This window comes from Blattabacterium cuenoti (assembly GCF_014252375.1).
GTDB classification, from domain to species: Bacteria; Bacteroidota; Bacteroidia; order Flavobacteriales; family Blattabacteriaceae; genus Blattabacterium; species Blattabacterium cuenoti_AH.
Map to the genome: position 1 here is coordinate 230,686 of NZ_CP059221.1, position 57,671 is coordinate 288,356.

Here is a 57,671-nt window from a genome sequence, read left to right on the forward strand (position 1 = left end):
TAGAAGCTATTTCTTTACCTATATTTTCATTATTTAAAAATAAATGTCTTAAATAAGATTTACTATAAAATTTATCTACATAATGATTTCCAAATTTATCTATACAAGAATAATCATATTTCCATTTTTTATTTTTAATATTAATAATTCCATTCCAAGTAAATAACATACCATGACGAGCATTTCTTGTAGGTATAACACAGTCGAACATATCTATTCCAAGAGAAATATATTCTAATATATCTGATGGATTACCAACTCCCATTAAATATCTAGGTTTTTTATATGGTAATTTATCAGTTAATAAATTTATTATATTATATGTTTCTTCTTTTTTTTCTCCTAAACTTAAACCACCTATAGCAAAACCTTCTGGTTCTATTTCAGAATTATATATTTCATCAACAAAATTTTCTCTTAATTTTGGATATATACTACCTTGTATTACAGGAAAAAATGTTTGTTTATTATTATATAATTCTGGATTTTTTTTTAAAAAAAAAAACATTTATTCATCCATAACAATGTTCTTTTCATAGAAATTTTAGCAGTATTAAAATCACATGGAAAATCTGGACAATCATCAAATGACATTATAATATCTCCACCTATAAAACGTTGAATTTTCATAGATTTTTCTGGAGAAAAAAAATGTATTGATCCATCTATAATAGATTTAAATATTACTCCTTCATCAGTTATTTTATTAAATTTTTTCATAGAAAAAATTTGATAACCACCACTGTCTGTTAGTATAGATTTTTTCCAATTCATAAAAGAATGTATTCCTCCAGATTTATATAAAATTTTTAATCCTGGATTAAAATATAAATGAAATGCATTTCCTAGAATAATATCAGACATATTATATAATTCTTTAACATTAACTGATTTAACATATCCTTTTGTAGCTACAGGCATAAAAAATGGTGTATTAATTTCTCCATGATCTGTTTGTAATAAACCTACCCTTGCTTTAGATAATTTATTTTTTTTTACTAAAAAAAATTTCATAACATATTATATTTGTTTAATTATAATAAAAATAATTTATGAAAAATTAAAATAATTATGATTAGTAAAAAACAATACCATATACCAGTTTTATTAGAAGAAAGTATAAATAATCTTATTACAGATAAAAATGGAATTTATGTAGACGCTACTTATGGATTAGGAGGACATTCGTATTCAATTTTAAAAAAATTAGAAAAAAAATCTATATTAATAGCAATTGATCAAGATAAAGATTCTATAAAAAAAAATTTTATTATAGATAAACGTTTTTATCTATTTCACAATAATTTTATTAATATAAAAGATATTTTAAATTTATTTTCTTTGAAAAAAATATCTGGGATGATAGTTGATCTTGGACTGTCTTCTTTTCAAATAGAAAATTTATCAAAAGGTTTTTCTATTAAAGAAAACTGTATATTAGATATGAGAATGAATCAAGAATCCAATAGTTTTAATGCAAAAAATGTTATTAATGAATATTCAGAGGAAAAATTATGTTCTATTTTAAAAGAATATGGAGATTTTAAAAACGCGAAAAAAATTGTAAAAAAAATATTGGATAAACGTATAACTAAAGAAATTAACACCAGTTATGATTTAAAAAATATTTTTCTAATAAAAGGATCTTTTAAAAAAAGAAAAAGATTTTTTTCAAGATTGTTTCAATCCATACGAATAGAGGTTAATAATGAAATTTCTATGTTAAAAAAATTATTATATATTTCACATGAATTAATTTTATCAGGAGGTAGATTAGTTATAATTTCATATCATTCTATTGAAGATAGAATAGTAAAAAATTTTTTAAAAAAAGGTATTTTTTTAAGAAAAAAAATTAACTATAAACCATTTAAAATAATAAATAAAAAAGTAATAAAACCTACAGTTAATGAATTAAAAAGTAATTCTAGATCTAGAAGTGCAAAATTAAGAGTTGCAGAAAGATTATGATTTTTTTTATAAAAAAAACTGTAAAAAAATATATTTTATATATTTTAAAAGGTACATTCTTGGTTGAAAAAGATTCGTATCATATTTGGAATTTAATAATATTTTTTGTTATTATATCTTTAATTATTATTACTAGTTCACATATAATGGATCATAATATAAAAATAATTTCAAAATTATATAAAGAAATTAAAAAATTAGAATTTTATGAAAAAAATAATTTATTAATTTGTTTCATATGAAAGAAAGATATTTATTATTATATAAATCTTACTTAATTAGTTTATTATTTGTATTTATTTATATATTAATTATTTATAATATAATTAATATTCAAAATAATTCAGAAAAATATAAAAAACATGTTATAAAAAGAATAAATGATTTTAAATCATTTCGTTCTTCCTTAAAATAATTATAATATGAAAAAAATATTAAAATCTGTTTTAAAAGGGGTAAATATATTAAAAATAATAGGTGATACTGAATATAGTTATGGTAAATTAATAAATGGAATATATATAAATTCTAAAAACGTAAAATATAATACCATATTTGTTGCAAATAAAGGAATCAATACAAATGGTAACTTTTTCATAGAAGAAGCTATTTGTAATGGTGCTAATGTTATTATTTGTGAAAAACCACCAGTTTTTATACATAAAAACATAACGTATATAATTGTTAATGATTCTACAGAAGCTTTAGGAATTATATCGTCTAATTACTATAATAATCCAACAAATAAAATAAATTTAATAGGTATTACTGGAACAAATGGAAAAACTACTGTGGCAGTTATATTACATAAATTATTTTCTTTTTTAGGAGAAAAAAATGTACTTATATCTACTATAGGTATTAGAATATTGTCTAATGAATATTCTACTGAATATACAACTCCTAATATTATTGATATTAATAAATATTTATATTTATCAATTAAAAAAGGATGTAAATACGCATTTATGGAAGTAAGTTCACATGGAATTCATCAAAAAAGAATTTTTGGATTATTTTTTAAAGGTGCAGTTTTTACAAATATAACTCATGATCATTTAGATTATCATAAATCATTTAATAATTATTTGTCAATAAAAAAAAATTTTTTTAATAAATTATCAAAAAAATCTTTTTCAATAATTAATATTGATGATAAAAACTATTCAAAAATAATAAAAGACAGTATTAATAAAATTTATTTTTATGGAATTAAAAATAAAAATTCAGATTTTAAACTAAAAATATTAAATAAATCTTTTGATGGAACTAAGATTATTATTGATAATAATAAAATAAATATTAATTTGATTGGTACATTCAATGCGTATAATATTTTAGCAAGTTATGCAACTTCAGTTTTATTAGGAATAGATAAAAAAATTATTTTAAAAAACTTAAGTTTATTAAATCCTATAGTTGGAAGATTTGATCAGTATATATCTAAATGTGGAAAACGTATAATAATTGATTATGCACATAATCCAAATGGATTGAAAAATATCATAGATTCTGTAAGAGAAATAATAAAAAATATTAATACTAATTTAATATGCGTAATAGGATGTGGAGGTAATAGAGATGTTACAAAACGATCTAAAATGGGGAAAATTATATATGAAAAATGTGATATATCTATTTTTACATCAGATAATCCAAGAATAGAAAATCCATCAAATATAATAATGGATATGAAAAAACTTATTTCTAATAAACATAAAAAATCTTCTATTATTACTATTATTAATAGAAAAAAAGCAATTAATAACGCAATTAAATTATCAAATAAAGGAGATATTATTTTAATAATGGGAAAAGGACATGAGAATTATCAAGAAATAAAAGGAATACGTTATCCATTTAATGATATGGATATTGTAAAAAATTTTTTTAGAAAGAAAAATGATTATTAATAATATTTTTTTTAGATCTTTGATATCTGTTATTACATCTTTTTTTTTATCATATTATTTATATAAACGTATTATAATTTGGAATAAAAAAAATAATTATATAACAGAGAGTATACGAAATTTAGGTATTAAGGGAGAAAAAAAAAAGGTAGGAATACCTACAATGGGTGGATTAGTTTTAATATTTTCTACACTAATTTCTACATTGTTATATTCTTCTATTAATAATATTTATGTTATAATATTAATTATAACAACAATATTAATGGGAATTCTTGGATTTATAGATGATTTTATTAAAATAAGGTATAATAAAAGTGGACTTAGTATTTTAAAAAAAATATTGGGACAAATAGTTATTAGTACTTTTATTGGATTAATTATATGTTTTAATAATTTTGATTCTTCATACAAAAAACATAATAAATATGAATTTAATACTACAATACCAAAATTTTTAGAATTTTTTTTAAAAAAAGAAAATAAAAATGAATTCAGTTATTCAGAATTTATTAGTAAAAAATTTTATAAATATACATGGATAATTTTTTTATTAATTGCTGTATTAATAATAATTTTTATATCTAATGGATCTAATATAACAGATGGAATAGATGGATTAACTGCTGGAACTTCATTAATAATATTTTTTACATTAATTTTGTTTTCTATTATATCAAGTAATAAAAATTACTCTTATAATTTAAATTGTATGTATATTCCACATATAGAAGAAACAATTATATTTTCTATTTCTATGATTGGATCTTTAATAGGATTTTTATGGTATAATTCTTATCCAGCACAAATTTTTATGGGAGATACTGGAAGTCTTACTATAGGTGCTAATATTTCGGTTCTATTAATTATCAATAAAATTGAATTTATATTCCCAATTATATGTGGTATTTTTTTTATTGAAAATATGTCTGTAATAATACAAATTTTATATTTTAAATATACTAAAATAAGATATAATGTTAAAAAAAAAATATTTTTAATATCTCCAATACATCATCATTTTCAAAAATTAGGTTGTCATGAAAATAAAATATGTATACGTTTTATTATTGTACAGATAATTTTATCTATTATATCATTTATTTTAATTTTAAAATGAAAAAATATACAATAATATTAGGTGGTGGAGAAAGTGGAGTAGGAGCGGCTTTATTAGCTAAAAAAAATAATTTAAAAATATTTGTATCAGATTATGGAACCATAAATAATAAATATAGGAAGATATTAATAGATAATGATATTCCATTTGAAGAAAATGGACATTCAGAAAATTTTATTTTAAATAAATCTATTCAAATTATTAAAAGTCCTGGTATTTATAGAAATAATGATTTTATTAAAAAAATTTATTCAATGAATATACCAATATTGTCTGAATTAGATTTTGGTATGAAATATATAAAAAATTATAATTACTTAATAAGTATTACTGGAAGTAATGGTAAAACTACAACTAGTTATACTATATATAATATTCTTAATAAGAATAAATTTAACGTAGGATTAGCTGGAAATATAGGATTTAGTTTTTCTAGAAGAATTATAGAGAAAAAAGATATTTACGTATTGGAAATTAGTAGCTTTCAATTAGATGATTCTTATAACTTCCATACAAATATAGCGGTATTATTAAATATCACAAATGATCATTTAGACAGATATGAAAATAATATAGAAAGATATATTTCATCTAAATTTAGATTAATTAACAATCAAACAATAAGAGATATTTTTATTTATAATTATGATGATCCTATGATTAGAATAGGATTAGATAAATTTAAAATACAATCTAATTGTATTCCTTTTTCTGCAAAAAAAAAATTAAAATTTGGATTTTACTTAGAAAATAATATTCTATTTTATAGAAAAAAGAATAAAATTAATAAGATATTTGATATTAATTTTATACATGGATTATATAATATATATAATATTATTTCTATAGTAATTATAGCAAAATTATTAAATATTAATAATAATATATTAAATTTAGTGTTGAAAAACGTTCCAACTTTAAAACATAGATTGGAAAAAATTAATTATATAATAAATGGAGTAAATTTTATTAACGATTCAAAAGCAACAAATGTTGATTCTGCACTTTTTGCATTAAAAAAAATAAAAAGTCCTATTATTTGGATAGTAGGAGGTAAAGATAAGGGTAATAATTATGAAAAATTAATACCTATAGTTAAAAAAAAGGTAAAAGCTATAATATGTTTAGGTTTAGATAATATTAAAATTATAAATGTATTTAAAAATTTTGTTAATATTATATTAGATACAAAAAGCATGAAAAAAGCTGTATATATGTCTTATTATATATCTAAACCTGGGGACAATATATTATTATCTCCTTCTTGTTCTAGTTTTGATCTTTTTGATAATTATATAAAAAGAGGAAACGAATTTAAAAAAGAAGTTAAAAATCTTTTTTACAATAAAAAAAATGAAAGTAATAAATATTTTTATTAGTAATTATTTAAAAGGAGACAAATATTTGTGGGCTTTCATCTCTTTATTAACTATATTTTCTTTTTTACCAGTTTATTCTGCAAGTAGTGGTTGGGCTATAAGGCATTATAATGGAGCTTTTACAATATTTTATTGTCTATTAAAACATATACTATTCCTATTAGTAGGATATTGTATTATTTTTTTTACACAATTTATTAGTTATAAATACTTTTATAAAATATCTATATTATTAATTTTTATATCATTTATTTTACTAGTTATAACAGTTCTTCAGGATAATAAATTAAATGGTGTTAATGCATCTAGATGGTTACATATACCAATTATTAGTATATCATTTCAAACTTCTAGTATAGGAAGTTTATCAGTATTTATTTATACTGCTAGATATTTGTCTAAATATAAAAAAATAAAATTTAATTTTATAAATTTTTTTATAAAATTTTTATTTCCAGTATTTATAATAACTGGATTAATATTTCCTTCTAATGGATCTACTGCAGTTATTATTTTTATTTCTATTTTAATTATAATTTTTATAAGTGGCCCTCCAATTTTAAATTTTATTACATTTTTTTTATTAGGAATATTTTTATCTACTACGTATATTTTTTTTGTTACAAAATATTTTAATAAAAACTCTGAAAATAGAGTACTTACTTGGAAAAATAGAATAGAAAAATTTTTAAAAAATGAAGATAGTTATCAAATGATACAATCTAAAACTGCAATTATTATTGGAAATAAATTTGGCCTAGGACCTGGAAAAAGTATAGTTAAAAATTTTCTTCCACTTTCTTATTCAGATTTTATATATGCTATAATTATAGAAGAATATGGATTATTTGGTGGAATAATTCTATTATTTATATACTTACTTATATTATTTAGAATTATTGTAATAGCAACTAAAGTACAAAATTATTTTTGTACACTATTAGTATTTTCTATTGGATTTCCTATTATTATACAATCACTTATTAACATGGGAATTACAGTAGGAATTTTTCCTATAACTGGACAAACGTTGCCGTTAATTAGTGCAGGAGGTTCTTCTATATGGATTACATTTTTTAGTTTTGGTATTATATTAAGCGTTAGTAAAACTATATATGAAAAATCTTAATAAAATAAATCCAAAAATTATTATTGGATGTGGAGGCACTGGTGGACATATTTATACAGGATTAGCTATTGCAAATGGGATAAAAAGTAAAATTCCAAAATCTAATATATTATTTATAGGATCTGAAAATAATATGGAAATGAAAGAAATTCCTAAATATGGATTTAAAATTAAAGGAATTAGTTTATCTGGCGGTAGGAATAAACTTGTTTCTATATATTCAGGATTTATTCTATTATACCAATTAATACATAGTTTTATTTCAATAAAAAAAGTTATTAAAGAATTTTCTCCAAATATAGTAATTGGAACAGGTGGTTACGTAAGTTTTCCTACTTTATGTGTAGCAAAAAATAATAACATTCCTATTCTTATTCAAGAACAAAATTCTATTCCAGGAATTACTAATAGAATATTTTCTCGTTATGCAAAAAAAATATGTATTGCTTATGATAAATCAAAAAAATTTTTTCCTAAAAGAAAAACTATAGTAACAGGAAATCCAATTAGATCAGGTATTTTTAATTTACCTAGTAAAAAAATAGCATGTAAAAGATTAGGATTAAAAAAAGATAAACCAATTATTCTTTCTTTGGGAGGTAGCCATGGATCTAGCAATATAAATAATGTTTGGATAAATGGAGGATTAACTAAATTAATTCATTTGGATATTCAATTAATTTGGCAAATTGGTAATTATAATATTAATATAGAAAAAAATGGAATATTAAATCATCCTAACTTTATTATAAAAAAATTTATTGAAAATATATCTTATTGTTATTCTGCAGCAGATATTATTGTTTCTAGAGCTGGTGCATTAACAATATCAGAAATATGTGTAATAGGAAAACCTTATATACTTATTCCTCTTTCTAATTCTACAGACAACCATCAAAATGAGAATGCTAAAATATTAGAAAAAAAACAAGCTGCATTAATTGTTAATGATTCAGAAATAGAGTCTAAATTAATAGATTCAATTATTAAGCTTATGAATAATATTAATATGAAAAAAAAATTAATAAAAAATATGTTATCATTAAGTAAACCTTTCGCAACTAATGATATTATTAAAGAAATTTTACAAATTATATTATGTTAAACAATATAAATTTTTTTTATTTTTTAGGAATAGGGGGAATAGGTATGAGTTCTTTGGCTAGATATTTTCATTATATGGGAAAAACTGTTCATGGTCATGATAAAAATTATACTCCTTTAACAAAGAATTTAGAAAATGAAGGAATAACTATTAATTACAGTGAGAACGTTAAACTAATTCCATCTTGGATATATTCTAAACAGTGTTTAATAATTTATACTCCTGCTATACCAGATAATAATAAACAATGGATTTTTTTAAAAAAAAATGTTAAAAATATAAAAAAAAGATCTCAAGTATTATCTTTAATTACAAAAAATAAGTTTTGTATAGCTATAGGTGGAACACATGGTAAAACTACTACATGTAGTTTATTATCACATATTTTATATAGTGATGGAATAAAAATTACTTCTTTTTTAGGAGGAATATCTAAAAATTATAAGTCTAATTTTATTTCAAATGGAAAAGAACTATTCTTAGTAGAAGCCGATGAATTTGATCGTTCTTTTTTATATTTATCTCCTAATATAGCTTGTATTACATCATTAGATCAAGATCATGTAGATATATATCCTAAAAAAGATATTTTAATAAATGCTTATGTAAATTTTTCTAAAAAAGTAAAAAAACCATATAAAAAAATCTTTTTGTGTAAAGAAGATTCTTTTTTATATAAAAAATTTTTTTTAGAAAAAAATATTATTTATTATTCAACAATTTACAAAGAAGATTATTATTCTGATAATATAGTTATAAAAAATAATGTATGGTATTTTGATTTTCATACTCCTAAAGGAATTTGGAAATCTATAAAATCACCTATACCAGGAATTCATAATTTAAAAAACATAACTGCAGCTTTATCTATCGCTGATTATTTAAATATTAATCAATATAAAATAAGAAAATATTTATATTTATTTAAAGGAATTGAAAGAAGATATTCCATTCATTATAACAAAAATGATAAGATATACATAGATGATTATGCTCATCATCCAACAGAAATTAATGTTTTAATCAAAACTGTTAAACAATGTTTTCCTAAAAAAAAAATATTAGGTATTTTTCAGCCACATTTATTTAGTAGAACTAAATTTTTTGAAAATTCTTTTGCAAAAAGTTTAGAAAAATTAGATTTTCTAATATTATTAGATATTTATCCTGCTAGAGAATGTTATAAATTAGAATATAATATAAATTCTAATATTTTATTACAAAAAGTAAATATTGAAAATAAATTAGTTTCTAATTTAGAAAATGTTATGTTTATAATAAAAGAAAAAAAATTTGATTTTGACATTATAATTACAATAGGAGCAGGAAACATAGAAAATTTAGTTAATCCAATAAAAAAATGGTTGAAAAAAGAATATGGAGATAAAAATTATTAATTATTTGTATTTATTATTAATTATTTGATATAAATATATTTTTCATATAATGTATAAATGATTTAATAAAATTATTTAATTTTATTTAAAATTTTTTAATGTTAGTAAAAAAATAATATAATTTTATGGAATATCAAGATATAGCTATAGGTCTGGATGTAGGTACTACAAAGATTGTAGCTATGGTCGGAAGAAGAAATGAGTATAATAAAATTGAAATTTTAGGTATAGGAAGATCTAAAAGTATTGGAGTACATAGAGGTGTTGTAAATAATATAACTCAAACTATTGACGCTATTAGAGAAGCTGTTTCTGAAGCAGAACATAGTTCTGGATTGAAAATAAAAGAAGTTATTGTAGGTATAGCTGGACAGCATATTAGAAGTTTACAACACAATGATTATATTACAAGATTAGATTTTGAAAATGTTATTAATCAAGAAGATATACAACAATTGATAGATCAAGTTCATAAATTAGTAATGTTACCAGGAGAAGAAATTATTCATGTTCTTCCACAAGAATATAAAGTAGATAGTCAATCAGAAATAGGAGAACCTATTGGAATGTATGGAAGTCGTTTAGAAGCAAATTTTCATGTAGTTGTTGGACAAATATCTTCAATTAGAAATATTGGAAGATGTGTTAAAGCTGCTGGATTAAATTTATCTGGAATGACTTTAGAACCTATAGCTTCTGCAGAAGCAGTTTTAAGCAAAGAAGAAAGAGAAGCTGGAGTAGCTTTAGTTGATATAGGAGGTGGAACTACAGACATAGCTATATTTAAAGATAATATTATTCGACATACAGCTGTTATTCCTTTCGGAGGAAACGTAATTACTGAAAATATAAAAACAGATTGTTTAATTATTGAAAGACAAGCAGAATTATTAAAAATAAAATTTGGTTCAGCTTGGCCAGGTGAAAATAAAGAAACTGAAATTGTTTGTATACCAGGATTAAGAGGTAGAGATCCAAAAGAAATTTCTTTAAAACATCTTTCTAAAATTATTCATACAAGAGTTTGTGAAATTTTGGAACATGTTAATATAGAAATTAATAATTATGGTAATGAAGAACAAAAAAAGAGATTAATTGCCGGATTAGTAATGACAGGTGGAGGATCTCAATTAAAACATATAAGACCTTTAACTGAGTATATTACTGGAATGGATGTTCGTGTTGGATATTCTAATGAACATATAGCAGGAGGAGATAATGGATTTATAAGTAATCCTGAATATGCAACATCAATAGGATTAGTTGTTAAAGGTTTGGATGATAAGAAAAAATATTTATGTACATCAGATATATTATATAATCTAGATTATAAAAAAAATTCAGAATTATTTTCTACAAAATTTTATAATAAAAAGAAATCACATGGATATAAAGAAAAATTTAATAGTTCTATAAAAAAAAATAAAAAATCCAAATCTTTTTTAGAAATTTGGGCAGATAAATTCCGTCAAATATTGAATGACACAGAATAAAAAATAATGAAAAAAGAAGATTTAAAAATACAAAAAAAAGAAAAAATTAAATTATCAAATAATCGTACTGCATCAATTAAGGTAATAGGAGTAGGAGGTGGAGGAAGTAATGCATTGAGTTATATGTTTGAACAAGGAATTAATGGTGTAGATTTTATTGCATGTAATACAGATGCTCAAGCTTTAAACAATAATCCAGTTCCTACTAAAATACAACTAGGTGCATCTATAACTGAAGGTCTTGGTGCAGGAGCAGATCCAGAAGTAGGAGAAAAAGCAGCATTAGAAAGCTTAGAAGAAATAAAAAGTGTATTGGATTCAAATACAAAAATGACATTTATTACTGCAGGAATGGGGGGTGGAACAGGAACTGGTGCTGCACCTGTAATTGCAGGTATTTCTAAAGAAAAAGGAATCCTTACTGTAGGAATAGTTACTATACCATTTCATTTTGAAGGAAAAATGAGATTAAAACAAGCTCAAAAAGGAATAGAGTCTCTAAGAAAAAATGTAGATTCATTAATTGTTATTAATAACGATAAACTAAGAGAATTATATGGTAATTTAGGATTTAAGGCAGGCTTTGCAAAAGCAGATGAAGTTTTAACTACTGCAGCTAAAGGTATTGCAGAAGTTATTACTCATCATTATAAACAAAATATAGATTTGAGAGATACTAGAACAGTATTAAAAGAAAGCGGAACTGCTGTTATGGGGTCTTCTGTTTCTGTAGGAGAAAATAGAGCTAAAGAAGCAGTTATTCAAGCATTAGATTCTCCATTATTGAATGATAATAAAATAACTGGAGCTAAAAATGTTCTTCTATTAATTGTCTCTGGTAGGATTGAAATTACTATAGATGAGATTGGAATTATTAGCGATTATATCCAGTCAGAAGCAGGAAATAATGCAAATATTATAATGGGAATAGGTGAAGATGATAAATTAGAAGAAAGTATTTCTGTAACAATAGTAGCAACTGGCTTTCCAACAGAAATACAACGTGCTATTAATCATGAAGAAAAAAAAATATTTCATAGATTAGAAGAACCATATGATAAAAAATTACCTAATAAAGATGAAATACATTTATTGCAAAAAAATCCTTTTTTTTCAATAAAAAAAAAATTTTCAAAAAACTTAGATAATTTAAATGAATTAAATAATGATAAAAATAAAATTTCATTAAATAAAAATATTTTTGATGAATCAATAAATTTAAAATCTAATTCTTTTAATATAAGTAGTAAAAATAAAAAACAAAATTTTCATTATTTAGAAGATAATTTTGATTATCCTATATCTTCATATGAAGAAGAAAAAAAAAATAGAATTTTAAATGTAAATATTATAAAAAAAGAAGAAAATAAAAATGATTAATTTTTATTATATATGATGAAATATTTTATACCTAAAGGCACTAGAGATTTTTCTCCAATTGAAACTTATAATCGTAATTTTTTAATTAAAACAATTAAAAAATGTTTTAAAATTTTTGGTTTTTATCCATTAGAAACTACATCTATTGAAAATATATCTACTCTTAATAAAAAATATGGAGAAGAAATTGAATATTTAATATTTAGAATACTTAATTCTGGAAATTCTTTAAATAAAGAAATATTAAATTTTTTAAAAGAAATAAATAAAAGTAAAAATATAATAGATAATAATATAATATATAACTTTTTATCTAAAAAAGCTCTTAGATATGATTTAACTGTTCCTTTTATACGATATATAATAATGAATAAGGATAAAATTTTTTTTCCATTTAAAAGATATCAAATACAACCTGTATGGAGATCTGAAAATCCACAAAAAGGTAGATTTAGGGAATTCTATCAATCTGATGCAGATATTGTATCAACATCTTATTCTTTATGGGATGAAATAGAATTAATTAAATTATGTGATTTTATTTTTACTGAACTTAATTTATCTATAACTATTTTTATAAACCATATATATATATTAAAAGGATTAGTAGAAATAGTTGGTATAAAAAATAATTTATGGAAAAATTTTATTACAATTTTGGATAAATGGAAAAAAATAGGTGAAGATGAGGTAAAAAAAGAAATGTTAAATAAGGGAATTACACTAAAATCATTTAACAGTATAAGATCTTTATTTAGTATAGAAGGAGATTTTAAAAATAAAAAAAAATTTTTTGAAAAAAAATTTAAATTTTCTGATAAAGGAAAAATTGGACTTAATGAAATAAATTTTATATATAAATCTATAAAAAATATTTCATTATATAAAACTAAATTAAAATGGGATATTTCTTTAGCTAGAGGAATAAATTATTATACAGGAATAATATGGGAAATTATTCCAAAAAAATGTGATGATTATAATTCTATTGGTGGAGGAGGAAGGTACGATAAATTAATGGGTTTATTTGGTATGAAAAATATTTATGGTACAGGAATTTCATTTGGTTTAGATAGAATTTATTTAGCTATGGAAAAAGAAAAATTATTTAAAATTAATAAACATAATTTTTCTCCATCAAAAATTATATTTATTAATTTTGGATATAAAGAAGTTTTATATTCATATAAGTTATTAGATACTTTAAGAAAAAAAGGAATATCTGCTCAACTATATCCTAGTTATTCAGATATTAATAAGCAATTTAAATATGCTTATGACAATAATATTCCATTTGTTATAATAATAGGAGAAAAAGAAATTAAAAGTAATAAAATAAAGGTAAAAGATATTAAAAATAAAATAGAAAGAGAATATAATAATGTCAATGATTTAATAAATTATATAAAATGATTTATTTTTTTGATTTAATGGCTTCTTTTTTCCAAAAAAAAAATCCTTCTATAGATAAAAAAATTATAATTATTGAATAAAATGATGATAAAAAAATAGGAATATATAAAATATTTAAAATATTACTAATTATATAAATTATCCAATTTTCTACTTTTTTTATAGCCATTTGATACATACTAGAAAAATATAATCCATTCATTATTATATTAACAATAAAATGAAAGTTATCATCATTTTCATTTTTTATATTCAAAAACTCAACAACTATATTAAGTATACAAGTTATTAAAAATAATATAAATGTTTGTATATAATCTTTTTTTTTACAAAAAGTTATATTTATTTTTTTATTAGTCCATAAAAACCATCCATATAAACCAATCATTATATGATAAATCTTCATTATGAAACTTCCATACAAATAATTTTTATATGTTAAATAACTATTTATAAAATAACTTATTATAAAAACTGGATATGTCCAAATATTATACTTTTTAGAAAGAAAGATACTAAAAATAGTAAAAAAAATAGATATCAGATCTAATACTAAATAAAACCAATATTTATAATCGTTATTATATAAAAAAAACATAATATAAAAAATGTTTATATGTCTATGCTGTAAACTAAATAATAATTTTCTAATTTTTTGTAAAATGCTGTAAATTTTTTACTATAATATTTTTTTATAATCCAACATGGGATAGAATAATCTTTTTTTATGCAAAATGAGGATACTTTATAATGATTTATAAAATTATAAAAAATGCCTCCATTTAATTTATATAAACTTTCCTTTATTCCCCATATGATATGTAAATAATCTTTTTCAAATTTTTTTTCAAAAAAAATATTTTCATCTTTTCTAATAAATTTTTTTTTTATTTTTGTTATTTTTTCTCTGTATTTTTCTATATCTACTCCAACATGATAATAGCTTATAGCTATGGCTATTCTTTCATGAGAATGGCTTAAAGAAAAATATATTTTTTTCCCTTTATATATAAAAAAATTATTTTTATATAAAAAATTTATTTTTATTCTCATATATTTTAAAATAAAACGAATTCCTATAAATTCTATTTTCCTTTTTTCTGATAAAGAAAAAAAAAATTTTTTTTCTTTATCATTAATTAATAATTCTTTAAAATATTTAATGTTTAAATATTTATACCATTTTATAACTATAATTTTCGTATGTATTTTATTAAAATTAATATTTTTCATAATTTAACATTTTAATTGTTATGAAAAAGAAAATTGAAAAAGTATTAAAAAATGTTTTTTTTAATAAAAAAAATATAATTGAGTCAAATTTTTTAAAAAAAATAGATATTATAAATAATAAAATTATTATTTATTTGGATTTACCAAATCCTACTATGCATTTAAAATATAAAATAGAAAAAGAAATTATGTTTCTATTGAAAAATGTAACACAAAAAAAAATATGCATAAAAATTAATGTAAAATTACATTATGAAAAAAAAAATTATACAAAAGTAAAAAATATAATTGCTATAGCTTCTGGAAAAGGTGGAGTAGGTAAATCTACAATATCAGCTCTAATAGCCGTTTATTTAGTAAAAATGGGATTTAATGTAGGATTATTAGATTCTGATATTTATGGACCTTCAATTCCATTAATATTTGATATTAATGTAAGTGATAAATCTATATTGTATAAAAATATGTTACTAAATCCAATAATTATTGAAGGATTAAAAATTTTATCTATAGGATTTTTTTTAAAATATGGACAAGCAATTGTATGGAGAGGCCCTATGATTACAAAAGTTTTAATGCAATTTATTTATCAAACTAATTGGGGGAAACTTGATTTTTTAATTATAGATCTTCCACCAGGAACTGGGGATATACATTTATCTATTTCGCAACAACACTCATTTTTAAAAGGAGTAGTAATAATAAGTACACCTCATAAATTATCTTTTTCAGATGTATCTAGAACTATAGAAATGTATAGAATAAAATCTATAAGTATTCCAATACTAGGAATTATAGAAAATATGTCATTTTTTTTAGAAAAAAAAAATAAATATTATTTATATGGAAAAAATAATGTAAAAGAATTTTCAAAAAAAATGAATTTATTATTTTTAGGAGAAATTCCTTTTTTACAAGAAATACAAAACATTATTGATATAGGTATATTTAAAATGATAAATAATAATATTATAGATAATATTTTCAAAAATATTATAAAATCTATTATAAAGAAGTTGTAAAATTATTTAATCTATAATTATATCTACTTCTCTTGATAAAAAAACCCCTAATTTTTTTTTTACATCTTGAATGATTTGTTCTGAAATAGAATATATTTCCATACCACTTGCATTTCCATGATTTAATAATATTATAGGATATTTTTCATATACTTCTACATCACCTATTTTTCTTCCTTTCCATCCTACATATTCAATTAAACAATTTGTAGATATTTTAATTTTATTATTATTGATAGGATGTCCAACAATATTAGGATAATTTAATTTCAATTTTCTAAAAAAATTTTTTTCTACTATAGGATTAGTAAAAAAACTACCTGCATTACCGATCTTTTTTGGATCTGGAATTTTTTTTTTTCTAATAGACTCAATAATTTTTATTAAATCATTTATAGTAGGATATTTTAAATTTAAAAAATTTATTTTTTTTTTTATATCAATATAATTTATATTTAATTTTCTATAATTTTTTTTTAAAATAAAAAAAACTGATATAATTAAATATTTATTTAAATTTTTTTTAAAAATAGAATTACGATATGAAAATTTACATTCTTTTTGCGTAAGTTCTAATATTTTTTTTTTAATTATGTCATATACTTGAACTTTTAAAATGAAATCTTTTATTTCTGTTCCATATGAACCAATATTTTGTATTGGTGAAACACCTACTGTTCCAGGTATAAAAGATAAATTTTCCAATCCATAAAATCCATTATTTATAGTCCATTTTACAAATTTACTCCAATTTTCTCCTGAAAAAACTTTTAAAATAACTTTATTTTTTGTTTCATGAATTATTTCTATTCCCTCTATTTCTATTTTAATAATTAATCCTGGATAATAATTTTTTAAAAATAATATGTTACTTCCATTTCCTAATATTAGTTTAGGAATATTTATATATTTATTGAATATTTCTATCAGATTATGAATCTGTTTTATTATTACAAAATAACGTGCATATACATTGATTCCAAATGTATTAAATTTTTTTAATGAAAAATTTTTTTTAATTAACATTTAAAAGATTTATATAAGTAAATTTTTATAAATAATTATTAAATTTATTAAATATAAAATTTTTTTTATGAAAAAAGTAGGAAATTTTTTTATTGGAATGATTATTGGTACAATAACTGGATTAGCAATGGGAATTATGTTTTATCCAACAAAAAAAGAAAGCAAAGTTAAAAATATTATAAATAAAAAAACTGAAAATTTAAAAGAAAATTTACAAAAAATGAAAAAAAAAATTGGAAAAAAAATAAATGAAATAAAATCAGATTTTGAAATAAAATGGAAAAAAGACAAAAATAATAAAATAGATAAAATAGAGAATGAATTAGGAACTTGATACAATGTTATATATTATAAAAAGATTTTTTTGTGAAAAACTTAATATTCTAAAAAATAAATTTTTTAAAATATTTGTTTTTATAGCAACTGAAATATTAATAAATATTTATATGATGATATTTTGCAGCATAATTATATTTCTTAGTATAATATCCTTATGTTTTTTTTTATCTATTTATGTTGGAAATTATTTTATTGGATTTAGTATAGTAACAATATTATTTTTATTTATTTTAATTTTAATTTTCTTATTGTTTAGGAATAGTATACGAATTTTTATAAAAAATTTTATAAAAAAATCTATAAAAAAAAATATAAAACAATTATGAAAAATATTATTTATGGAATACATTCCTTGATAGGTGCAATTGAATGTGGAAAAAAATTAAAAAAAATATTTATTGTTAAAGAAATTAAACAATTGTCTTCTTCATATATAAAATTAATTAATCTTTCTAAAAAAAAAAATATACCAAATATAATTGTAAAAATTACAGATTTTCCTTTTTTAAAAAATAAAAATCATCAAGGTGTTTTTGCTTATATTTCTCATATAAAAGTATTTAAAATAAAAAACTTATTACCTTTTTTAAAAAAAAAAAAAAAAGATCCAATTTTAGTTATTTTAGATAGAGTTACAGATGTAAGAAATTTTGGTTCTATTATAAGAACATCTGTATGTGCAGGTGCTGATGCTATTATTATTCCTAATAAAAATACTGCTGAAATAGGATCTGATTCAATAAAAACTTCTTCAGGAAGTTTATTTGAAATACCAATATGTAAAGAAAATAATTTAGATAATACTATAAAATTTTTAATTGATAATGGATTTAAAATAATTTCTTCAACAGAAAAATCTAATTTAGATTGGTGTAATATTAGTTTATTGGGTCCTATTGCGTTAATTTTAGGAAATGAAAAAAATGGAATATCTAATAAATATTTAATTTCTTCTCATAAAAGAATAAGAATTCCATCTATGAAAAAAAACATTATAACATTAAATGTATCTGTAGCTTGTGGTATTATTTTATATGAAATTTTTAGACAAAGACACTTTTGTAAAAAAAATTAAAATACACTTGTAAATTGATTTAAAAAACAAATATCATTATTAAAAAAAATTCTAATGTCTTTAATTTTATAAATTATCATAGCTAAACGTTCTATTCCTAGTCCTAATGCAAAACCAGTATACATATCATAATCTATATTTACATTTTTTAATACTTTTGGATCTATAATTCCACATCCCATTATTTCTAACCATTTATTATCATAAAGTATATCTACTTCTGCACTAGGTTCAGTAAATGGAAAATAAGAAAGTCTAAATCTTACTTTTATTTTACCAAATAATAAATTTATTATATATTCAATAGTTTTTTTCAAATTATAAAAAGAAACGTTTTTATTTACATAAAATGCTTCAACCTGATGAAACATATAATTTGAATTAGATGAAACTGTTTCATTTCTATATACTTTTCCTATGGAAAAAATTTTAAAAGGGGGATTATTTTTCTTCATATATCTTATTTGTACAGATGATGTATGTGTACGCAATAATAAATCTGGATCTTTACATATAAAAAATGTATCTTGCATATCTCTAGATGGATGTAGTACAGGAATATTTAAAGCAGTAAAATTATGCCAATCATCTTCTATTTCATTTCCATCTACATAACAAAATCCAATAGAATAAAGTATCTTTATTATTTTATTTTTTATAATAGATATTGGATGTATGGATCCAATTTCTATAGATTTTCCAGGAATTGTTGTATCAAATTTATTTATATTTAAATCCTGTATTTTAATATAACTTTTTCTAATTTTTTCTTTAACTTCATTTTTTAATTTATTTAAAATCATTCCTATATCTTTTCTTTCATAAATAGGAATATATTTTAATTTATTTATTAAAGATGTTATAATTCCTTGTTTTTTTCCTAAAAATTTAATTTTAAATTTTTTTATATCATCTATTTTTTTTGGATTAAAATATTTTATATCATTTATTATTTTTTTAATAGTTTTAATATTATTCATTATTATGAATTTTTTAATTACTTTTTATTTTTTTAAAAAAGATATATTTATCTAATTATTTATTGCATTTATGTTATGATTATTATTTTTATAATTTATAAATCAAAAATACTATTAATATGACTTCATTAGATATTATTATATTAATATTAACTATATGTGGAGGATTATATGGATATAAAAATGGATTAATATCACAATTTTTTTTTCCTACTACATTTATTATATTAATATATAAAGGCTATAATATTTTTATTATATACAGAAATATATTATATAATTATATAAATGATAAAATATATTTATTAACATTATCTTCAATAACAATTTCAATAATTTCTACAATTTTTTTTGTTTATATATTAAATAAATTAATAAAACATATTATTACAATTACATGTATTAAACCAATTGATAAATTGGGGGGTATGATGTTAGGTATAATTAAATATTTTTTATATATATCTATATTTTTATTTTTCATAAAAAGAATTAATCAAGTAATAAAGTTTACTAATGATGAATTTTTTCAAAGTTATCTAGAAAAAAAATTAGAAATATTTTTATACAAAAAAGAATTACAATTTAAATTTTTATTTGATCAAATAAATCAAATATTAAAATTTTACTTTAAATAATTATTATGTTTTTAAAAAAAAAAATATTTTCTATACAATCCAAAAAAGATTTTGAAAAAATAGCATTTGAAATGTTTTATTTTCATATGAAAAATAATAAAGTATATAATAATTATATAAAATTATTAAAAATAAATATTAGAAAAATTGAAAAAATTGATGATATACCTTTTTTACCAATATCTTTATTTAAAACAAATTTAATATATATAAAAAATAAAAATAAAAATAAACCTGATATAAAATTCATTAGCAGTGGAACTACAGGTAAAAGAAGTAAACATTATATAAATGATATAAATATTTATATTAATAGCATAAAAAATGGATTCGAATTATTTTATGGACCAATAAAAAATTTTTTATTTTTAGGAATTTTTCCTTTTTATAAAAAAGATTCATCATTAATTTATATGATTAATTATTTTATAAATAAAACCTACAAAAATGGAAGTCAATTTATTTTATATCCGTATAATAAATTTAATAATGAGATAATTGAAAATAACTATTATAAGAATATTTTAATTTTTGGATTAAGTTATTCTTTATTAGATTTTATAGAAAAATTTAAATATAACATTTTTTATAAAAAAAAAAATATAATTGTTATGGAAACTGGAGGTATGAAAGGTAAAAGAGAAGAAATAATAAGAGAAGAGTTACATTATATTTTAAAAAATTTTTTTTCAGTAAAAAATATTCATTCTGAGTATGGAATGACTGAAATTCTTTCTCAGGCATATTCAAAAAAAATGGGGGTTTTTAGATGTCCTCCGTGGATGAATATATATATAAGAGATATAGAAGATCCTTTTTTTAATATAAAAAAAAATAAAGTAATAGGTGGTATAAATATTATTGATTTATCTAATTATCTTTCATGTCCTTTTATATCTACTGAAGATATAGGTTTAAAAATAAATAAATATGAATTTAAAGTATTAGGTCGAATAGATTATTCAGATTTAAGAGGATGTAATACTATGATTTTTTAAAAAATTTTTTTATCATACTTATTTAAGTTAGATCTCATATCATAATACAATATTATAATATTATTCATACGTTCTGATATTTTTCTTGATTCAGAAAGTATACATAACATTAAAAACGTATTTTTTTTTCCATAATTATATTTAATAATTCCTATTAACTGTTGATCAATTTGATCTTTTATATTTTTAATTATTTCTATATGTATTTTTTTTGATAAAAAAATTATATTTTCATAATTATTATCATTAATTATTTTTTTTATTATACAAAAATAACTGTTTATTTGGCATTTAAGTTTTAAAATATTTTTTTTTTGTTTATTTTTTAATGGTTTATGACTGTTAATAAAATGAAGAAATGTACTGTTATTAATAATATCTATATTATCTATAATTTCTTTAATTGTATTGTACATATTAAAATAGAAAATTCCAATAATTGGATTAATTTTATTTGTTTTTTCTAATACTTTAATTAATGAATTATCTATTTCTATAAAATTTTTTTTTAATTTTAAAAAATTATTTCTATTATTTTTTATTATTTTTATATCCCACTGGCAAATTCCATATATAAAATTTACATAAATATCTCTTATAGAAGATATTTTAGGTTCTAGTAAAATATTGATTTTTTTTAAAAAATTATCAATATTTATTTTAGATATTTCTACTAAAAATCTATCTTTTTCAAGATTTTTAATTTGTATTTCAGAAAAATTTTTATAATTTTTATATATTATTATTCCTATAATAAAAAATAGGAATAAAAGAAACCAAATCTTAAAAAAATATAAAAATAATGAAATTATACCTGACATAGTAAAAGCAAAAAATCCTGTTAATAACCATCCTCTTATAACATTTAAAACCCCAGATACTCTATAAACAGCACTTTCTCTGTCCCAAGCTCTATCAGCTAAAGAAGTTCCCATAGACACCATAAATGTTACAAAAGTTGTGGAAAGAGGCAATTTTTGAATAGTTGCTATAGATATTAATATACTAGATATAGTTAAATTTGAAGAAGCTCTAACTAAATCAAAAGCTACATTATTTTCTGTTTCTATATTATTTTTTTTAAAATTTTTTTCCGTTATTAGTAATATTCTTTTTGGAAAAATTTTTTTTATTTTTTCACTAAAAAATAAAAAAAATCTAACAATAAATCTTGATAATGAATTTGATAAAAATTTTTCGGGGCCATTATTTTGCCTACTTAAATTAATTTCAGTATTTGTAATATTTCTAGTTTTTTTTGAAAACCAAAGTGTTAATATCATTATTAAAGCAGAAATTATTAAAATTAAAGATGGGACTTTTACATTATTACTAGATAAGTCTTTCATTTCAAATATTTCTGCTGATGGACATCCTTTTCTTTCCCATATATTATATGATTGTACACCAGCTATTGAAATTCCTATAAAATTTACTAAATCATTCCCAGAGAATGCCATTGCTAATGCAAATGTTCCATATAATACTACAAATCTTAGAATATTATAACCTATAGAAATATATATTTTTACTATAATAGTCCATATAAGTATTAGATACATTATAAATGTTAAAAAATTATCATTAATCCAATTAATTAAATTTTTAATATAAAAATAAAATCCATTAATTATATTTGTGTCTACACCTAGAGTATAACTATATAATCCTTTAACAATTAAAAAGTATGTCATACTGCTTAACGATATTGCTGACCATATAACTCCTACACTTTTTAATTTATTTTTATAATTGAAACTAAATAAAAGACGAACGAAATAATGAATAAATGTACCTGAAAAAAAAGATATTATAATAGATAAAAAAATTCCTAAACTAATTTCTAATGCTTTTTCTGTTTTAATATATTTAGAAATAAAATAAAAAGATTCGTTTTTTAATAAAATTTTTATAATTGCAATACTAAAAGATCCACCTAATAGACAAAAAACCATGGATACAGTAGTAGAAGTAGGTAATCCTAAAGTATTAAATATATCTAATATAATAATATCAGATATCATTACTGACAAAAAAATAAGTATAACATCTGAAAAATAAAAATAAGATGGATCAAAAACACCTTTTCTTGCTACTTCCATCATTCCACTAGATAAAAATGCTCCAGAAATAATTCCTAAACTAGCAAATATCATGATTGTATTTCGAGTAGCGACTTTAGATCCAATAGAAGAATTTAAAAAATTTACTGCATCATTAATCAATCCTATAATTAAATCGAATATAGATAAAATAAATAAAATAATTATAACTAATGGATAAAAAAATTCCATATATTTTTAATAATTTTTTTATAAATTCAAGTATTTTTATTCATAATTTTGATAAATTCTTTTACCAAACTTTCTACTGAAAAATTTGGATTTTTGTTTAAAATATTATTTAATATTATATTATTATTTTTATCATTAAAACCCAATGTACTTAAAACTTTTAAAGTTTCTTTTTTTAAAGAAAAATTTAAATTTTCTTCATTAAAATTTAAATTTTTTCCTTTATTATATTTTTTACATATTTTATCTTTTAACTCAATAATAATTTTATGAGCTATTTTTTTCCCAATTCCTTTAATTTCATTAAAAACGTTTATGTTTTCTCTATATATTGATTCTATTATTTTATATGGATTAAGAGAAGATAATAATATTATAGCTAAATTAGGTCCTATTCCATTTACAGATATTAAATCTATAAAAATTTTTCTTTCTATTTTATCAAAAAATCCGTATAAAATATGTTCATTTTCTTTTATCAATAAATAAGTATAAATACATATATTTTCTCCTTTTTTATTTGATAACAATGAATTAGTATATAAAGATATATTTAAATAATATCCTATACCAGAACAATCTATTATTAGATAACGATTATTTTTTTCTATTAATTTCCCCCTTAAATGAGTTATCACAACAAAATTATATAATTTATTTTTTTCTAAAAAATATTTGTATTGGAACTCCCTTAAAATTGAAATAATGACGAATTTTATTTTCTATAAATTTTCTATAAAATTCTTTAATCTTTTTAGGAAAATTGGAAAAAAATATAAATTTTGGTGGAGATAAAGGTAATTGAATGCAATATTTAATAGTTATAAATCTAATCTTATTATTAATTTTTACAGATGGATGTGGATTTTTTTTTATAATTGGTAACATAATTTTATTTAAAATATTAGTTTTTAATTTTTTTTTGATATATGTTATAACTTTAAAAGTTACAGGAATAATATTTTGTATATTATATTTTTTTTTAGCTGATATAAATAAAATAGGGACATCAAATGGATAAATTTTATTTTTAATAAATTTTTCCTTATTTATTTTAAATAAATCACATTTATTTACAAGTATAATAATCCCCTTTTTGTATATTTCTATAATCTTAAAAAGATTAATATCTTGTTTTTTCCATCCTAAAGATGCGTCTATCATTAATAAACAAATATCTGATTCTTTTATAGTTTTTATTGTTCTTGTTGTTGAATAAAATTCAATATCATTATTTATCTTTGATTTTTTTCTTATTCCAGGTGTATCTATTAAAATACATTTATATCCAAATTTTTCATAAAAAATGTCTAAACTATCTCTTGTAGTACCGGGTGTATCTGTTACAATATGATGATTTTTATTTAAAAATGAATTTATTAAAGTAGATTTTCCTACATTAGGACGTCCAATTATTGATATTTTTGATATAGATTCATATTTTATTAATTTATTATCAATTTTATTTTTAATTAATATTTTTATTATTTCGTCTAATAAATCTCCAGTACCCCTTCCGTTTATAGCAGATATATAATAATAATGATTAAATCCTAATTTGAAAAAATCTGAACCATAATTTAATAATCCACAATCAACTTTATTAATTACAAGAAAAACTTTTCTTTCATATTTTCTAATAATATTAGATAATTCTATATCCGTATTTAACAATCCTTTTGTTATATCAACTAAAAACAATAATATACTGGATTCTTTAATTGATTGAAATATTTTATTATTTACTTTTTTTTTTAAATTATCATTAGAGGATAAAGTAAATCCTCCAGTATCTATTACAGAAAAATATATACCATTCCATTCTGAATATCCATAAATTCTATCTCTAGTTATTCCACTATTTTTATGAACAACAGACTTTTTTTTACCTATAAATCTGTTAAATAAAGTGGATTTTCCTACATTTGGACTCCCTATAATAGATACAGTAAAGTTCATATCATACTGAAAAATTATTTACAAATTTATATTTTTTTTATTAGTTTCATTATATTAAATATAAAATTATGATATGATAAGAATAGATATTGTTAGTATATTCCCTGATATATTTTATAGTCCATTTTCTAATTCAATTATTAAAAAAGCTATTAATCACAAATTAATAAATATAAATATTCATAATTTAAGAGATTATGGATTAGGAAAAAGAAAAAAAATAGATGATTATCCATATGGAGGTGGAAATGGAATGGTAATTAGAATTGAACCTGTATATAAATGTTTTTCAATGCTAATGTCTAATCGTAATTATGATGAAATTATATTTATGACTCCTGATGGAGATTTACATTCACAAAAATATGCAAACTATTTATCTTCAAAAAAAAATATTATTATTCTTTGTGGACGTTATAAAGGAATCGATCAAAGAATTAGAGATAATTTAATTTCTAAAGAATTATCTATTGGTAAATATATATTATCTGGAGGAGAATTAGCTGCAGCTGTTGTTATAGAATCTATGGTTAGGTTAATACCTGGAATAATTAATAAAAAATCCATATTAACAGATTCTTTTCAAGAAAAATCTTATTTTATATCTCCACCTGTTTATACTAGACCATGTAAATATAAAAAATGGAAAGTGCCAAGTGTATTATTGTCTGGACATCATAAAAAAATAAATGATTGGTTTTTAAAAAAATCTTCAAAATCTATAAATAGAAAATTAGATATTTAGAAACAATATAATTTTTTCTTTTTTTTCATACAAAATATAAATTTTATTACATAATACATTATAATTTAAGTTATTTTAAATAAACTTATTTACATGTACATGTATATAAATAATACCAATACATTATATAAAAAAAATATTAATATTAACAAATGATAAATTATATGTTATATAAAGTAAAATTTTAAACTTTTATATTTAAATATTTAATAAAAAGTATAAATCAAATAAAATTTTTTTTTATGAAAAAAAAAGATAATCTTAAATTTAGGTCAATAAATTATACTGCAGATAGCATACAATCATTAGAAGGTATAGAACATGTAAGAATGAGACCATCTATGTATATAGGTGATCTAGGTACTAGAGGCCTTCATCATCTAGTATATGAAGTAATAGATAACTCTGTAGATGAATCATTAGCAGGATTTTGCGATAAAATATGGGTAACTATACATAAAAATGGATTTATAACTGTATCTGATAATGGACGTGGAATTCCAGTAGAAATACATAAAAAAGAAAAAATATCAGCACTTGAAGTTGTTATGACTAAAATTGGTGCAGGTGGTAAATTTGATAAAAATTCATATAAAGTTTCTGGAGGTTTACATGGTGTTGGGCTATCTTGTGTTAATGCTTTATCAAATATTTTAATAGTAACTGTATATCGTAATGGAAAAATTTATCAGCAAGAATATTCTAAAGGTAAACCAATATATCCTATAAAATGTCTTGGAGATACTAATATGAAAGGAACTAAAATTAATTATTTAGCTGATAGTTCTATTTTTAAATCTATAACATATGATCATAAAATATTAGTTAATCGTTTAAATGAATTATCTTACCTTAATAAAGAGTTACATTTATTTTTAAAAAATGAAAATAATAATGTTAAAAAATATTTTTTTTCAAAAAATGGAATTTTAGATTATATTAAAATTTTAAACAAAAATCATATTCTATTAATTGAAAATTATTTATTTATTAATGTAGAAAAAAAAGATATTTCAATAGAAGCAGTTATTTCATTTAATAATTCCTTTAAAGAAAGGATTTATTCCTATGTAAATAATATAAATACTCATGAAGGTGGAACTCATGTATCAGGTTTCAGAAGAGCTGTTACTAGAGCCTTTAAAAAATATATAGATGAAGATAAATTTTTAAATTATAAAGATAAATTAGAATTTATAGGAGATGATTTTAGAGAAGGTATTATTGCAATTATATCTGTTAAAATCATGAATCCACAATTTGAAGGTCAGACAAAAACAAAATTAAGTAATCATGAAGTAGGAGGTATAGTAGATAAAATAATTGGAGAAAAATTTAGTAATTATTTGGAAGAAAATCCCAATGATAGAAAAAAAATCATAGAAAAAATAATTTTATCAGCTAAATCTCGCCAAGCAGCAAAAAAAGCTCGTGAATTAATACAGAAACAAAATCCAATAATAAATATTGGAGTATTACCTGGAAAATTGGCTGATTGTTCTTTAAATGATCCAAAACATTGTGAACTTTATTTAGTAGAAGGAGATTCTGCAGGTGGTACTGCTAAACAAGGTAGGGATAGAAAATTTCAAGCTATATTACCATTACGTGGAAAAATATTAAATGTAGAAAAATCTATACCATATAAAATATTCGAAAATGAAGAAATAAAAAATATATTTACTTCTTTAGGAATTACTATAAATATGAATGATAAATCAATTAATATAGAAAAATTAAGATATAATAAAATAATTATAATGACTGATGCAGATGTAGATGGTAGTCATATATCTACATTAATATTAACGTTATTTTTTCGATATATGAAACCATTAATAGAACATGGATATGTTTATGTAGCGAATCCACCACTTTACTTAATACGAAAAAAGTATTATTATAGATATGCATGGAATGATGAAGAAAGAGAATCTATTATTAATAAATTGGGAGGTAAAAAATATGTAATAATACAACGTTATAAAGGTTTAGGAGAGATGAATGCAGAACAATTATGGGAAACTACAATGAATCCAAAAAATAGGACTCTTCGTAAAATAAATATTGAAAATCATTCAAATGCAGATAATATATTTTCTATTCTTATGGGAGATGATGTCCCTCCACGTAGAATTTTTATAGAACAAAATTCTATATTTGCAAAAATAGATGTATAATCTTTATATTAAATGAATTATGTACAATCTGTAGTTTTAGGTATTATTGAAGGTATTACGGAGTTTTTTCCAATATCTTCTACTGGGCATATGATACTTATTGCTTATATAATGAAAATATTAAATAATGATATTATTAATTTATATATTGTTTCAGTACAACTTGGATCTATTTTATCAATAATATTTTTATATAGAAAAAAAATTTTTTTTCAAAAGTTTAGCTTTTATATTAAAATAATAATTGCAAATTTTCCAGTAGGAATTTTTGGATTAATCTTATATAAAAAAATATATTTTTTATTAAAAAATCCTTTTTTAGTATCTTTATCTATGTTTTTAGGAGGATTAATCATCCTAAAATCAGAAAATTTTTATAAAAAAAATATATATAAAAAAAGGAATCATATTACGTATTATAGAGCATTTATAATTGGACTATGTCAATGTATATCTTTAATACCAGGAATATCCAGAAGTGGAACTACTATTGTTTCAGGATTATTACAAAATATAGATAGAAAAGAATCTATTGAATTTTCATTTTTTTTATCTATTCCCATTATTATTATTGCTTTTTTTAAAAAAAATTTTGATTTTTATATGGAATCAAATTTATTTATTAATAATAATATAATATCAATTTTAATAGGAAATATTTCTGCATTTATAACATCTATGATATCAATTAAATATTTTATGAAATATTTAAAAAATAATGATTTCAAATTATTTGGTTATTATAGAATTATCATTGGATCTTTATTTATTTTTATATATTATATACAATGATTAATTTTAATTTATTAAACGGAAAAATATTAATAGTAGATAAGCCATGGGGATGGAGTTCTTTTAAAGTAGTAAAAACAATAAAAAATTTTATAATAAAAAAAATTAAAAAAAATATAAAAATAGGACATTCTGGTACTTTAGATCCATTAGCAACAGGTTTATTAATTATTATGATTGGTGATGCAACTAAAAAGACAAATATTTTTCATAATTATAAAAAATCATATACTGGAATAATAAAATTAGGATGTGAAACAATTTCTTTAGATTCAGAAACTGAAGAAATAAATTTTTCTTCTATTTCTCATATTACTACAAAATTAGTTTATAATACATCAAAAAAATTAGTAGGAAATATAAATCAAGTTCCTCCTTATTTTTCTGCATTAAAAAAAAATGGAAAAAGATTTTACAAATATGCTAGAAATAAAGAAAAGATAGAATTATTACCTAGAAAAATAACAATTTATAAGTTTGATATATTAAATATATGGATGCCATATTTGAAATTTTTTATAGAATGTGGTAAAGGTACTTATATAAGATCAGTAGCTAAAGATTTAGGATTTTTACTAAAAAGTAAAGCATATTTATTATCTTTAAGAAGAGAAAGTATAGGTAACTTTTATATAAATTTTAGATCAAATAAAATTAATGAATTATCCAATAAGTTTTCATGTTATATTCCCTAGAAACTAAGAATAATTATTTTTTTTGTACCATTTATTAAATTTTTCATTAGATTCTTCTTTAGTCAAAATTCCTTTTTTTATTCCATTTATCAAATACTTTTTATATATAACTCCACTTTTATATAAAAGTGATTTTACAGTTTTTGTAGGTTGTGCACCTTTATTTATCCATGAAATTGATTTTTCAATTTTTATAAAAATAATTGGAGGATTTGTATTAGGATTATAAATTCCTAATTTTTCAATAAATTTCCCATCTCTTGGAGAACGAGAGTCTGATACTACTATATGATAAATTGGTTTATGTTTTTTTCCAACTCTTTTTAAACGCATTTTAACCATTTTAATTACTAACTTTTTTTAATCTATATATAAAATATGATATTTTTTTAAATAAAAATATAATGTTCTTGAAAAAAAATAATATATATTTACATTATTTATGTATTATTTTATTTATTATTTAGACCCGTTGTGTAACGGTAGCACAGCAGATTTTGGTTCTGTAAGTTAGGGTTCGAATCCCTACGGGTCTGTTACCATTTTTAGGATTTTAACCTTTAAAAAAATTATTTTTTTAATTAAAATGAAAATAAAAGATAAAATTTTACTTATAGCTTTTTTAAGCGTTATAATTTATATAGTACTTCATTTATTTAAATCTTTTTTAGGAATAAATAAATTTATTTTATGTGGATTAAGATACTTTGTTATATCTATATTATTATTATATACTTTACTAAAAAAAGATTTAACTACTTGGATTTTATTATCTATTATTATAGGAATAGAAATAGGAATAGACTTCCCTAAAGTAGCAATACAATTAAGATTTTTATCTCAAATATTTTTAAGATTAATAAAAACAATAATTGCTCCAATATTATTTTCAACTTTAGTTGTAGGTATTGCTAGTCATTCCAATATTAAACAATTAGGAAGTATGGGGTGGAAATCCTTACTATATTTTGAAGTAGTTACTACTTTAGCATTATTTATTGGACTTATTGCAATAAATTTATCTAAAGCTGGAGTAGGAATAATTATTCCTACAGGTATAACTGAACAACAATTACCAAAAATTGAAAGTAGAACTTGGCAAGAAATAATTCTACATATTTTTCCTGAAAATTTTGTAAAATCTATATATCATGGAGATGTTTTACCAATTGTAGTATTTTCAGTAATATTTGGAATATCTATGATTTTTATAGAAAAACAAAAAAGAAAGATTATTCTTTCTTTTGCAGAAAGTTTATCAGAAATAATGTTTAAATTCACTAAAATAATTATGTATTTTGCACCTATAGGTGTTGGAGCTGCTATTGCTTACACAATAGGAAATATGGGGTTAGATATTTTATATAATTTATTGAAATTATTATTAACTTTATATTTTGCATTATTTATATTTTTAATAGTAGTTTTACTACCTATTCTTAGATGGATAAAAGTACCATTAAAAGGATTTATTAAAGCATTAGCTGAACCAGTTTCATTAGCTTTTGCCACTACAAGCTCTGAATCAGCTTTACCATTACTAATGGAAAACTTAGAAAAGTTAGGTGTCCCAAAAAAAATAGTAGCATTTGTTATACCAACTGGATATAGCTTTAACTTAGATGGTACAACTCTTTATTTATCTCTAGCTACTGTTTTTGTAGCACAAGCTTCTGGAATTAACTTAAGTTTTAGTCAACAAATATTTATTGGTTTAACATTAATTTTAACTAGTAAAGGAGTAGCTGGTGTTCCTAGAGCTTCTTTAGTTATACTATTGGCAACAGTAGCCTCTTTTGGATTACCAAATTGGCCAATATTAGCTATAATAGGAATTGATGAATTAATGGATATGGCTAGAACTACTGTAAATGTAATAGGGAATGGTTTGGCTAGTTGTGTTATAGCCCGTTCTGAAGGAGAACTAGATGATAAAAAGATGTTAGATTATACTAAAAAAGATTAGTGGTTTATTTTGAATTTTAATGATAACGATTTTATTTATAAAAATAATAATTCTATTCTAGAAATAGAAAAAAAAGGAATAATTGAAAAAAATGGTTATCCAAATATCGCTTTAATAAAATATTGGGGTAAAAAAAAAAATTTAGAACAAATTCCTTATAATTCTTCTATAAGTTACATGTTGAAAAATATTTATACTAAAACTAAATTAACTTATGAAGTTAATAAAAAAAATAATAATCCTTCTATTAAATTTTTTTTCTGTGGTGTAAAAAATCATTTTTTTTATTTAAGAATAAAAAATTTTTTTGAAAAAATTTTTATTTATTGTCCTTATTTAAAAAATTTTAATTTTATTATAGAAACTTATAATAATTTTCCTCATAGTAGTGGTATAGGATCATCTTCATCCTCTATGAGTTCTATAGCTTTATGTATTATGGAAATAGAAAAAAAGATATCTTTTTTAACAAAATATTTCTTTTTAAGAAAAGCATCATTTTTAGCAAGATTAGGTTCTGGTAGCGCTTGTAGATCAATTTATCCAGGACTTTCTATTTGGGGAATTCATAAATTAATAAAAGGAAGTAGTAATCTTTATTCTATTCCATATCCATATACTGTACATAAAATTTTTAAGAAAATAGAAAATACTATTTTAATAATAGATGAAAAACCTAAAAATATATCAAGTTCAAAAGGTCATGAATTAATGAATAAACATCCATATGCTAAAAATAGATTTAAAAATGCAAATTATAATATGGAAAGAATTATATCTGCATTAAGATTAGGTGACATAAAAGAATTTGGAAAAATTATAGAAAAAGAATCTTTAGATCTCCACGCAATGATAATGACTTCAAATCCTTATTATTTACTAATAAAACCTAATACTATAAACGTTATTCAATCTATTTGGGATTTTAGAATACAAACAAATAATGACTTATATTTTACTTTGGATGCTGGAGCAAATCTTCATTTATTGTATCCATTTATAAATAAAAAAATAGTGTTTAAATGGATAAAAGACAATCTTTCTTTTTACTGTAAAAAGATAATTAAAAGTTTTTGTATATGGAATTAATTATATTTGTTATTATATGGTGAACGTAGCTCAGATGGTTAGAGCATCAGATTGTGGTTCTGAAAGTCGCCGGTTCGAATCCGGTCGTTCACCCAAAAAAATTTATTTTTAATTATTAATTAGATTTTTTAATCTTGTAAATGCTTTTATTATATTTTTTTCTGATGAAGAATAAGAAATTCGTAAATATTTATCATCTCCAAAAGCAATTCCTCCGACAGTAGATACATGAATTTTATTAAGTAAAAATTCAGAAAATTGATACGAATTTTTAATTATTTTACCTTTTAATTTTTTTCCAAAAAGATTTGAAATTTTTGGAAAAATGTAAAAAGTACCATCAGGTTTATTAAATTGTAATCCATCTATTTCTTTTATTAAATCTAATACAATATTTCTTCTATTTTCAAAAGATTTTATCATGTATTTTATACTTAATGGAGAAGCATTTATGGCTACAATAGCAGCTCTTTGTGCTATAGAATTAGGACAAGAAGTCATTTGTCCTTGTATTTTATCACATGATTTTGCTATCCAACTTGGAGCACCAATATATCCAATTCTCCATCCTGTCATTGAAAATGCCTTAGATAAACCATTTAATGTTATAACCTGATTATATATTTCAGAAAATGAAGCAATACTTGTAGTAGAAGTATTTTTTATATAGTTAATATATTCATATATCTCATCAGAAAGAATTAATATTTTAGGATATTTTAAAAAAATATCTACTAATTCTTTTAATTCATTATAAGAATAAATACTTCCTGTAGGATTGCATGGATTATTTAAAACAAATAATTTAGTTTTATGTGTTATATATTTTTCTATTTGTCTTGGATTTATTTTAAAGTTATTTTCTATACTAGTTGGTATAATAATTGGATTAGAATCACAAAATTTTACCATTTCTACATAACTAACCCAATAAGGAGATGGAATTAATACTTCATCGTTTTCATTTAATAAAGATAAGAAAACATTTATTATAGACTGTTTTGCTCCAGTAGATACTACAATTTGAGAAGGATCGTATTTTATATTATTATCACGATAAAATTTTTTACATATTGTTTCTTTTAAATCATAGCATCCAGATACTGGAGTATAATAATGATGTCCATCATCAATTGCTTTTTTAGCGGCATCTAATATAAATTTAGGAGGCAAAAAATCAGGTTCTCCTAAACTAAGATTTATTATATCATATCCTTCATTCTTTAATTTTCTAGCTTTATATGACATTTCTATAGTATGTGAATATGATATATTTTTTGAACGACATGATAATATATTTTTCATATATAGTTTTAAATGAATTACAAATCTAAATAAATTATAAATTTTATTATAAATTTATTAAATAATTGTGTCATTAATTTATTTATGTATTTAATTAAAAAATATTTTTTCAATCTATCAAATAAACAATATGATCAAATAAATAATATGAGTAAGATATATAAATACTGGAATTTTTTTATAAACATAATTTCTAGAAAAACATTTATTAATAACTCTTTTTATCAAAATCATGTATTATTTTGTTTAAGTATAGCAAAAGTATTTTCATTTTTTAATGGATCAATAGTTATGGATTTAGGAACAGGTGGTGGATTTCCTGGTATACCTCTTTCTATAATATTTCCTAATACTAAATTTTTATTGGTAGACTCTATAATGAAAAAAATAAGAATTGTAAATGAAATAGTATTTCATCTTAATTTAGATAATGTATATCCAATTTGTATACGTGCAGAAAAATTAAAAATTAAATTTGATTTCGTTGTTAGCAGAGGTGTTACAAAAATAAATATTACAAATAATTGGATAAAAAATAAATTTATAAATAGATCTAATAATAAACTTAAAAATGGATCTTTATATTTGAAAGGTGGTGATATTTGTAATGAAATAAAAAATTTTCCTCATGCAGTAGTATATAATTTAAATAAATATTTTGACGAACCATTTTTTAATGAAAAAAAAATAATTTGGATTCCAAATATTTAATAAACAATGAATCCTAGAAAAATTTTTATAGAAAAAGTTAAAAAAAATGGTGGATGGGTAAACGCTCATACTCATTTAGATAGAGCATATACATTAACAAATAACAATTTTAAATATTCTTATTTACCACTTAAAAAAAAATGGTATTTAGTTGATGATATGAAAAGATTAGCTACAGAATATGATATTTATTTTCGTATGGAAAAAGCATTAGAATTTTTTTTAAAACAAGGAACACAAGCAATATGTACATTTATTGATGTAGATGAGATTATAGAAGATCGAGCATTAAATGCTGCAAAAAAATTGAAAAATAATTACAAAAATTTTATAAAAATACGTTTTGCAAATCAAGTACTTAAAGGAGTTTTAAGCAAAAAATCTAAATATTGGTTTGATAAATCTATAGATTTTGTAGATATTATTGGAGGATTACCAGCTAAAGATTATGGAAATGAAGATAAACATATAGATATTATACTAAAAACAGCTAAAAATAAAGGGAAGTTTGTACATGTTCATGTAGATCAATTTAACACTTCAGAAGAAAAAGAAACAGAAAAACTAGCAAAAAAAACAATTGAATATGGAATGCAGGGGAGAGTTGTTGCTATTCATAGCATTTCTTTATCAGCTCATAAAAAAAATTATAGATATAATGTTTATGAATTAATGAAAAAAGCAAAATTAATGGTTATATCTTGTCCAATTGCTTGGATTGATCATATAAGAAATGAAAAACTTTCACCTAATCATAATTCTATAACTCCAGTTGATGAAATGATTCCTGAAGGTATTATAGTTGCTTTTGGGACTGACAATATTTGTGATATATATAAACCGTTTTCTGATGGAAATCTATGGGTAGAATTAAGATTCTTGTTAGAAGCTTGTCATTATTACGATATAGATCAATTAGTTAAAATTGCAACAGTAAATGGATTAAAAGTATTGGGTATATTAAATCAATAATATTATTATTTTTTTGGACGCATTTGTGGAAAAAATAATACTTCCTGAATAGATTTATTTCCTGTTAATAACATAATTAAACGATCTATTCCAATTCCAATACCTGCAGTAGGTGGCATTCCAAATTCTAAAGAACGTATAAAATCTTCATCTATAAAAGTATTATTATTATTTTTTAGTTCTTTTTTATATTTTATTTGTTTTTTTAATCTATAAAATTGATCTATAGGATCGTTTAATTCTGAATAAGCATTTGCAATCTCTTGTCCATTTATAATAAGTTCAAATCGTTCTGATAAATTTTTTTTTTCACGGTGTTTTTTCGTAAGAGGACTCATTTCTATAGGATAATCAATTATAAAAGTAGGATCTACATAATTTTTTTTACATTTTTCATCAAAAATATGTTCAATTATTTTACATTTATTCCATTTATTTTCATATTTAATTTTTAATACAATACATATTTTTATTAAGTCTGATTTATTCATATTATTAATATCAAATCCAGTATATTTTTTTATTGAATCCAACATTGATATTCTTGAAAATGGAATAGGATCATATATTTTATTATGTTTAACTTTGTAATTAAATTCCATGAATATAGATGTTATAAGTTTTTCTGTGAAATTCATCATCCAATAATAATCTTTGTAAGCAACATATAATTCCAATACAGTAAATTCTGGATTATGGTATCTATCCATTCCTTCGTTTCGAAAATTTTTAGAAAATTCATAAACTCCATTAAATCCACCAACTATAAGTCTTTTTAAATAAAGTTCATTAGCTATACGTAAATATAATGGTATTCCTAGTGAATTGTGATAAGTAATAAAAGGACGAGCGACTGCCCCACCTGGAATTGGTTGTAATATAGGAGTATCTACTTCTATATATCCTTTTTTATCTAAAAAATTTCTTATTTTTTTAATTATTTTAGTACGTTTTAAAAAAATATTTTTTACTTTATCATTAACTATTAAATCTACATATCGCATTCTATAACGTTGTTCTACATCAGAAAATTCATCATATATTTTTTTGTCTTTACTTATTTTTACTTGTGGTAAAGGACGTATAGATTTTGATAAAAGTGTTAATTCTTTAACATTAATAGTAATTTCATTCATTTTTGTTGTAAATAAAAATCCTTTTATTCCAATAATATCTCCTATATCTAATAATTTTTTTAAAAAAACGTTATAAACATCTTCTTTTTTTACATTATCTATATATAGATTATCTTTATTTAAATAAATCTGTATACGTCCTGTATGATCTTTTATTTCTCCAAATGAAGCTTTTCCTAAAATACGTAATCTCATTAATCTACCAGCAATACTTACTTTTTTTTTATTAATAAAATTTTTACGTATATTTTCAGCTGTATTGTTAATTAAATATTCTTTTGAAGGATAAGGATTAATACCTAATATTTTAATTTCATTTAACTTATTTATTCTTATGATTTTTTGTTCTGATAAAGACATATTACATTCAAATTAAAATTTTTTTTTAACGTTTTTATACTCTATGTTATTTATGAAAAAAAAAATAATCTTTTATAAAGATATGAAGATAAAAAAATATGAAAAAACGTTCTCTTTACAAAAAGAATTGTTTAATAAATTACAACAAAAAAAAATAATAAATTGTAATAATGATATGAAAGTATGTGTTGGATATTTATTGTTTATAGAATATTATAAACATATTTTTACAATAGGTAAAAATGGTAAAAAAAATAAAAATTTATTAGTATCACTAGATTTTTTAAAAAAAAAAATATAGAATTTTACGAAATAGATAGAGGAGGTGATATAACTTATCATGGACCAGGACAACTAGTTATTTATCCAATTATAAATCTACATTATTTTTTTTTGGATATACATAAATATATACGTTTTTTAGAAGAAATAGTAATAAAATCATTATGGAATGGATACAAAATAAATGGAATTAGAATAAATGGAAAAACTGGAGTTTGGATATTACCAAATAAAAAAATATGTTCTATTGGAATAAAAGTTAGTCGTTGGATTACTATGCATGGTTTGGCGTTTAATATAAATACTAATTTGCAATATTTTGATTATATAATTCCATGTGGAATTAACAATATAAAAATGACTTCTATAAAAAAAGAGTTAAAAAATAATAAAATAAATGATATATTACTTTTTAATAAAGTAAAAAAATTAATGAAACAATCATTTAAAGATATATTTAATATAGAATATATTAATATATAATATTTATTTTAAATAAATGGTTCAACAATTACTATATCATCTTTATGATCTATCTTTTTTAATAAAACATTTTGGAATGTGTTTTCATATTTACTTGATATATATGAATAACTAATTTTAGTTCGTATATAGTTTTCTGTATATCCATATAAATATTTACTATTTTTCATATTTTTTTCAAATAAAACAGTTTTTATTGTTTTTATTTGTTTATTGCAGAAATAATAATATTTTTTTTTAGAAAGATTCCTTAATATATAATTTCTTTTTTTTTTTATTTTTTCAGAAATCATTTTATTTAAAAATATTGAATTTATATTATATCTATGGGAATAAGTAAATACATGAATTGATGATATATATAATTTTTTTAAAAAAAAATAAGTTTCTAAAAAATTTTTATATGTTTCCCCAGGAAATCCTACAATAATATCTGACCCTATATACGCATTTGGAATGTAATATCTTATTTTTTTTATTTTTTCCTCATATAATTCTTTTTGATATCTTCTTCTCATACTTTTTAGTATTTTATTACTTCCAGACTGTAAAGGTATATGAAAATGAGGTACAAAATATTTACTACGAGATAAGTATTCTATAATTTCATCTTTTAAAAGATTTGGTTCTATTGAAGATAATCTTATTCTTTTTTTTTCTTTTCTTTTTTCTATATGATTGTTTATAATTTGTATAAGATCAAAAAATTTAAAATTTTTTATATTTTTATTATATTTATAATCTCCAATGTTAATTCCAGTCAATACTATTTCTTTAACTCCTTTATCAAAAATTAAATCTATATAATTTAATATATTTTTTATCTCTTCAGAACGAGAGAAACCTCTTGAAATAGGTATAGAACAATAACTACATTTATAATTACATCCATCTTGTATTTTTAAGAAAGAACGAGTTCTATTCTCAATAGAGAATGATGAAATAAAATTAAAATTTTTATTTATATTTATTTTTTTTTCATATTTATCATTTTTAATAAAATTAATAATATCAAATTTATCTTTATTATTTAAAACTAAATCAATTCCATCTATGGATGATATTTTTTCATAATCATATTGTGCATAACATCCAATAGCTACAATTTTTGATTTAGAATTTTTTCTAATTGCATAACGAACTAAATATTTCAGTTTATTTTCTGCATTATTTGTAACAGAACAAGTATTAATTATGTATATATCTGCGAAATCATTGAAGTTTACATGTTCATAATCTGAAATGGAAAACTTTCTTTTTATAGTAGATGTTTCTGCATAATTTAATTTACATCCTATAGTATAAAATGCTATTTTTTTTTTTTCATATTCAATTAAATTAAGAAGATAAATAATCTATAATTCCTTCATGATTAGGTTTTATAGTTTTATCTCCAATATTCCAATTTGCAGGACATACTTCACCTATTTTTTCAAAAGTTTGTAGAGCATCTATAATACGTATTGATTCTATTACATTTCTACCTAAAGGTAAGTCATTTATTAAAATATGTCTTATAATACTTTTTTTATCTATTAAAAATAAACCTCTATAAGCCACTAACTCTCCTCCATCTATTTTTACTAGATTATTATTACAATCACAATTCCAATATCCTGATAAAACTCCATAATTATATGATATAGTTTTATTTATATCTGAAACAATTGGATAAGTTACTCCATTAATTCCTCCATCTTTTTTTTTCATTTTAAGCCATGTAAAATGAGAATATTCTGTATCAGTAGATACTGCAACTACTTGTGTATTTCTTTTTTCAAAATCTGGTAAAAGTTTTTGAAACGCATATATTTCAGTAGGACATACAAAAGTAAAATTTTTTGGATAAAAAAATAATATAACATATTTTTTATTTTTATATTGTTCTATAGTAAAATTATGTACAATATCTTTTCCATTTAATACAGCACTAGCCTTAAAATAAGGTGCTTTTTTTGAAATTAATGTTTTCATTATAAATTTTAATTTTATTATTGCTAATTTAGAAAAAAATATTTAAGAAATATAAATATTATACATCTCTATTTAATTTTTTATTAATTTTATTTTTTAGGTTTGTTAAATAAATAATTCTATATAATAATAACTTTTTATTATTGTCTTTTGTATTATTATAATTTATAATTTCTTTTTTAATTAAAACTGATACATAAGTAGATTTATATCTTAACAAAATTTCGTATAAATATATCTTTAATTTTTTTTTTGTATAAAAAATATTATTTTTATTAACTTTTTTTTTAAAATTATTATTTTTAATTTTTTCAAAAATATTTTTATTTTTTTCTGATAAAAAAGAAATATTCCAATATTTAAAATAATATATTATTACATCTAATATTGATATCAGTTTATTATCTTTTTTTTTTATTTTTTTTTCTCCATATATTATAATAAATCTAATTAATTTTTCTTCTAATGGTATTAATTTTTTTTTCAAATATGTGTAATTTATTATTTTTTTATTATTATTTTCTAATTTTTTTAATTCAAAAAATAAAGTTTTTTCACGTATTTTAAATACTCTTGATAATTCTTGTATATATAATTCTTTTTGTATTCCGTTATCGAGTTTCGATAAACTATTTAATATATTAAAAATCAACAGTGATTTTTTAATAATATCATCATCATTATGATATTTATCATAAACTTTTTGTTTAAAAGATATAAAATTATAACTATTTTTTCTCAAAAATATTTTTAAATCACATTTAGAATATTTTCTTGATATGGAATCTGGATCTTCTCCATTAGATAAAAATAAAATTTTTAAATTTATTTTGTGCTCCAATAATATATTAATCATTCTTAATGAAGCTTTTATACCAGCAATATCTCCATCATAAAAAATTATGATATTTTTTGTAAACTGTTTAATTAAGGATATTTGGTTTACAGTTATATATATACCAGAAGTAGAAACTACATTTTTTATTCCAGATTGATATAGTGATATTACGTCAGTATATCCTTCTACTATATAACAAATATCTTTTCTTAAGATATCTATTTTAGATTGGAATAATCCATATAATATTTTACTTTTTTTAAAAAGATCACTATCTGGTGAATTTATATATTTTACATTATTTGAATCATTAGTATTTCTTCCACCAAAACCAATAACTTGTCCATATAAATTATGTATAGGAAAAATTATTCTTTTTCTGAAATAATCAAAATATTTTGAATTTTTATATAAAACTAATCCTGATTTTATTAAATCATTTAATATAAAACCTTTTTTTAAAGAATTTTCTGTTAAATTTTCCCATGAATTAATAGCGTATCCTAATTCAAATTTATGTATTGTTTCTTTGTAGAATCCTCTATTATTTTGTAAATAATTTAAACCTTCTTTTATTCCTTCTTTATTAAAGAATAATTGATTAATAAATAATGATTTAGCATAATTTTTAATACAAAATAATTTATTTTTATATTTATAATTATTTTTTATTTCTATTTTAATATCATATTTACTTGCTAAGTAACGTATAGATTCTAAATATGTAAAATGTTCATATTCCATTAAAAAGCTAATAACATCTCCACCTTTTCCAGAACTAAAATCTTTCCATATTTTTTTTATAGGAGAAACAATAAATGATGGATTTTTTTCATTTGAAAATGGACTAAATCCTCTATAATTTATTCCAATTTTTTTTAATGGGATTAACTCTCCTATGACATCTTCTATACGAGAAATATATAATATTTTTTCTTTAATATTTTTAGGAATTACCATAATAAAATAAATTATTTTATTATTGTTTTATTAACTAATTTCTTTTAATTTTCGTATAATATTTTTAGGATTAGAATTAGAAAAAATTGTTGATCCAGAAACTAAAATATCTGCTCCATTTTTAAATACTAAAAAATAATTTTTTAAGTTAATTCCTCCATCTACTTCTATAAGAGCAGAAGAGTTTTTTTTTAAAATTAGATTTTTTAAATCTTTTATTTTATCATATGTATTATCAATAAATTCTTGTCCACTAAATCCTGGATTAACACTCATTACTAATACAAAATCAATATCATTAATAATATCTTGTAATAAAAAAATTGAAGTATGGGGATTTATTGCAACTCCTACTTTTAATCCATATTTTTTTATTAAAAAAATAGTTTTATGTAAATGATAACATGCCTCATAATGAATATGTATATGATCAGCTCCGCTATCTTTAAAATTTTTTATATACAATTCAGGTTTTACAATCATTAAGTGGACATCTATAGGTTTATGTGTAAATTTTTTTATATTTTTAATAAATGAAAATCCGAAAGATATATTATCTACAAAAGATAAATCCATTATATCTAAATGAAACCAATCAGCTTCACTTTCATTTAACATTTTTATATCACGATATAAAAATGATAAATTTGCTGATAATAAAGATGGAGCTATAATTTTTTTCATATAAAAAATTCATTAATTCCTATTTTTGAAAAACCACCATCATGATATAAGTTTTGCATTGTTACTTTTCTTGTTAAATCTGAAAATAACATTATTATGTAATTAGCGCAATCTTTTGACGAAGCATTCCCTAATGGAGATATTTTATCAGACATACACAAAAATTTATCTATTTTTTTAATAGATTTAGATGATCTAGTAATAATAGGAGATTGAGATACTGTATTAACTCTAACTTTTTCTTTTATTCCCCAATAATATCCAAAATTTCTAGCAATACTTTCTAAATAAGATTTGTAATCAGACATATCTGAGTAAAATGGAAAACTACGATTAGAAGCAATATAAGTCAATGCTACAATTGATCCCCATTTATTCATTGCTTTTTTTTCCCATGCTACTTTCATAATTTTATGAAAGGATACAGAAGAAATATCCCATCCTTTTTTTAAAAAATCATAATTTAATTTTGTATAACTTATTTTTTTTCTTATATTTACAGACATAGCAATAGAATGAAGTATAAAATCTATTTTTCCTTCTAGAAAATATAAAGCTTTTTCAAATAGAATATTTAAATCTTTTATAGAAGTTGCATCTGCAGGAATAATTATTGATTCTGTTTTATTAGATAGATATTTTATATTACCCATTCTTATTGATACAGGTGTGTTTGTTAATACAAATTTTGCTTTTTCTTCATAAGCTTTTTCTGCAACTTTCCAGGCTATAGAATATTCATCCATAGCACCAAATATAATACCTTTTTTACCTTTTAAAAGATTATAAGACATAAATAATTAAATTTTAAAAAATATCTTTTATTATTGATAAATAATCTAACTTTTCCCAAGTAAAAAGTTCTACGTTTTTTTTTATAGGATTACCCATTATATCAAAAAAAATTTTTGAAACTTTTTTAGGATTTCTTCCCATATGTCCATATACAGAAGTTTCTTCATATATTGGTTGACGTAAATTTAATCTTTTTTCTATTGAAAATGGTCTTAAATCAAACGTTTTATTTATATTATTTGCGATTATTTCGTCTTTAATATTAACTTTTGATTTACCATAAGTATTTACAAATACATTAATAGGATAATCAATTCCTGCAATATAAGATATTTGTAGTAAAACTTCATCTGATAATCCAGATGCAACAATATTTTTAGCTATATGTCTAGCTTCATATGCTCCAGATCTATCCATTTTAGATGGATCTTTTCCAGAAAATGCTCCACCTCCATGTGCACCTCTTCCACCATAAGTATCAACTATAATTTTTCTACCAGTTAATCCTGTATCACCATTAGGTCCACCTATAACAAATCTTCCAGTAGAATTTATATAATATTTTGTACGATCTGTAAATAATTTTTTATTTTCTTTTGATAAAAAATTATTTTTAAATCTAGGTATTAGTATGCTTTTAATATCTTTTATAATTTTTTTATTCATATTTATTGAAGTATCAAAATCGTCATGCTGAATAGAAATTACAACGGCATGAACATGTATCGGTATATCTTCTTTAGAATATTCTATAGTTACTTGAGATTTTGCATCTGGTCGTAAATAATTCATTTTATGTCCTTCATTTCTTATTTTTGATAATTCTTTTAATAAATTATGAGAAATGTATAAAGATAAAGGAATATAATTATTCGATTCTTTAACTGCATATCCAAAAACAATACATTGATCTCCAGCCCCTCTATTTTTTTTATTATTTTTTTCTATACCATTTAATAAATCAATAGATTGTCCATGAATGGATGTTAATATACCGCAAGAATCTGAATTAAAATTATACTCATTTTTAGTATATCCTATTTTTTTAAGTGTATTCCTACATATTTTATTTACGTTAACCCAAATTTTTGAATTAACTTCTCCAGAAACTATTACTTGTCCTGTAGTTACCATTGTTTCTAAAGCAACTTTAGAATTAGGATCAAATGCTAAAAAATTATCTAGTATAGAATCAGATATTTGATCTGAAATTTTATCAGGATGACCTTCAGAAACTGATTCACTAGTGAATAGATAAGACATTTTTGTTAAAATTATTACATAATTTTATTCTGAATATTGATAGATTCTTTATGCAATAATTTAAATATATTTTCAATAAATTCTTTTGATATTCCTAAATTTTTTCCTATTTCTATAGAATTTTCCATAACAGACTTCCATCTATTTGGTTGTAAGGTTTTTATATTTAATTTTTTTTTCAAAATTCCTAATTTTTTAGAGATATTGATTCTTTCTGATAATATTGATATAATATTTTCATCTAATTCATCTATCAAAATTCGTAAAGAATTTATTTCATTTTTATATTTATCTCCTTTATCTTTTTTTATGTCAATAATTTTATTTAAAAAATTTAATAAATAATTTGGATTAATTTGTTGCTTAGAGTCACTCCATGCATTATCTGGATCACAATGGGACTCTATCATAAGTCCATCACATTTAAAATATTTTATTGACTTAATTGATACATCAAATATTCTATCTCTATTACCACAAATATGAGAAGGATCACATATAATAGGTATTCTTGGAATAAGTTTTTTTATATATAATAATATATCCCAATTTGGATGATTACGATATTTTAAGCTTTTATAACAAAAAAAACCACGATGTATTAATCCTAATTTTTTAATTCCTTTTTCATATAAACGTTCTAAAGCTCCAATCCATAATTCTATATCTGGATGAATTGGATTCTTTATTAAAACAATTCTTTTATTATCGTTTTCTAATGATTCCGCTATTTCTTGAACAACAAAAGGACTTGTTGTACTTCTTGCACCAATCCATAGAATATCTATATCATAATTTATACATAATTCAACATGTTTAGCATTAGCCACTTCAGTGGCTACCATTAGTCCTGTATTTTTTTTAACTTTATTTAACCATTTTAATCCATTTTCTCCAACACCTTCAAAATTACCTGGTTTAGTTCTAGGTTTCCATATTCCAGCTCTAAAAACACTTACATATGATTTATTAAACTTATTTGCAGTATCTAACATTTGTTTTTCACTTTCTGCACTACAAGGCCCAGATATTATAAAAGGTTTATTATTCTTATCAATCCAATATCTATCTATATTATTATTTAATTTATCCATTATAATAATTAATTAAGTTACACAATATTTTTTTTTAATTATATATTATATCATTTCATTTATATTATATTTTTTTAAATATTTATGAATTTTTTCAAAATTTTTTTTTAATAAAAGATTTTTAAATGATTCTAAAAAATTTATATATAAACTTATAGCATTAATTAAATTATATTTATTTTCTAAAAAAATAGGTGTCCATGTGTTAGGACTACTTTTTGATAAACGTGTAGTAGAAATTAATCCATTTCCAACCATTTTAATAAGTTTTTTTTTGTCATACATAAATTTTTCAAAAATTGTTCTAGATAATACAAAAGATATTACATGAGGTAAATGTGATATATATGACATATATATATCATGATCTTTAGATCTCATGTAACTAATATCCATTTTTAGAAAATTTAAAATTTTCTCAGTTATTAATAATGCATCAGGATCACTTAATTTTTTATCACAAATAATACAATTTTTTTTATAGAAAAGATTACTGTTAGAATATTTAGGTCCTGAATTTTCTATTCCAGCAATTGGATGAATAGCGACAAAACGACCTCTATTTATATTAGAAAATACACTTTTGCATATACTGTATTTAGTGGATCCAGTATCAAACACTACTTGTTTATTATTTATCTTTTTAAGAATACCATCTAATATTTTTACTATTTCATTTACAGGAATAGATAATATTATTATTGATGATGTTTCTATTAAATTTTTAAATGATGATACCTTTTTTATTATTCCTATTTTTATTGCGTAATCTAAATTTTTTTTATTAAAATCAAAACCTATAATATTATAATTATATTTTTTTAATGATAATCCTATTGATCCTCCAATTAATCCTAATCCTATTATACCAATAGTTTTCATGAAAGAATTCTGTTTTTAACTTCTTTTAAAATTTTTACTGAAGAACAAAAAAATCTAACATAACCTTTACCATTAGATCCAAAAATTCTTCCAGGAGTAATAAATATATTATATTTTTTTAAGAATTTATCTGACCATTTTAAATCATCATCATAATTAGCTAATTTTGCCCAAACAAAAATTCCTGATTTATTATATTTTGAATATTGAATATTCAAAATATCACAAATTTCCCATATAATTTTTCTACGATTAGAATATTCTTTATTTAATGTTTTAAACCAATCTTTATCATATTTCATTGCTTCTACAGCACCAATCTGAATTGGATAATACATACCTGAATCCATTTGACTTTTAACTTTTAAAATATTTTTAATAAAATCTTTTTTACCTATTATCATACCTATTCTCCACCCAGGCATATTATAACTTTTGCTTAATGAATTTAATTCTATTGCTATGTTTTTAATTTTAATATTTTTTATATTAAAAATACTTATATAACAATTATTAGTTATACAGCTATAAGGATTATCATACACAATAAGAATATTATTTTTTTTAGCTAAAAAAGCTAATTCTTCTAATTTTTCTATATTAATATTAGCACCTGTTGGCATGTGAGGATAATTTATCCAAATAATTTTTACTTTTGATAAATCTATTGATTTTAAATATTTAATGTTTGGAAGCCAATTTTCATTTTCATTTAAATTATAATAAATAATTTTTGCACCTAAAAGTTTAGATACAGAAGTATAAGTTGGATATCCAGGATTTGGAATTAGAACTTCATCCCCTTTATCTAAATAACACATACTTATATACATAATTCCTTCTTTTGATCCTATTAATGGTAAAATTTCACTATAAGGATCTATATTTACTTTATATATTTTATTATACCAGTTAGAAATTGATTTTCTTAAAATATCTAATCCTATTGAACTTTGATAATAATTTGCATATTTTAATTCTGATGCCTTTTTCATTTCAGAAATGACACTTTTTGGAGGAAGAATATCTGGATTACCAATTCCCAAATTAATAACTTTTATTCCATTTTTTTTTAATTCATTAAGTTCTCTCATTTTTTTTGAGAAAAAATATTCCGATATGTTATCTATATTTTTAGATTTTGTAATCATATATATTCAGTTATAAATCCCGTTTTTATATTCTCCCATAATTAATATTTTATTAAGAAATGAAATTTTTTTTATTTTTTTTTTCATTTTTTCATAATTATTTATATTATCAAATACAATATCTATATAAAAGGAATATTCCCATGGACTATATACAATTGGTATTGATTGTATTTTAGTCATATTTATCTTGAAATTTGATATTAAACTTAATATTTTAGATAAACTACCTGTAGTGTGTGATATATTTAATATTAATGACGCCTTATTAAAAATATTGTTATATTTTTTATCACTACTATTTTTACTACTTTTCAGTATAAAAAATCTTGTGAAATTATTATTTATAGTTTGAATATTATTATATAAAATTTCTAATCCATATTCAATAGATGCTTTTTTTGACGCAATTGCTGCTATTTTTTTTTTTTTATTATAAGAAATATATTTTGCAGCGGCAGCTGTATCAGAATATTCAGATATTTTTATATAGTTGTATGTATCTATGAATAATTGACATTGTAATAATGCCATAGGATGAGATATAATTTCTTTTATGTCTTCTATTTTTTGTCCTGGATATGCTATTAAATAATGTTTTATAGGAATAAATATTTCTCCTATAATTTTTAAATTATATTCATAAATAAGATTATAATTTGTTAAAATAGTTCCAGCTATAGTATTTTCTATTGCCATAACTCCAAAATCTACATCAGATTTTGCTACATAAGATGCTAGTTCTCTAAAAGAATAACATTCCATTAATTGGAAATCATAGTTTTCAAAATATTTAGAAGCAGCAGAATGATGAAAACTACCTTTTATTCCTTGTATTGCTATTACATTCATTAAGATAAAATATTTATAAAGTTTTTATCTTTTTTTTATATATATAAAAATTATTTTTTTTTAGAATTATGGGATAATATTTCAAAGTTTAATAAAAAATTATGTTTTCTATGTAAACTGATGTTTGCTTGATATTTTCCAATTGATTTTATTATTTTATTATTAATAATTTTTATATATTTTTTATTTATGTTAATTCCTTTTTTATTAATAAATGTTGAAATATCTTGATTACTAATAGATCCAAATATTTTTCCGTTTTTATTTTCTTTAACATAAATTTTTATTTTAAATTTTTCTAATTCTTTTTCTATCTTTTTTGATTTTTCAATTAAATATTTATCTTTTTTATGACGTTGCTTTAAAATTTCTTTATTATTCTTTATTGAACCATGTGATGCAAAAACAGCTAATCCTTTAGGGATTAAATAATTTCTTGCATATCCAGATTTTACATTAACTTCATCATATTTAAATCCTAAATTTTCTATATATTTTTTTAGTATAATTTTCATAATAAAAATTAAAATTTATCTTAAATCGTCTGTAATAAATGGTAATAATCCAATTTGTCTACATCTTTTAATTGCAGAATTTAATTTATTTTGATTTTTTTGCAAAGTACCTGTAATTCTACGTGGTAAAATTTTACCTTGTGCATTAAGAAATTTTATTAAAAAATTGGGATCTTTATAATCTATGAATTTAATATTTCTTTTATCAAAATAACAATATTTTTTTTCTACTTTAGTTTCTATTTTAATAGGAGATAAATATCTAAGATCATTTTCTGATGATTTTTTTATTTTTATTTTATTATTATTATTTTTTTTTTTTTTTTTTTTATTTTTTTTTTTTTTTTTTTTTTTTTTTTTTTTTTTTTTTTTTTTTTTTTTTTTTTTTTTTTTTTTTTTTTTTTTTTTTTCTTTTTTTTTCATATTCAACACCATACTTATTTAACTTAATTATTAAAAAACGTAAAATTCGTTCATCTTGTTTTAATTTTAATTCAAAATTATTAATTAAACTAGGATTTAACATGAATTCTAATAAATGGTAACATCCACTTTGTTTTTTTTTTATAGAATAAGATAATTTTTTTAGTCCCCAATGTTCTTTATTAATTATTTTACCTTTTTTTTCAATTAGATAATCTTGGTATTCTTTAGCAGTACTTTTTGCTTGATCATCAGACAATATTGGGGTAATTATCATAATAGATTCATAATGTTTTTCAAACATAAGTAAATTATTTTAATAATAAAATATGATATTAAAATCAATTTTAATATACTTGAGATTCTATTTTTTTTATAAATTTTTTTATTCTTTTTATACTTTGTTTTTTCCCTATCATTTCTAAAATTTTGAATAGCTCAATTCCTTTAAGAGAACCTACTATAGAAAATCTTATCAATTTCATAAAAAATTTCTTGTTTTCTAATTCAGAGAATATACATTTTAATTCATTAAATGAATTAAAATTTAATTTATTTAACAATATATTTATATTTTTTATAACATAATTTTTATCTTTTATTTTAGATATAAAACTTTTATCATAATTATCAGGTTCTATAAAAAAATAATAAGTGTGATCCCATATTTCATATATAAAATTTATTCTATCAATTGTTAGATCAATAACTTTCCATAAAAAGTTATTATCAAATAAAATAGAACGATTTTTTAATTCTTTTGCAAGAAATAAAAAAATTTTATTTTTATTTTTAATAATGTATTGTTTATTAAACCAAATTGCTTTTTTTTTATCAAAAAAAACACCAGACTTATTAATTTTTTTAATTGAAAAAAAATTAACTAATTCTTCTAAAGAAAAAATTTCTCTATTATTACCAGGATTCCATCCTAACATAGCTAACATATTAATAAAAGCGTCTGGAAAATATCCTAATTCTTTATATCCATAAATTTTTTTATTTGTACTTGGTTCTTTCCATTCAATTGGAAATAATGGAAATTTGAAATAATTTAGATTTCTCTTACTTATTTTACCCTTTCCATTTTTATTTAAAATCAATGGTAAATGAGCAAAATTTGGTGGGGCCCAACCGAAAGATTTATATATTAATATATGTATAAACATAGAAGATATCCATTCTTCACCTCTTAATACATGAGTAATCTTCATTGTATAATCATCAATAGTGTTAGCCAAATGATATGTTGCCATTCCATTTGATTTTAATAATACTTTATCATCTAAATAGTTTGTATTAAATTTTATGTCACCACGTATCATATCATTTACTTTTAATACTAATCCTGGTATAACTTTAAATCTTATTACATATGGTATGTTACATTTTAATTTTTTAATTAAATTTTCTTTTGTCATAGTTAGTGAATTATTTAAAGACATTCTAATTCTATGATCATAAGAAAAGTTTAATCCTAATTTTTTATATTCATTTCTTTTTATTTCTAAATCTTTATTTGTATCAAACGCATAATATGCATATTTATTTTTTAATAAATAATTTATATAAAATTTATATATATAACTTCTTTTGGATTGTATATATGGTTCGTAAGGTCCTCCACCATATCCAAATCCTTCATTAGGTTCTATTCCACACCATTTTAATGACTTTAAAATATATGATACAGCATTATGTAAATAACGATTTTGATCTGTATCTTCAATCCTAAGAATGAATTTTCCATTATATTTTTTAGCTAATAAATAATTATATAATGCAGTTCTTATACCACCTAAATGAATTGGTCCAGTAGGACTAGGAGCAAAACGTACTCTTATAATTGACATTACAAAAAATAATTATTTTCCTATACAAAATTTAGAAAAAATATTGTTTAATATATCATCATTTGTTATTTCTCCTGTTATTTCTCCTAAATATTTTAAAGAATTTTTAATATGTATTGATATCATGAGATATTCCAAGGGTTTTTTATTAAACAAATCAAAAGATATTAAAATTTCTTTTAATGATTTTTTTAATGCTTCATAATGTCGTATTTGGGTAACAATAATTTTATTATTTTTCAATTTGTCATTAAATAATTTAGATAAATTATCAGTAATATTTGTTATACCATTACAATTTTTTGCAGAAATTTCAAAGAAATATAACAAATTTGATTTAATACTAAAAATATCATTAAAACTTGATATATCAGACTTATTAGCTATTACAAATATAATTTTTTTTGTTTTCTTTAAAAAAGAAATATAATCAAAAATTTTTTTTTGTTTTTTTTCTCCTATAGAAGAATCAAAAACGTAAAATATCGCTTGAGATGTTTCAATTTTTTCTATTGTTTTATTAATTCCCATAATCTCTACAGAATTATTGGATTTTCGTAAACCAGCTGTATCAATAAAACGAAAAAGAATTCCATCTAATATAATTGTACTTTCTATACAATCTCTAGTTGTACCTTTAATAGGAGAAACTATTGATCTATTTTCTTTAACAATTTGATTAAATAAAGTAGATTTTCCTACATTTGAATCACCAATAATTGCTACATTTATTCCATTTTTTATAGAATTTCCTAATGAAAAAGATTCAACAATATATTTTAATTTACTTTTTATTTTTTTTAGATAATATATATTTTTTTTATAATTACAAATTAAATGTTCTTCAGAGAAATCTAATTCTAATTCTAATAAAGAAATAAAATCTATTAATTTATTTTTTATATTTTTTATTTCTTTAGCCAAAGATCCTTTAATATGTTGAATATTTATATCATTACACGATTCATTTTCTGAAGAAATTAATTCTGAAATTGCTTCGGCTTGAGTTAAATCTAACTTTTTATTTAAAAATGCACGTAACGTAAATTCTCCAGAACGAGCTAATCTCATTCCTTTATTTATTAGTAATTTTATTATATTTTTTTGTATATAATTGGATCCATGACATGATATTTCAATCATGTTTTCACCAGTATAAGAAAAAGGTGATTTAAAAATAGAAACTAATACTTGATCAAGTTCTTTATATTTAGTATTAAATGATTTATCTTTAATAAAACCTAAATGAATTGTATGTGTAGATTGTTTTAATAATTTTTTTCCAATTTTTATTGAATTAAAAACATTATCAACAATAGATATAGAATTTTTTCCAGAAATACGAATAACAGAAATAGCACTATGTCCTACAGGAGTTGCAGATGCAATAATTGTATCATCATTTTTTAATAACATAATAAAAATTTTTTAAAAATTATGACTAATATATCCATTTATGATTTTTATCATATTTTTCATAAAAATTTAAAAAAATTATATAAAAACAAAAAAGAATTAGATAATCTATTTTTTTTATTAACAACTCATGTTTTTAAATGTGATAAAACAGCTATATTACTAAAATTAATTAACAAAGATAAAATTAATTTTTTTTACAAAAAATTAATTAAAAAACTTTTGAAATTAAAACAATGTTTACCTATACAATATGTTATTGGGCATTCTATTTTTTTTGGAATGAAATTTATAGTTAATAAAAAAATTTTTATTCCTAGACCAGAAACTGAGGAACTTGTTAATTGGATTATTAAAAATCATTTAAATCAAAAAAATTTACAAGTTTTTGATTTAGGAACAGGTAGTGGATGTATTGGAATTACATTAAAAAAGAAACTTTTTATAGATAAAATTTATGCTATAGATTGTTATGATAATATTATTAATATTGCCAATAAAAATTCTGTGTTTAATAATTCAGAAATTTCTTTTATGAAAATAGATATTTTAAATAATTTAAATTCTATTCCAAAATCTTTTATAAATAAAAGTACAGTCAATATTGTAGTAAGTAACCCACCTTATGTAAAAATTTCTAGAAAAAAATTTTTACATAATATTATTCATTATGAACCGCAACATGCTATATTTGTTTCAGATAAAGATCCTATAATTTTTTATAAAAAAATTTCTTTATGGATAAAAGAAAGATTTTATGGTATTGTTTATGTTTATTTTGAAATAAACTCATTTTATTGTAAAGAAATATATTCTTTCTTGAAAAGAATAGGTTTTTTTAATATAAAAATAAAAAAAGATTTTCAAGGTTTATCAAGAATGATTTTTTCAAAATATATTAAATTTTAAAAATTATGAAAAATAAAGTAAATGAGAACATAATAAAAAAAATATATAAATTGAGAAAAGAATTATTACAATTTAATCATAAATATTATAATTTAAGTTGTTCAGAAGTCTCTGATTCATTTTTTGATAAAAAATTAAAAGAACTAATTTTTTTAGAAAAAAAATATCCGGAATTATATGATTCATCTTCTCCTACTATACAGATAGGTGCCCCTACTAATACTAATTATGAAAATCTTAAATCTTATAAATATAAAATGTATTCTATTAAAAATGCATATTCTATAAATGATTTGATAAAATGGAATAAAACAATAAAAAAATTGTTATATAACTATTCTTTTATTTGTGAATTAAAATATGACGGTATATCTATTAATTTGATTTATGAAAATGGGATTTTTAAACATGCAATAACTCGTGGAAACGGAAAAGAAGGCAAAAATGTTACAAAAAAAATTAAAAAAAATATTAAATCTATTCCTTTAAAATTAAAGGGTAATAATATTCCATTTTATTTAGAAATAAGAGGAGAGATTTTTATAAAAAAAGATAATTTTACAAAAATTAATAAAATTCGTTTAAAAAGTAAAGAAAATATTTATTTAAACATAAGAAATGCAGTAAGCGGTATTATTATTGGAAATAATGAAGAAAAAATTAAAAATGTTAATTTATCATTTATTGCATTTCATCTAATAGGTAAAGAATTTTCCACTCAACATGAGTCTTTATATCAAATGAATATTTGGGGATTTAAAACTCAATATTATACTACATGTGTATATAATAATTTAAATGGAGTATTCAAGTTTATAAAAAATTTGGAAAAAATAAAAAATAAATTACCATATCAAATAGATGGAATAGTAGTTAAAATAAATGAATATAAAAAACAATTAATTATAGGATATACAAAAAAATATCCTAAATGGTCAATTGCTTATAAATTTAAGCAAAGTACATTAGAGACAAAATTAATTAATGTTAATTATCAAATAGGTCGTACTGGAATAATTACACCTGTAGCTAGAGTAGAACCTATTTTTATTTCCGGGACTACTATAAAAAAAGTTACTTTATATAATAATGAATTTATTAAAAAAAATGATCTCCATTATGGAGATAGTATTCTTATAGAAAAAAGTGGAGATATTATTCCAAAATTAAAAAAAATAAATAAAGAAAAAAGATTTAATTTTACTACTCCTATTTTATTTTCAAAAAGATGTCCATCATGTAATAATAACTTAACAAAATTAAATAATTTATTTTATTGTAAAAACAATAATTGTTCATCAAAAAGAATTATGAAATTAATTCATTTTTCAAGCGAAAACGGTATGAATATAAAAAAAATTGGATTAGTTTATATAAAGAAACTGTATAATATAGGAGTATTATATTATTTACATGATTTTTTCTTATTGAAAAAAAATGATTTAATAAAAATAAGTAGAATAAAAAATAAATTAGCTGACAATATAATTAATAATATAAATAATTCAAAAAAAAACTCTTATCATAGAGTGTTATATTCTTTAGGAATTCCCCATGTTGGAGAATATATATCAAAAAAATTATCCAATAATTTTAATATTTATAATCTAATGAATGCAACTTATAAAAGTTTAATTTCAATAAACGGAATAGGAGAAAAAATAACTAAAAGTATTAGAAATTTCTTTTCAGATAAAGAAAATAAATATGTAATTAAAATGCTTATAAAATATGGACTAAATTTTTCAAATAAAAAAAATAACATAGATTCATTCATTAAAAATAAATCATTTGTGTTTACAGGAAAACTATTTGGCATTACTCGTAGAGAGGCAAAAAATATAATAGAATATGCTGGAGGAAAAGTATATAATAATATTAATAGTAAAGTCAATTTTATTGTAGTTGGAAAAAATTATGGGTCAAAATTAAAGAAAAGTAAAAATTTTTGTATAAAAATATTAACAGATAATTATTTTACATCAATATTAAAAAAGGAAGGATTAGTTTAAAAAAAATAAAATAAATATAAAAAATGATTTTTTTTTTCATAATAGAAAACAGTATATTTAATTTGTTAAACTATGAAATTAAGAAAAAAAATAACTATCATTCATTTGCATAATTATAAGCATTATTTAAGAATTCTAAGTATGAAATCTATTTTTTTATGTTACTAAAAAATATATTTTCCGAATATGGGTTTGAATCTGAAACTGAATTTATTCCATTAATGAGCCAAGATGAAGAAGATCAGCTTGTTAAAGGAGATATACCTAAACAACTATGTATCTTAACAGTGAGAAATATGGTTTTATATTCAGGTATTGTTTTTCCTATCATAGCAGGAAAAAGTGGGTCCATACAACTGTTACAAGATGCTTATGAATTAGATAAAACTGTAGGAGTATTAACTCAGAAAAATTCAGGAATAGAAAATATTAGTGAAAAAGATTTATATTCAATTGGAACAGTAGCTAAAATATTAAAATTATTAAAAATGCCTGATGGAAATACTACTGTTATTTTACAAGGTAAAAAAAGATTCAAAATTAATAAATTTATTCAAAATAATCCATATTTTAAAGCTGAAATAATTGCTTTGGAAGAAAAAAAACCTTCTTGTAAAGATAAAGAATATATAGCTTTAGTAGAATCAATAAAAGAAATTGCAATAAAAATAATTCAGGATAATCCAAATATTCCATCAGAAGCAAGCATTGCAATAAAAAATATAGAAAGTCCATCTTTTTTAATAAACTTTGTAGCAGCTAATATGAATTTAGCAACTAAGGATAAGCAAAAATTATTAGAATATAATGATTTGAAAAAAAGAGCAATGGAGACCTTACGTTTTCTAAATATTGAACATCAACAAATTAAATTAAAAAATGATATACAATCACGTGTTAGAAACGATATGGATCAACAACAGAGAGAATATTTTTTACATCAACAAATTAAAGCTATACAAGAAGAATTAGGAGATATTTCCTATGAAAAAGAAATTGAGGACATGCGTATAAAAGCATCTAAAAAGAAATGGCCTAAAGAAGCAAAAATACAATTCGATAGAGAATTATTAAAAATGCAAAGAACTAGTCCTCAAATGCCTGAATATACTGTACAAAGAAATTACTTAGAATTGATGATAGATTTACCTTGGGAAAAATATTCTAAGGATAGTTTTGATTTAGAATATGCATATAAAATATTGAATAGATACCATTATGGTTTGGATAAAATAAAGGAACGTGTTATAGAATACCTAGCTGTATTGAAATTAAGAGGTGATATGAAGTCTCCAATTTTATGTTTTTATGGTCCTCCAGGAGTGGGAAAAACTTCATTAGGAAAATCTATAGCTATTTCGTTAAAAAGAAAATATGTACGTATTTCATTAGGAGGATTACATGATGAATCAGAAATACGTGGACATAGAAGAACTTATATTGGTGCAATGCCAGGAAGATTATTACAAT

At 20.5% G+C, this 57,671-nt stretch carries 55 protein-coding genes, 2 tRNA genes and 1 pseudogene (2 of these 58 only partly in view); 32 read left to right on the forward strand and 26 right to left on the reverse strand.

Features of this window, described 5'->3' with window-relative positions:
• Positions 1-1,014, reverse strand: a pseudogene (gene tgt, locus H0H34_RS01150) (tRNA guanosine(34) transglycosylase Tgt) (it extends 116 nt beyond the left edge of the window).
• A 57-nt stretch (positions 1,015-1,071) separates the two neighbouring features.
• Between tgt and rsmH the strand changes: the two are divergent.
• The 12 genes from rsmH (at position 1,072) to hisS (ending at position 14,300) form a co-directional block, all read left to right on the forward strand.
• On the forward strand, positions 1,072-1,971 hold the full coding sequence (gene rsmH, locus H0H34_RS01155) for a 16S rRNA (cytosine(1402)-N(4))-methyltransferase RsmH (protein ID WP_185873492.1): 900 nt from the start codon (positions 1,072-1,074) through the stop codon (positions 1,969-1,971).
• The gene (locus H0H34_RS01160; RefSeq protein ID WP_185873493.1) at positions 1,968-2,213 is read left to right on the forward strand and encodes an FtsL-like putative cell division protein; all 246 of its coding nucleotides are present in this window, start codon (positions 1,968-1,970) and stop codon (positions 2,211-2,213) included. The genes rsmH and H0H34_RS01160 overlap by 4 nt, the downstream gene beginning before the upstream one ends.
• Positions 2,210-2,386 carry a hypothetical protein gene (locus H0H34_RS01165; RefSeq protein WP_185873494.1) on the forward strand — a complete coding sequence of 59 codons (177 nt, stop codon included), beginning with the start codon at positions 2,210-2,212 and terminating at the stop codon, positions 2,384-2,386. Before H0H34_RS01160 ends, H0H34_RS01165 begins: the two co-directional genes overlap by 4 nt.
• Before the next feature lie 7 nt (positions 2,387-2,393).
• Positions 2,394-3,884: a UDP-N-acetylmuramoyl-L-alanyl-D-glutamate--2,6-diaminopimelate ligase gene (locus tag H0H34_RS01170; protein ID WP_185873495.1), complete on the forward strand. Its 1,491-nt coding sequence runs from the start codon at positions 2,394-2,396 to the stop codon at positions 3,882-3,884.
• A complete protein-coding gene (gene mraY / locus H0H34_RS01175; protein ID WP_185873496.1) occupies positions 3,874-5,004 on the forward strand; it encodes a phospho-N-acetylmuramoyl-pentapeptide-transferase in 1,131 nt (376 codons plus the stop codon). The genes H0H34_RS01170 and mraY overlap by 11 nt, the downstream gene beginning before the upstream one ends.
• On the forward strand, positions 5,001-6,383 hold the full coding sequence (murD, locus tag H0H34_RS01180; protein WP_185873497.1) for a UDP-N-acetylmuramoyl-L-alanine--D-glutamate ligase: 1,383 nt from the start codon (positions 5,001-5,003) through the stop codon (positions 6,381-6,383). The genes mraY and murD overlap by 4 nt, the downstream gene beginning before the upstream one ends.
• Positions 6,358-7,512 (forward strand): FtsW/RodA/SpoVE family cell cycle protein, encoded by a 1,155-nt coding sequence (locus H0H34_RS01185; RefSeq protein ID WP_185873498.1) that lies wholly within the window; start codon positions 6,358-6,360, stop codon positions 7,510-7,512. Before murD ends, H0H34_RS01185 begins: the two co-directional genes overlap by 26 nt.
• Complete coding sequence (gene murG, locus H0H34_RS01190) at positions 7,499-8,617, forward strand: undecaprenyldiphospho-muramoylpentapeptide beta-N-acetylglucosaminyltransferase (RefSeq protein WP_185873499.1); 1,119 nt, start codon at positions 7,499-7,501, stop codon at positions 8,615-8,617. Before H0H34_RS01185 ends, murG begins: the two co-directional genes overlap by 14 nt.
• Complete coding sequence (gene murC / locus H0H34_RS01195; RefSeq protein ID WP_238785465.1) at positions 8,611-10,014, forward strand: UDP-N-acetylmuramate--L-alanine ligase; 1,404 nt, start codon at positions 8,611-8,613, stop codon at positions 10,012-10,014. Before murG ends, murC begins: the two co-directional genes overlap by 7 nt.
• Positions 10,015-10,139: 125 nt before the next feature.
• Positions 10,140-11,507, forward strand: coding sequence for a cell division protein FtsA (gene ftsA / locus H0H34_RS01200; protein ID WP_185873500.1), 1,368 nt, complete (start codon positions 10,140-10,142; stop codon positions 11,505-11,507).
• Between the two features lie 6 nt (positions 11,508-11,513).
• The gene (gene ftsZ / locus H0H34_RS01205; protein ID WP_185873501.1) at positions 11,514-12,887 is read left to right on the forward strand and encodes a cell division protein FtsZ; all 1,374 of its coding nucleotides are present in this window, start codon (positions 11,514-11,516) and stop codon (positions 12,885-12,887) included.
• 12 nt (positions 12,888-12,899) lie between these two features.
• Complete coding sequence (gene hisS / locus H0H34_RS01210) at positions 12,900-14,300, forward strand: histidine--tRNA ligase (protein ID WP_317167296.1); 1,401 nt, start codon at positions 12,900-12,902, stop codon at positions 14,298-14,300.
• 1 nt (position 14,301) lies between these two features.
• On the opposite strand, the gene H0H34_RS01215 is transcribed toward hisS, so the two are convergent.
• A complete protein-coding gene (locus tag H0H34_RS01215) occupies positions 14,302-14,898 on the reverse strand; it encodes a nicotinamide mononucleotide transporter family protein (RefSeq protein WP_185873502.1) in 597 nt (198 codons plus the stop codon).
• Positions 14,899-14,912: 14 nt separating this feature from the next.
• Positions 14,913-15,533 (reverse strand): 4'-phosphopantetheinyl transferase family protein, encoded by a 621-nt coding sequence (locus H0H34_RS01220; RefSeq protein ID WP_185873503.1) that lies wholly within the window; start codon positions 15,531-15,533, stop codon positions 14,913-14,915.
• 20 nt (positions 15,534-15,553) lie between these two features.
• Between H0H34_RS01220 and H0H34_RS01225 the strand changes: the two genes are divergently transcribed.
• Positions 15,554-16,555, forward strand: coding sequence for an Mrp/NBP35 family ATP-binding protein (locus H0H34_RS01225; RefSeq protein ID WP_185873504.1), 1,002 nt, complete (start codon positions 15,554-15,556; stop codon positions 16,553-16,555).
• Between the two features lie 6 nt (positions 16,556-16,561).
• On the opposite strand, the gene murB is transcribed toward H0H34_RS01225, so the two are convergent.
• Entirely contained in the window at positions 16,562-17,581 is a 1,020-nt protein-coding gene (gene murB, locus H0H34_RS01230; protein WP_185873505.1) for a UDP-N-acetylmuramate dehydrogenase, read from the reverse strand.
• Between the two features lie 67 nt (positions 17,582-17,648).
• Between murB and H0H34_RS01235 the strand changes: the two genes are divergently transcribed.
• Positions 17,649-17,915, forward strand: a complete 267-nt coding sequence (locus H0H34_RS01235; protein ID WP_185873506.1) for a YtxH domain-containing protein — start codon at positions 17,649-17,651, stop codon at positions 17,913-17,915.
• Between the two features lie 327 nt (positions 17,916-18,242).
• A complete protein-coding gene (gene rlmB, locus H0H34_RS01240) occupies positions 18,243-18,995 on the forward strand; it encodes a 23S rRNA (guanosine(2251)-2'-O)-methyltransferase RlmB (RefSeq protein WP_185873507.1) in 753 nt (250 codons plus the stop codon).
• Here rlmB and pheS read toward each other — a convergent pair.
• Entirely contained in the window at positions 18,992-19,978 is a 987-nt protein-coding gene (pheS, locus tag H0H34_RS01245) for a phenylalanine--tRNA ligase subunit alpha (RefSeq protein ID WP_394798901.1), read from the reverse strand. The two genes, rlmB and pheS, sit on opposite strands and share 4 nt — an antisense overlap.
• Before the next feature lie 116 nt (positions 19,979-20,094).
• Here pheS and H0H34_RS01250 point away from each other — a divergent pair, with 116 nt between their 5' ends.
• Both H0H34_RS01250 and H0H34_RS01255 read left to right on the forward strand, forming a co-directional pair.
• Positions 20,095-20,613, forward strand: coding sequence for a CvpA family protein (locus H0H34_RS01250; RefSeq protein ID WP_185873509.1), 519 nt, complete (start codon positions 20,095-20,097; stop codon positions 20,611-20,613).
• 5 nt (positions 20,614-20,618) lie between these two features.
• Positions 20,619-21,611, forward strand: coding sequence for a LuxE/PaaK family acyltransferase (locus H0H34_RS01255; protein ID WP_185873510.1), 993 nt, complete (start codon positions 20,619-20,621; stop codon positions 21,609-21,611).
• Here the strand turns inward: H0H34_RS01255 and H0H34_RS01260 are convergent.
• The 3 genes from H0H34_RS01260 to der are packed head-to-tail and all read right to left on the reverse strand — an operon-like array spanning position 21,608 to position 25,864.
• On the reverse strand, positions 21,608-23,905 hold the full coding sequence (locus tag H0H34_RS01260) for an inorganic phosphate transporter (RefSeq protein WP_185873511.1): 2,298 nt from the start codon (positions 23,903-23,905) through the stop codon (positions 21,608-21,610). The two genes, H0H34_RS01255 and H0H34_RS01260, sit on opposite strands and share 4 nt — an antisense overlap.
• A 26-nt stretch (positions 23,906-23,931) precedes the next feature.
• The gene (gene ruvA / locus H0H34_RS01265; protein WP_185873512.1) at positions 23,932-24,543 is read right to left on the reverse strand and encodes a Holliday junction branch migration protein RuvA; all 612 of its coding nucleotides are present in this window, start codon (positions 24,541-24,543) and stop codon (positions 23,932-23,934) included.
• 16 nt (positions 24,544-24,559) lie between these two features.
• A complete protein-coding gene (der, locus tag H0H34_RS01270; protein ID WP_185873513.1) occupies positions 24,560-25,864 on the reverse strand; it encodes a ribosome biogenesis GTPase Der in 1,305 nt (434 codons plus the stop codon).
• A gap of 76 nt (positions 25,865-25,940) precedes the next feature.
• On the opposite strand from der, the gene trmD reads away from it, so the two are divergent.
• From trmD to truB, 4 genes are all read left to right on the forward strand, one after another.
• On the forward strand, positions 25,941-26,609 hold the full coding sequence (gene trmD, locus H0H34_RS01275) for a tRNA (guanosine(37)-N1)-methyltransferase TrmD (protein ID WP_185873562.1): 669 nt from the start codon (positions 25,941-25,943) through the stop codon (positions 26,607-26,609).
• Positions 26,610-26,851: 242 nt separating this feature from the next.
• Entirely contained in the window at positions 26,852-28,789 is a 1,938-nt protein-coding gene (locus H0H34_RS01280) for a DNA topoisomerase subunit B (protein WP_185873514.1), read from the forward strand.
• Between the two features lie 12 nt (positions 28,790-28,801).
• Positions 28,802-29,581 (forward strand): undecaprenyl-diphosphate phosphatase, encoded by a 780-nt coding sequence (locus H0H34_RS01285; RefSeq protein ID WP_185873515.1) that lies wholly within the window; start codon positions 28,802-28,804, stop codon positions 29,579-29,581.
• A complete protein-coding gene (gene truB, locus H0H34_RS01290; protein ID WP_185873516.1) occupies positions 29,578-30,276 on the forward strand; it encodes a tRNA pseudouridine(55) synthase TruB in 699 nt (232 codons plus the stop codon). The genes H0H34_RS01285 and truB overlap by 4 nt, the downstream gene beginning before the upstream one ends.
• Before the next feature lie 3 nt (positions 30,277-30,279).
• Here the strand turns inward: truB and rpsP are convergent, their stop codons facing one another.
• Positions 30,280-30,618, reverse strand: a complete 339-nt coding sequence (gene rpsP / locus H0H34_RS01295; protein WP_185873517.1) for a 30S ribosomal protein S16 — start codon at positions 30,616-30,618, stop codon at positions 30,280-30,282.
• A gap of 123 nt (positions 30,619-30,741) precedes the next feature.
• On the opposite strand from rpsP, the gene H0H34_RS01300 reads away from it, so the two are divergent.
• The 4 genes from H0H34_RS01300 to H0H34_RS01315 all read left to right on the forward strand — a co-directional run bounded on the left by H0H34_RS01300 (position 30,742) and on the right by H0H34_RS01315 (position 33,424).
• Positions 30,742-30,812, forward strand: a tRNA-Gln gene (locus tag H0H34_RS01300).
• Positions 30,813-30,862: 50 nt separating this feature from the next.
• Positions 30,863-32,242 (forward strand): dicarboxylate/amino acid:cation symporter, encoded by a 1,380-nt coding sequence (locus H0H34_RS01305; protein WP_185873518.1) that lies wholly within the window; start codon positions 30,863-30,865, stop codon positions 32,240-32,242.
• Positions 32,243-32,251: 9 nt separating this feature from the next.
• Positions 32,252-33,331: a diphosphomevalonate/mevalonate 3,5-bisphosphate decarboxylase family protein gene (locus tag H0H34_RS01310; RefSeq protein ID WP_238785466.1), complete on the forward strand. Its 1,080-nt coding sequence runs from the start codon at positions 32,252-32,254 to the stop codon at positions 33,329-33,331.
• Positions 33,332-33,350: 19 nt separating this feature from the next.
• A tRNA-His gene (locus H0H34_RS01315) sits at positions 33,351-33,424 on the forward strand.
• 15 nt (positions 33,425-33,439) lie between these two features.
• On the opposite strand, the gene H0H34_RS01320 is transcribed toward H0H34_RS01315, so the two are convergent.
• Positions 33,440-34,636, reverse strand: a complete 1,197-nt coding sequence (locus H0H34_RS01320; RefSeq protein ID WP_185873519.1) for a pyridoxal phosphate-dependent aminotransferase — start codon at positions 34,634-34,636, stop codon at positions 33,440-33,442.
• 84 nt (positions 34,637-34,720) lie between these two features.
• On the opposite strand from H0H34_RS01320, the gene rsmG reads away from it, so the two are divergent.
• Together rsmG and H0H34_RS01330 are read left to right on the forward strand one after the other, a co-directional pair.
• Positions 34,721-35,347: a 16S rRNA (guanine(527)-N(7))-methyltransferase RsmG gene (rsmG, locus tag H0H34_RS01325; protein ID WP_185873520.1), complete on the forward strand. Its 627-nt coding sequence runs from the start codon at positions 34,721-34,723 to the stop codon at positions 35,345-35,347.
• Between the two features lie 6 nt (positions 35,348-35,353).
• Positions 35,354-36,319, forward strand: a complete 966-nt coding sequence (locus tag H0H34_RS01330) for an amidohydrolase family protein (protein WP_185873521.1) — start codon at positions 35,354-35,356, stop codon at positions 36,317-36,319.
• Between the two features lie 5 nt (positions 36,320-36,324).
• On the opposite strand, the gene lysS is transcribed toward H0H34_RS01330, so the two are convergent.
• Positions 36,325-37,815, reverse strand: coding sequence for a lysine--tRNA ligase (lysS, locus tag H0H34_RS01335; protein ID WP_185873522.1), 1,491 nt, complete (start codon positions 37,813-37,815; stop codon positions 36,325-36,327).
• 82 nt (positions 37,816-37,897) lie between these two features.
• On the opposite strand from lysS, the gene H0H34_RS02910 reads away from it, so the two are divergent.
• Together H0H34_RS02910 and lipB are read left to right on the forward strand one after the other, a co-directional pair.
• Positions 37,898-38,116, forward strand: a complete 219-nt coding sequence (locus H0H34_RS02910) for a lipoate--protein ligase family protein (RefSeq protein WP_238785467.1) — start codon at positions 37,898-37,900, stop codon at positions 38,114-38,116.
• Between the two features lie 29 nt (positions 38,117-38,145).
• Positions 38,146-38,580: a lipoyl(octanoyl) transferase LipB gene (gene lipB / locus H0H34_RS02915; protein ID WP_238785470.1), complete on the forward strand. Its 435-nt coding sequence runs from the start codon at positions 38,146-38,148 to the stop codon at positions 38,578-38,580.
• An 8-nt stretch (positions 38,581-38,588) separates the two neighbouring features.
• Here lipB and mtaB read toward each other — a convergent pair whose 3' ends face one another.
• From mtaB to mnmE, 15 genes are read right to left on the reverse strand one after another with little or no spacing between them, the layout of a single operon-like run.
• Positions 38,589-39,914, reverse strand: a complete 1,326-nt coding sequence (gene mtaB, locus H0H34_RS01345; protein WP_185873564.1) for a tRNA (N(6)-L-threonylcarbamoyladenosine(37)-C(2))-methylthiotransferase MtaB — start codon at positions 39,912-39,914, stop codon at positions 38,589-38,591.
• Positions 39,915-39,918: 4 nt separating this feature from the next.
• A complete protein-coding gene (locus tag H0H34_RS01350) occupies positions 39,919-40,554 on the reverse strand; it encodes a peroxiredoxin (RefSeq protein WP_185873523.1) in 636 nt (211 codons plus the stop codon).
• A gap of 58 nt (positions 40,555-40,612) precedes the next feature.
• A complete protein-coding gene (gene dnaG, locus H0H34_RS01355) occupies positions 40,613-42,352 on the reverse strand; it encodes a DNA primase (RefSeq protein WP_185873524.1) in 1,740 nt (579 codons plus the stop codon).
• A 30-nt stretch (positions 42,353-42,382) separates the two neighbouring features.
• A complete protein-coding gene (gene rpe, locus H0H34_RS01360) occupies positions 42,383-43,036 on the reverse strand; it encodes a ribulose-phosphate 3-epimerase (RefSeq protein WP_185873525.1) in 654 nt (217 codons plus the stop codon).
• The gene (locus tag H0H34_RS01365; protein ID WP_185873526.1) at positions 43,033-43,830 is read right to left on the reverse strand and encodes an enoyl-ACP reductase FabI; all 798 of its coding nucleotides are present in this window, start codon (positions 43,828-43,830) and stop codon (positions 43,033-43,035) included. Before H0H34_RS01365 ends, rpe begins: the two co-directional genes overlap by 4 nt.
• A 13-nt stretch (positions 43,831-43,843) precedes the next feature.
• Positions 43,844-45,094, reverse strand: a complete 1,251-nt coding sequence (metK, locus tag H0H34_RS01370; RefSeq protein ID WP_185873527.1) for a methionine adenosyltransferase — start codon at positions 45,092-45,094, stop codon at positions 43,844-43,846.
• Between the two features lie 14 nt (positions 45,095-45,108).
• Positions 45,109-46,188 (reverse strand): bifunctional 3-deoxy-7-phosphoheptulonate synthase/chorismate mutase type II, encoded by a 1,080-nt coding sequence (locus H0H34_RS01375; RefSeq protein ID WP_185873528.1) that lies wholly within the window; start codon positions 46,186-46,188, stop codon positions 45,109-45,111.
• Between the two features lie 45 nt (positions 46,189-46,233).
• Positions 46,234-47,070 carry a prephenate dehydrogenase/arogenate dehydrogenase family protein gene (locus tag H0H34_RS01380; protein ID WP_185873529.1) on the reverse strand — a complete coding sequence of 279 codons (837 nt, stop codon included), beginning with the start codon at positions 47,068-47,070 and terminating at the stop codon, positions 46,234-46,236.
• Positions 47,067-48,221, reverse strand: coding sequence for a pyridoxal phosphate-dependent aminotransferase (locus H0H34_RS01385; RefSeq protein WP_185873530.1), 1,155 nt, complete (start codon positions 48,219-48,221; stop codon positions 47,067-47,069). The genes H0H34_RS01380 and H0H34_RS01385 overlap by 4 nt, the downstream gene beginning before the upstream one ends.
• A gap of 6 nt (positions 48,222-48,227) precedes the next feature.
• Entirely contained in the window at positions 48,228-49,073 is an 846-nt protein-coding gene (locus tag H0H34_RS01390; protein WP_185873531.1) for a prephenate dehydratase, read from the reverse strand.
• 50 nt (positions 49,074-49,123) lie between these two features.
• A complete protein-coding gene (gene rplI, locus H0H34_RS01395; protein ID WP_185873532.1) occupies positions 49,124-49,588 on the reverse strand; it encodes a 50S ribosomal protein L9 in 465 nt (154 codons plus the stop codon).
• A 15-nt stretch (positions 49,589-49,603) separates the two neighbouring features.
• Positions 49,604-49,885, reverse strand: coding sequence for a 30S ribosomal protein S18 (gene rpsR, locus H0H34_RS01400; RefSeq protein WP_185873565.1), 282 nt, complete (start codon positions 49,883-49,885; stop codon positions 49,604-49,606).
• Positions 49,886-49,916: 31 nt separating this feature from the next.
• Entirely contained in the window at positions 49,917-50,315 is a 399-nt protein-coding gene (gene rpsF, locus H0H34_RS01405; RefSeq protein WP_185873533.1) for a 30S ribosomal protein S6, read from the reverse strand.
• Positions 50,316-50,358: 43 nt separating this feature from the next.
• Positions 50,359-51,864, reverse strand: coding sequence for a glutamate--tRNA ligase (gene gltX, locus H0H34_RS01410; protein ID WP_185873534.1), 1,506 nt, complete (start codon positions 51,862-51,864; stop codon positions 50,359-50,361).
• Between the two features lie 12 nt (positions 51,865-51,876).
• Positions 51,877-53,280: a tRNA uridine-5-carboxymethylaminomethyl(34) synthesis GTPase MnmE gene (mnmE, locus tag H0H34_RS01415; RefSeq protein WP_185873535.1), complete on the reverse strand. Its 1,404-nt coding sequence runs from the start codon at positions 53,278-53,280 to the stop codon at positions 51,877-51,879.
• Positions 53,281-53,301: 21 nt separating this feature from the next.
• Here mnmE and H0H34_RS01420 point away from each other — a divergent pair, with 21 nt between their 5' ends.
• The 3 genes from H0H34_RS01420 to lon form a co-directional block, all read left to right on the forward strand.
• Positions 53,302-54,189: a N5-glutamine methyltransferase family protein gene (locus tag H0H34_RS01420; protein ID WP_185873536.1), complete on the forward strand. Its 888-nt coding sequence runs from the start codon at positions 53,302-53,304 to the stop codon at positions 54,187-54,189.
• 5 nt (positions 54,190-54,194) lie between these two features.
• Positions 54,195-56,201, forward strand: a complete 2,007-nt coding sequence (gene ligA / locus H0H34_RS01425; protein WP_185873537.1) for an NAD-dependent DNA ligase LigA — start codon at positions 54,195-54,197, stop codon at positions 56,199-56,201.
• Between the two features lie 158 nt (positions 56,202-56,359).
• Positions 56,360-57,671, forward strand: the 5' portion of a protein-coding gene (gene lon / locus H0H34_RS01430) for an endopeptidase La (protein WP_185873039.1). Its footprint extends 1,091 nt past the window's final position; the window shows 1,312 of its 2,403 coding nt (coding positions 1-1,312); it begins with the start codon at positions 56,360-56,362; the stop codon falls past the right edge of the window.

Coding starts and splice junctions, on each gene's coding strand:
- rsmH (WP_185873492.1), top strand. CDS start 1,072: ATGATTAGTAAAAAACAATACCATATACCAGTTTTATTAGAAGAAAGT.
- H0H34_RS01160 (WP_185873493.1), top strand. CDS start 1,968: ATGATTTTTTTTATAAAAAAAACTGTAAAAAAATATATTTTATATATT.
- H0H34_RS01165 (WP_185873494.1), top strand. CDS start 2,210: ATGAAAGAAAGATATTTATTATTATATAAATCTTACTTAATTAGTTTA.
- H0H34_RS01170 (WP_185873495.1), top strand. CDS start 2,394: ATGAAAAAAATATTAAAATCTGTTTTAAAAGGGGTAAATATATTAAAA.
- mraY (WP_185873496.1), top strand. CDS start 3,874: ATGATTATTAATAATATTTTTTTTAGATCTTTGATATCTGTTATTACA.
- murD (WP_185873497.1), top strand. CDS start 5,001: ATGAAAAAATATACAATAATATTAGGTGGTGGAGAAAGTGGAGTAGGA.
- H0H34_RS01185 (WP_185873498.1), top strand. CDS start 6,358: ATGAAAGTAATAAATATTTTTATTAGTAATTATTTAAAAGGAGACAAA.
- murG (WP_185873499.1), top strand. CDS start 7,499: ATGAAAAATCTTAATAAAATAAATCCAAAAATTATTATTGGATGTGGA.
- murC (WP_238785465.1), top strand. CDS start 8,611: ATGTTAAACAATATAAATTTTTTTTATTTTTTAGGAATAGGGGGAATA.
- ftsA (WP_185873500.1), top strand. CDS start 10,140: ATGGAATATCAAGATATAGCTATAGGTCTGGATGTAGGTACTACAAAG.
- ftsZ (WP_185873501.1), top strand. CDS start 11,514: ATGAAAAAAGAAGATTTAAAAATACAAAAAAAAGAAAAAATTAAATTA.
- hisS (WP_317167296.1), top strand. CDS start 12,900: ATGATGAAATATTTTATACCTAAAGGCACTAGAGATTTTTCTCCAATT.
- H0H34_RS01215 (WP_185873502.1), bottom strand. CDS start 14,898: ATGTTTTTTTTATATAATAACGATTATAAATATTGGTTTTATTTAGTA.
- H0H34_RS01220 (WP_185873503.1), bottom strand. CDS start 15,533: ATGAAAAATATTAATTTTAATAAAATACATACGAAAATTATAGTTATA.
- H0H34_RS01225 (WP_185873504.1), top strand. CDS start 15,554: ATGAAAAAGAAAATTGAAAAAGTATTAAAAAATGTTTTTTTTAATAAA.
- murB (WP_185873505.1), bottom strand. CDS start 17,581: ATGTTAATTAAAAAAAATTTTTCATTAAAAAAATTTAATACATTTGGA.
- H0H34_RS01235 (WP_185873506.1), top strand. CDS start 17,649: ATGAAAAAAGTAGGAAATTTTTTTATTGGAATGATTATTGGTACAATA.
- rlmB (WP_185873507.1), top strand. CDS start 18,243: ATGAAAAATATTATTTATGGAATACATTCCTTGATAGGTGCAATTGAA.
- H0H34_RS01250 (WP_185873509.1), top strand. CDS start 20,095: ATGACTTCATTAGATATTATTATATTAATATTAACTATATGTGGAGGA.
- H0H34_RS01255 (WP_185873510.1), top strand. CDS start 20,619: ATGTTTTTAAAAAAAAAAATATTTTCTATACAATCCAAAAAAGATTTT.
- H0H34_RS01260 (WP_185873511.1), bottom strand. CDS start 23,905: ATGGAATTTTTTTATCCATTAGTTATAATTATTTTATTTATTTTATCT.
- der (WP_185873513.1), bottom strand. CDS start 25,864: ATGAACTTTACTGTATCTATTATAGGGAGTCCAAATGTAGGAAAATCC.
- H0H34_RS01280 (WP_185873514.1), top strand. CDS start 26,852: ATGAAAAAAAAAGATAATCTTAAATTTAGGTCAATAAATTATACTGCA.
- H0H34_RS01285 (WP_185873515.1), top strand. CDS start 28,802: ATGAATTATGTACAATCTGTAGTTTTAGGTATTATTGAAGGTATTACG.
- truB (WP_185873516.1), top strand. CDS start 29,578: ATGATTAATTTTAATTTATTAAACGGAAAAATATTAATAGTAGATAAG.
- rpsP (WP_185873517.1), bottom strand. CDS start 30,618: ATGGTTAAAATGCGTTTAAAAAGAGTTGGAAAAAAACATAAACCAATT.
- H0H34_RS01305 (WP_185873518.1), top strand. CDS start 30,863: ATGAAAATAAAAGATAAAATTTTACTTATAGCTTTTTTAAGCGTTATA.
- H0H34_RS01320 (WP_185873519.1), bottom strand. CDS start 34,636: ATGAAAAATATATTATCATGTCGTTCAAAAAATATATCATATTCACAT.
- rsmG (WP_185873520.1), top strand. CDS start 34,721: ATGTATTTAATTAAAAAATATTTTTTCAATCTATCAAATAAACAATAT.
- H0H34_RS01330 (WP_185873521.1), top strand. CDS start 35,354: ATGAATCCTAGAAAAATTTTTATAGAAAAAGTTAAAAAAAATGGTGGA.
- lysS (WP_185873522.1), bottom strand. CDS start 37,815: ATGTCTTTATCAGAACAAAAAATCATAAGAATAAATAAGTTAAATGAA.
- H0H34_RS02910 (WP_238785467.1), top strand. CDS start 37,898: ATGAAGATAAAAAAATATGAAAAAACGTTCTCTTTACAAAAAGAATTG.
- H0H34_RS01350 (WP_185873523.1), bottom strand. CDS start 40,554: ATGAAAACATTAATTTCAAAAAAAGCACCTTATTTTAAGGCTAGTGCT.
- dnaG (WP_185873524.1), bottom strand. CDS start 42,352: ATGGTAATTCCTAAAAATATTAAAGAAAAAATATTATATATTTCTCGT.
- rpe (WP_185873525.1), bottom strand. CDS start 43,036: ATGAAAAAAATTATAGCTCCATCTTTATTATCAGCAAATTTATCATTT.
- H0H34_RS01365 (WP_185873526.1), bottom strand. CDS start 43,830: ATGTCTTATAATCTTTTAAAAGGTAAAAAAGGTATTATATTTGGTGCT.
- metK (WP_185873527.1), bottom strand. CDS start 45,094: ATGTCTTATCTATTCACTAGTGAATCAGTTTCTGAAGGTCATCCTGAT.
- H0H34_RS01375 (WP_185873528.1), bottom strand. CDS start 46,188: ATGGATAAATTAAATAATAATATAGATAGATATTGGATTGATAAGAAT.
- H0H34_RS01380 (WP_185873529.1), bottom strand. CDS start 47,070: ATGAAAACTATTGGTATAATAGGATTAGGATTAATTGGAGGATCAATA.
- H0H34_RS01385 (WP_185873530.1), bottom strand. CDS start 48,221: ATGATTACAAAATCTAAAAATATAGATAACATATCGGAATATTTTTTC.
- H0H34_RS01390 (WP_185873531.1), bottom strand. CDS start 49,073: ATGAATGTAATAGCAATACAAGGAATAAAAGGTAGTTTTCATCATTCT.
- rplI (WP_185873532.1), bottom strand. CDS start 49,588: ATGAAAATTATACTAAAAAAATATATAGAAAATTTAGGATTTAAATAT.
- rpsF (WP_185873533.1), bottom strand. CDS start 50,315: ATGTTTGAAAAACATTATGAATCTATTATGATAATTACCCCAATATTG.
- gltX (WP_185873534.1), bottom strand. CDS start 51,864: ATGTCAATTATAAGAGTACGTTTTGCTCCTAGTCCTACTGGACCAATT.
- mnmE (WP_185873535.1), bottom strand. CDS start 53,280: ATGTTATTAAAAAATGATGATACAATTATTGCATCTGCAACTCCTGTA.
- H0H34_RS01420 (WP_185873536.1), top strand. CDS start 53,302: ATGACTAATATATCCATTTATGATTTTTATCATATTTTTCATAAAAAT.
- ligA (WP_185873537.1), top strand. CDS start 54,195: ATGAAAAATAAAGTAAATGAGAACATAATAAAAAAAATATATAAATTG.